53 protein-coding genes (1 of these 53 running past the window's edge) are annotated in these 57,671 nt (G+C 41.0%); 27 read left to right on the top strand and 26 right to left on the bottom strand.

Features of this window, described 5'->3' with window-relative positions; all coding sequences use genetic code 11:
- Both BGP78_RS11480 and BGP78_RS11475 read left to right on the top strand, forming a co-directional pair.
- On the top strand, positions 1-1,301 hold the 3' portion of the coding sequence (locus BGP78_RS11480; RefSeq protein WP_119861517.1) for a S41 family peptidase. Its footprint begins 325 nt before the window's first position; the window shows 1,301 of its 1,626 coding nt (coding positions 326-1,626); its start codon lies off the left edge, out of view; it ends in the stop codon at positions 1,299-1,301.
- Entirely contained in the window at positions 1,301-1,699 is a 399-nt protein-coding gene (locus tag BGP78_RS11475) for a hypothetical protein (RefSeq protein WP_119861516.1), read from the top strand. The genes BGP78_RS11480 and BGP78_RS11475 overlap by 1 nt, the downstream gene beginning before the upstream one ends.
- Here BGP78_RS11475 and BGP78_RS11470 read toward each other — a convergent pair.
- A complete protein-coding gene (locus BGP78_RS11470; protein ID WP_404936042.1) occupies positions 1,681-2,568 on the bottom strand; it encodes a LysR family transcriptional regulator in 888 nt (295 codons plus the stop codon). The two genes, BGP78_RS11475 and BGP78_RS11470, sit on opposite strands and share 19 nt — an antisense overlap.
- A gap of 108 nt (positions 2,569-2,676) precedes the next feature.
- On the opposite strand from BGP78_RS11470, the gene BGP78_RS11465 reads away from it, so the two are divergent.
- A complete protein-coding gene (locus tag BGP78_RS11465; RefSeq protein WP_119861514.1) occupies positions 2,677-3,369 on the top strand; it encodes a 4'-phosphopantetheinyl transferase in 693 nt (230 codons plus the stop codon).
- A gap of 60 nt (positions 3,370-3,429) precedes the next feature.
- Here the strand turns inward: BGP78_RS11465 and BGP78_RS11460 are convergent, their stop codons facing one another.
- From BGP78_RS11460 to BGP78_RS11440, 5 genes are all read right to left on the bottom strand, one after another.
- On the bottom strand, positions 3,430-4,488 hold the full coding sequence (locus BGP78_RS11460; protein ID WP_119861513.1) for an OmpA family protein: 1,059 nt from the start codon (positions 4,486-4,488) through the stop codon (positions 3,430-3,432).
- A 116-nt stretch (positions 4,489-4,604) separates the two neighbouring features.
- Complete coding sequence (locus BGP78_RS11455) at positions 4,605-6,386, bottom strand: ABC transporter ATP-binding protein (RefSeq protein ID WP_182912278.1); 1,782 nt, start codon at positions 6,384-6,386, stop codon at positions 4,605-4,607.
- Between the two features lie 273 nt (positions 6,387-6,659).
- On the bottom strand, positions 6,660-7,679 hold the full coding sequence (locus BGP78_RS11450; RefSeq protein ID WP_119861512.1) for an aldo/keto reductase: 1,020 nt from the start codon (positions 7,677-7,679) through the stop codon (positions 6,660-6,662).
- Between the two features lies 1 nt (position 7,680).
- Positions 7,681-8,637, bottom strand: coding sequence for an aldo/keto reductase (locus tag BGP78_RS11445; protein WP_119861511.1), 957 nt, complete (start codon positions 8,635-8,637; stop codon positions 7,681-7,683).
- A gap of 38 nt (positions 8,638-8,675) precedes the next feature.
- Positions 8,676-9,401: a dienelactone hydrolase family protein gene (locus BGP78_RS11440; protein ID WP_119861510.1), complete on the bottom strand. Its 726-nt coding sequence runs from the start codon at positions 9,399-9,401 to the stop codon at positions 8,676-8,678.
- A 340-nt stretch (positions 9,402-9,741) separates the two neighbouring features.
- Between BGP78_RS11440 and BGP78_RS11435 the strand changes: the two genes are divergently transcribed.
- Entirely contained in the window at positions 9,742-10,611 is an 870-nt protein-coding gene (locus tag BGP78_RS11435; protein WP_119861509.1) for a LysR family transcriptional regulator, read from the top strand.
- A gap of 56 nt (positions 10,612-10,667) precedes the next feature.
- Here the strand turns inward: BGP78_RS11435 and BGP78_RS11430 are convergent, their stop codons facing one another.
- Positions 10,668-11,888 carry an MFS transporter gene (locus BGP78_RS11430; RefSeq protein WP_220475519.1) on the bottom strand — a complete coding sequence of 407 codons (1,221 nt, stop codon included), beginning with the start codon at positions 11,886-11,888 and terminating at the stop codon, positions 10,668-10,670.
- A 274-nt stretch (positions 11,889-12,162) separates the two neighbouring features.
- Here BGP78_RS11430 and BGP78_RS11425 point away from each other — a divergent pair, with 274 nt between their 5' ends.
- The 10 genes from BGP78_RS11425 to BGP78_RS11380 all read left to right on the top strand — a co-directional run bounded on the left by BGP78_RS11425 (position 12,163) and on the right by BGP78_RS11380 (position 23,395).
- Positions 12,163-12,924, top strand: a complete 762-nt coding sequence (locus BGP78_RS11425) for an AfsA-related hotdog domain-containing protein (RefSeq protein WP_119861507.1) — start codon at positions 12,163-12,165, stop codon at positions 12,922-12,924.
- Between the two features lie 22 nt (positions 12,925-12,946).
- Positions 12,947-13,528, top strand: a complete 582-nt coding sequence (locus BGP78_RS11420) for a glutathione S-transferase family protein (RefSeq protein WP_119861506.1) — start codon at positions 12,947-12,949, stop codon at positions 13,526-13,528.
- Between the two features lie 83 nt (positions 13,529-13,611).
- Positions 13,612-14,628, top strand: coding sequence for a ketoacyl-ACP synthase III family protein (locus BGP78_RS11415; RefSeq protein ID WP_119861505.1), 1,017 nt, complete (start codon positions 13,612-13,614; stop codon positions 14,626-14,628).
- 144 nt (positions 14,629-14,772) lie between these two features.
- Positions 14,773-17,142, top strand: coding sequence for an RND family transporter (locus BGP78_RS11410; RefSeq protein WP_119861690.1), 2,370 nt, complete (start codon positions 14,773-14,775; stop codon positions 17,140-17,142).
- A gap of 28 nt (positions 17,143-17,170) precedes the next feature.
- Positions 17,171-17,965: an outer membrane lipoprotein-sorting protein gene (locus BGP78_RS11405; protein ID WP_119861504.1), complete on the top strand. Its 795-nt coding sequence runs from the start codon at positions 17,171-17,173 to the stop codon at positions 17,963-17,965.
- A 70-nt stretch (positions 17,966-18,035) separates the two neighbouring features.
- Positions 18,036-19,715 (top strand): FAD-dependent monooxygenase, encoded by a 1,680-nt coding sequence (locus BGP78_RS11400; protein ID WP_119861503.1) that lies wholly within the window; start codon positions 18,036-18,038, stop codon positions 19,713-19,715.
- A complete protein-coding gene (locus BGP78_RS11395) occupies positions 19,708-20,913 on the top strand; it encodes a hypothetical protein (RefSeq protein ID WP_119861502.1) in 1,206 nt (401 codons plus the stop codon). The genes BGP78_RS11400 and BGP78_RS11395 overlap by 8 nt, the downstream gene beginning before the upstream one ends.
- 14 nt (positions 20,914-20,927) lie before the next feature.
- On the top strand, positions 20,928-21,605 hold the full coding sequence (locus BGP78_RS11390; protein WP_119861501.1) for an HAD family phosphatase: 678 nt from the start codon (positions 20,928-20,930) through the stop codon (positions 21,603-21,605).
- A 42-nt stretch (positions 21,606-21,647) separates the two neighbouring features.
- Positions 21,648-22,415 (top strand): SDR family NAD(P)-dependent oxidoreductase, encoded by a 768-nt coding sequence (locus tag BGP78_RS11385; protein WP_119861500.1) that lies wholly within the window; start codon positions 21,648-21,650, stop codon positions 22,413-22,415.
- Entirely contained in the window at positions 22,415-23,395 is a 981-nt protein-coding gene (locus BGP78_RS11380) for a gluconolaconase (RefSeq protein ID WP_147386078.1), read from the top strand. Before BGP78_RS11385 ends, BGP78_RS11380 begins: the two co-directional genes overlap by 1 nt.
- A gap of 63 nt (positions 23,396-23,458) precedes the next feature.
- On the opposite strand, the gene BGP78_RS11375 is transcribed toward BGP78_RS11380, so the two are convergent.
- Together BGP78_RS11375 and BGP78_RS11370 are read right to left on the bottom strand one after the other, a co-directional pair.
- On the bottom strand, positions 23,459-24,895 hold the full coding sequence (locus BGP78_RS11375; protein ID WP_119861498.1) for a YdiU family protein: 1,437 nt from the start codon (positions 24,893-24,895) through the stop codon (positions 23,459-23,461).
- Positions 24,896-24,897: 2 nt separating this feature from the next.
- Complete coding sequence (locus BGP78_RS11370) at positions 24,898-25,593, bottom strand: DNA-3-methyladenine glycosylase I (RefSeq protein WP_119861497.1); 696 nt, start codon at positions 25,591-25,593, stop codon at positions 24,898-24,900.
- A 73-nt stretch (positions 25,594-25,666) separates the two neighbouring features.
- On the opposite strand from BGP78_RS11370, the gene BGP78_RS11365 reads away from it, so the two are divergent.
- Positions 25,667-26,422, top strand: a complete 756-nt coding sequence (locus BGP78_RS11365; RefSeq protein WP_119861496.1) for an ABC transporter substrate-binding protein — start codon at positions 25,667-25,669, stop codon at positions 26,420-26,422.
- 330 nt (positions 26,423-26,752) lie between these two features.
- Here the strand turns inward: BGP78_RS11365 and metL are convergent, their stop codons facing one another.
- Together metL and metB are read right to left on the bottom strand one after the other, a co-directional pair.
- A complete protein-coding gene (gene metL, locus BGP78_RS11360; protein WP_119861495.1) occupies positions 26,753-29,101 on the bottom strand; it encodes a bifunctional aspartate kinase/homoserine dehydrogenase II in 2,349 nt (782 codons plus the stop codon).
- 4 nt (positions 29,102-29,105) lie between these two features.
- Positions 29,106-30,329, bottom strand: a complete 1,224-nt coding sequence (gene metB / locus BGP78_RS11355; RefSeq protein WP_119861494.1) for a cystathionine gamma-synthase — start codon at positions 30,327-30,329, stop codon at positions 29,106-29,108.
- 295 nt (positions 30,330-30,624) lie between these two features.
- Between metB and metJ the strand changes: the two genes are divergently transcribed.
- The gene (gene metJ, locus BGP78_RS11350; RefSeq protein WP_010367074.1) at positions 30,625-30,945 is read left to right on the top strand and encodes a met regulon transcriptional regulator MetJ; all 321 of its coding nucleotides are present in this window, start codon (positions 30,625-30,627) and stop codon (positions 30,943-30,945) included.
- Between the two features lie 772 nt (positions 30,946-31,717).
- On the opposite strand, the gene rpsQ is transcribed toward metJ, so the two are convergent.
- Genes rpsQ through rpsJ form a run of 11 tightly spaced genes read right to left on the bottom strand, consistent with a single transcriptional unit; the run spans position 31,718 to position 36,682 of the window.
- Positions 31,718-31,975, bottom strand: a complete 258-nt coding sequence (gene rpsQ / locus BGP78_RS11345) for a 30S ribosomal protein S17 (RefSeq protein WP_010367075.1) — start codon at positions 31,973-31,975, stop codon at positions 31,718-31,720.
- Positions 31,975-32,166 (bottom strand): 50S ribosomal protein L29, encoded by a 192-nt coding sequence (rpmC, locus tag BGP78_RS11340; protein ID WP_010367076.1) that lies wholly within the window; start codon positions 32,164-32,166, stop codon positions 31,975-31,977. Before rpmC ends, rpsQ begins: the two co-directional genes overlap by 1 nt.
- Entirely contained in the window at positions 32,166-32,579 is a 414-nt protein-coding gene (gene rplP / locus BGP78_RS11335; RefSeq protein WP_010367077.1) for a 50S ribosomal protein L16, read from the bottom strand. Before rplP ends, rpmC begins: the two co-directional genes overlap by 1 nt.
- 13 nt (positions 32,580-32,592) lie before the next feature.
- Positions 32,593-33,294 (bottom strand): 30S ribosomal protein S3, encoded by a 702-nt coding sequence (gene rpsC, locus BGP78_RS11330; RefSeq protein WP_010367078.1) that lies wholly within the window; start codon positions 33,292-33,294, stop codon positions 32,593-32,595.
- 12 nt (positions 33,295-33,306) lie between these two features.
- Positions 33,307-33,639 carry a 50S ribosomal protein L22 gene (gene rplV / locus BGP78_RS11325; RefSeq protein WP_010367080.1) on the bottom strand — a complete coding sequence of 111 codons (333 nt, stop codon included), beginning with the start codon at positions 33,637-33,639 and terminating at the stop codon, positions 33,307-33,309.
- Between the two features lie 12 nt (positions 33,640-33,651).
- Positions 33,652-33,930: a 30S ribosomal protein S19 gene (gene rpsS / locus BGP78_RS11320; RefSeq protein WP_010367084.1), complete on the bottom strand. Its 279-nt coding sequence runs from the start codon at positions 33,928-33,930 to the stop codon at positions 33,652-33,654.
- Between the two features lie 16 nt (positions 33,931-33,946).
- Positions 33,947-34,771: a 50S ribosomal protein L2 gene (gene rplB / locus BGP78_RS11315; RefSeq protein WP_010367086.1), complete on the bottom strand. Its 825-nt coding sequence runs from the start codon at positions 34,769-34,771 to the stop codon at positions 33,947-33,949.
- 17 nt (positions 34,772-34,788) lie between these two features.
- Complete coding sequence (rplW, locus tag BGP78_RS11310; RefSeq protein WP_010367088.1) at positions 34,789-35,091, bottom strand: 50S ribosomal protein L23; 303 nt, start codon at positions 35,089-35,091, stop codon at positions 34,789-34,791.
- A complete protein-coding gene (gene rplD / locus BGP78_RS11305; RefSeq protein WP_010367090.1) occupies positions 35,088-35,690 on the bottom strand; it encodes a 50S ribosomal protein L4 in 603 nt (200 codons plus the stop codon). The genes rplW and rplD overlap by 4 nt, the downstream gene beginning before the upstream one ends.
- A 17-nt stretch (positions 35,691-35,707) precedes the next feature.
- The gene (gene rplC, locus BGP78_RS11300) at positions 35,708-36,343 is read right to left on the bottom strand and encodes a 50S ribosomal protein L3 (protein ID WP_010367093.1); all 636 of its coding nucleotides are present in this window, start codon (positions 36,341-36,343) and stop codon (positions 35,708-35,710) included.
- Positions 36,344-36,370: 27 nt separating this feature from the next.
- A complete protein-coding gene (gene rpsJ, locus BGP78_RS11295) occupies positions 36,371-36,682 on the bottom strand; it encodes a 30S ribosomal protein S10 (RefSeq protein ID WP_010367096.1) in 312 nt (103 codons plus the stop codon).
- Between the two features lie 382 nt (positions 36,683-37,064).
- Between rpsJ and plsB the strand changes: the two genes are divergently transcribed.
- Positions 37,065-39,491 carry a glycerol-3-phosphate 1-O-acyltransferase PlsB gene (gene plsB / locus BGP78_RS11290; RefSeq protein WP_119861493.1) on the top strand — a complete coding sequence of 809 codons (2,427 nt, stop codon included), beginning with the start codon at positions 37,065-37,067 and terminating at the stop codon, positions 39,489-39,491.
- Positions 39,492-39,751: 260 nt separating this feature from the next.
- Here the strand turns inward: plsB and tesB are convergent, their stop codons facing one another.
- Entirely contained in the window at positions 39,752-40,612 is an 861-nt protein-coding gene (tesB, locus tag BGP78_RS11285) for an acyl-CoA thioesterase II (protein ID WP_119861492.1), read from the bottom strand.
- Between the two features lie 168 nt (positions 40,613-40,780).
- Here tesB and BGP78_RS11280 point away from each other — a divergent pair, with 168 nt between their 5' ends.
- The gene (locus tag BGP78_RS11280) at positions 40,781-41,233 is read left to right on the top strand and encodes an EVE domain-containing protein (RefSeq protein WP_119861491.1); all 453 of its coding nucleotides are present in this window, start codon (positions 40,781-40,783) and stop codon (positions 41,231-41,233) included.
- Here the strand turns inward: BGP78_RS11280 and BGP78_RS11275 are convergent.
- Together BGP78_RS11275 and BGP78_RS11270 are read right to left on the bottom strand one after the other, a co-directional pair.
- On the bottom strand, positions 41,230-41,433 hold the full coding sequence (locus BGP78_RS11275) for a hypothetical protein (RefSeq protein ID WP_119861490.1): 204 nt from the start codon (positions 41,431-41,433) through the stop codon (positions 41,230-41,232). The two genes, BGP78_RS11280 and BGP78_RS11275, sit on opposite strands and share 4 nt — an antisense overlap.
- A complete protein-coding gene (locus BGP78_RS11270; protein ID WP_119861489.1) occupies positions 41,430-42,491 on the bottom strand; it encodes a potassium channel family protein in 1,062 nt (353 codons plus the stop codon). The genes BGP78_RS11275 and BGP78_RS11270 overlap by 4 nt, the downstream gene beginning before the upstream one ends.
- 185 nt (positions 42,492-42,676) lie before the next feature.
- Here BGP78_RS11270 and BGP78_RS11265 point away from each other — a divergent pair, with 185 nt between their 5' ends.
- The 5 genes from BGP78_RS11265 to BGP78_RS11245 all read left to right on the top strand — a co-directional run bounded on the left by BGP78_RS11265 (position 42,677) and on the right by BGP78_RS11245 (position 49,972).
- The gene (locus BGP78_RS11265) at positions 42,677-43,624 is read left to right on the top strand and encodes a chemotaxis protein CheV (protein WP_119861488.1); all 948 of its coding nucleotides are present in this window, start codon (positions 42,677-42,679) and stop codon (positions 43,622-43,624) included.
- A 147-nt stretch (positions 43,625-43,771) separates the two neighbouring features.
- Positions 43,772-45,937, top strand: a complete 2,166-nt coding sequence (uvrD, locus tag BGP78_RS11260) for a DNA helicase II (RefSeq protein WP_119861487.1) — start codon at positions 43,772-43,774, stop codon at positions 45,935-45,937.
- Entirely contained in the window at positions 45,915-48,002 is a 2,088-nt protein-coding gene (locus BGP78_RS11255) for a GNAT family N-acetyltransferase (RefSeq protein WP_119861486.1), read from the top strand. Before uvrD ends, BGP78_RS11255 begins: the two co-directional genes overlap by 23 nt.
- Positions 47,974-49,080 carry an ABC transporter substrate-binding protein gene (locus BGP78_RS11250; RefSeq protein ID WP_119861485.1) on the top strand — a complete coding sequence of 369 codons (1,107 nt, stop codon included), beginning with the start codon at positions 47,974-47,976 and terminating at the stop codon, positions 49,078-49,080. The genes BGP78_RS11255 and BGP78_RS11250 overlap by 29 nt, the downstream gene beginning before the upstream one ends.
- A gap of 43 nt (positions 49,081-49,123) precedes the next feature.
- Positions 49,124-49,972, top strand: coding sequence for a CZB domain-containing protein (locus BGP78_RS11245; RefSeq protein ID WP_119861484.1), 849 nt, complete (start codon positions 49,124-49,126; stop codon positions 49,970-49,972).
- 67 nt (positions 49,973-50,039) lie between these two features.
- Here the strand turns inward: BGP78_RS11245 and typA are convergent, their stop codons facing one another.
- Positions 50,040-51,863: a translational GTPase TypA gene (gene typA / locus BGP78_RS11240; RefSeq protein WP_119861483.1), complete on the bottom strand. Its 1,824-nt coding sequence runs from the start codon at positions 51,861-51,863 to the stop codon at positions 50,040-50,042.
- Positions 51,864-52,316: 453 nt separating this feature from the next.
- Here typA and glnA point away from each other — a divergent pair, with 453 nt between their 5' ends.
- From glnA to ntrC, 4 genes are all read left to right on the top strand, one after another.
- Positions 52,317-53,723, top strand: coding sequence for a glutamate--ammonia ligase (gene glnA / locus BGP78_RS11235; RefSeq protein ID WP_119861482.1), 1,407 nt, complete (start codon positions 52,317-52,319; stop codon positions 53,721-53,723).
- 114 nt (positions 53,724-53,837) lie between these two features.
- A complete protein-coding gene (locus BGP78_RS11230; protein WP_119861481.1) occupies positions 53,838-54,341 on the top strand; it encodes a DUF4124 domain-containing protein in 504 nt (167 codons plus the stop codon).
- 105 nt (positions 54,342-54,446) lie between these two features.
- Positions 54,447-55,502 (top strand): nitrogen regulation protein NR(II), encoded by a 1,056-nt coding sequence (gene glnL, locus BGP78_RS11225; RefSeq protein WP_119861480.1) that lies wholly within the window; start codon positions 54,447-54,449, stop codon positions 55,500-55,502.
- 22 nt (positions 55,503-55,524) lie between these two features.
- Complete coding sequence (ntrC, locus tag BGP78_RS11220; protein ID WP_119861479.1) at positions 55,525-56,919, top strand: nitrogen regulation protein NR(I); 1,395 nt, start codon at positions 55,525-55,527, stop codon at positions 56,917-56,919.
- Positions 56,920-57,671: the final 752 nt, after the last annotated feature.

Here is a 57,671-nt window from a genome sequence, read left to right as displayed (position 1 = left end):
CTAACCCAAGTGACGCTGAGAGTGTGGCGCAATACTTTGATGTTTTAAAAACCTTCCAAACGACACCATCTGGGAATAAAAAAGACAACTTTCATTTCACTCAAAGCTACGAAGATTATAAAAAAGAATCACAGTCAGGTGTATCATCAGGGTTTGGCGTCCGCTGGTCGACAATTAGCAGTACACCACCCAGAGTATATCGAGTCGCATATACACAAGATAATTCACCGGCAGAAATTGCGGGATTTAAACGCGGTGACACAATCACCGCCATTAATGGGGTTAGTATCAACTCAAGTGATACAGAAGCACTCTTGCTGGGTTTAAATCCAACAAGTGGCAGTACCCACACATTTACGCTCGCACGTGAAGGCCAATCTGAGCCAGTTGTTGCAACCGTCACAGCAGGCGATATTGCATTAACACCAGTGCAAAACGCGCAAACATTTAATGTAAACGGTAAAACGGTCGGCTATGTACAATTTAATCAATTCATTAGTGCTGGGCAAAGTGGCCTTATTAGCGCATTTAAACAATTTCAAAGTGCGGGAGCAGAGGCCTTAGTACTAGACATGCGTTATAACGGTGGTGGATTAGTCGATATGGCCGCCCAGTTAGGCTATATGATCGCAGGACCCAATAATACCGATACACAGACGAGCAGCCCCAAAGTATTTAGTCAGACGATATACAATGACAAGCTGTCGGCGAACAACCGAAATGTCACGTTTAGGAACCAAGAAATTAATTGGGATACCCTACAATATACCGATACTATTTTACCGAGTACCAGTTTAAACACCGTATACATTCTCAGTACCGCAAGCACCTGCTCTGCCAGTGAGCTCATTATTAATGGGCTTCGCGGCATTGATTTAAATGTGGTTTTAATTGGTACTCCGACCTGCGGCAAACCTTATGGTTTTTCACCAGCCCCAAACTGTGGTCAAGTCTATTACACTATTCAGTTCACCAGTGCTAACGCAAAAAACTTTGGGGCGTATTCCGACGGATTTACCCCGGTTGACGCTGCGGGGAATACGGGTGAGCTCGGCCTAACGAGTAATGTTAGCGGCTGCGCTGTCAATGATGACTTCGCTCATACGCTTGGGGATCCACTTGAGGGGCAGTTAAAAGCAGCACTCGAGCATATCAAAACAGGTAACTGCCCCGAGGTCGTGCAAAGTCGCCCTTCAAATTATGAAATATCAGATTACATCAGCGCGGGAGTTGCCCTAGAGATTCCGCAAAATTCCGCAAACAATGGCACATTATTTACTGATATTGTAGAGCCAAAGTGATGCGCAAATCACAACGCAAAATGTGGCTACTAAGCATACTATTTTGTAGTGTCGGGTGTGAGCAAACAGCGCCACCCGCACCAACTCTTGCAACCATAGACCATCCAACGGCAATGATGAAAGCGGAACTACAAAGTGCCATCGTACAATTAAAAGGCGGCGTTGCTCCTCGCCTAGCTGACGATGTTTTTTCAACTAATAGTTCGTTATTGATAGAGCAAATTTCAAACCTTGCCGGTCCCTTAGAAAGCCCTATTTATGTTACAAACAAAGAAAGTGTCGCTCGATTCGAGCTACAAAAACGGGGCGACTTATGTGTTTTGTACTTTCCAAAAACACAAAACTACGTGCCATTAGAACATGTTAAGTGTCGCCCTACTTATTCCGCTGAAAAGTAGTGTTTAAATACCTGACATAACGCTTGTACCTTAGCTGTACGGTGGACTGACACATGGGTAACGAGCCAAAAATCTAGCTGCCAATATAACTCATTTTCTAGTATTGGCTGCATATTCGTAGTGCGCTTGGCTATAGCATGCTGCATCCCACCAATGCCTAGCCCATGATATATTGCTCTTGTAGCCTCGGCTGTCTCTGAGACCCTCACACCTACTTGTTTTGAGTCGATAGATTTATCTACCCATGAGAAATACGGCACCGTTTCATTAAAGCCAGTGACACCTCCTACAAAATAGTGATTTGGCAACTCTGCAACAGAGTTTGGTAGGCCATACCGAGCTACATACTCATCCGATGCATACAAGCCTGCTCGGCGTGAACAAAGTGGCTGCACAACATAATCAGGATCTGTCGGCTTTTCTCCAGCCCGGATCGCAACGTGAGCTTGTCCATGATCTAGCCGTAACTTTTGTTGTTTTAATATTATTTCGAGTTGGACTGATGGATAACGTTGTTGAAATTGCAAACACGCAGGGCTTAACATTTCCATCGCTCCACTTACTGTAGTTAACAATAAACGCCCCTGTAATGTGGCATCGGCAGCGGTAATTGAATGCTGCAGCTTCCCCAGCACCTCATCGATTTCCTTGCCCACCCGTAATAACTTACCACCAGCCTCTGTGACTTTATAGCCACGAGCATGGCGGTGAAATAACCGTGTATTTAACTGTTGCTCCAATTGCTCAACACGCCTGAGCACAGTGCTATGGTGAATATTTAATACCTTTGCCGCTGCAGTCAAAGTGCCTTGCTTTGCTACGATGTAAGCAATATGAATATCTTGCCAATCCCCAATCTTATCCATTATCTCGACCACTATTCATTTAATCACCAAATATGGTACATTCTCATGCACTTTGTTGCGATATCACACTGAAAAATATCAGTGCTCATTAATTTAGGAACATTATTCGATATGGATACCCTATGTAGTTATCCTCAGGACTTAACTTTTACACCACAACTCCCCTATGCCTTTTATAGCTGTACCTTTACTAATGAGCATTATACTGACAGCCAATTTACAACGCATAAAATCGATTTTCCAGCCAAACTGAATAACGCAGTCACCAAGCGTAAAGCTGAGTTTTTAGCTGGTCGTATCTGCGCCAAACATGCCTTGCAGCGCATTGATATTGCCGATGTCCAAATTCTCAGTGGAGAAGATCGCGCACCAATATGGCCTCAAGAGGTTAAAGGCAGTATTACTCATACCCAAGGTATTGCCATTGCCATGTGCTCTCGCGATACAGGAATCAAGGGTCTTGGTATTGATGTCGAACGCTTTATGGGTGATGAACAAGAAAAAAAGTTACAAACGCAAATATTACACCCAGAAGAAAATAGCACTTTTAGTTCGCTCTCATTAACTATCGCAAACCCACTAACACTGGTTTTTTCTGCCAAAGAAAGTATTTATAAAGCACTGTATCCAAGTGTCGGTAAATTTTTTGGGTTCGATGCCGTTAAGCTCATTAATTTTACCAGCCGTGAACTGAGCTTTGTGATTGTCGAGCCACTATCAGCTCAGCTCCCTGTGGGTAAACAAATCACAGTACGATATCAATTGAGTAAGAATTTAGTATTTACTGAGTGCGAATATAAATAAAAGACCACAACAAAAAAACCAGCCTATCAGAGGCTGGTTTTTATAACGATAAATCGACTACTAATTACGCTTTACTTTTACACGTTCAGTAACAGCGATTGACGCTTCTACGCGGCGGTTTTCAGCATGTGCAGCTAATGTATTTGCCGTATTGAGCAAGCGTTCTTCACCATACCCAATCGTTGAAATACGCTGAGCATCTATCCCTTTCTTAATCAATTGTTTCGCAACTTTATCTGCACGCTTTTTAGATAGCCACTGATTATATTTTGCTTCACCAACAATCGATGCATGGCCTTCTAATACAACTGACGCATCACTATGTTGTTGTAAGAAAGTAACAACGTCCTCTATGTCGCTTAAATAATCTGACGATACCGCAGAGTTATTATGAGGGAAACGAACCAACAGTTTTACCGTTGCATCTTTTTCAACATATTTAGTGCAACCGTAAGTATCAACCGCATCCGCCATTGGCGTATCCGCGCACTTATCTCGCGTGTCTAATACGCCGTCTTTATCTGAATCTTTTGCTTGCGCTACGGGCGCTGGAGTAGGTGCTGGTGCTGGTGCTGGTTCTACCTTTGCAGCCGGCTTCGCAGTGCCAAAGAAGTAGTTTATGCCCAATTTGGCCCCAACATCAATATAACTACGCTCAAGACCTTGATAGATGGATGTTTCAGCATTGACGAATAAGTTATCATTAAAGTGATGACGATAACCCGCACCGATATTAGCAAACGTATTACTTTCAAATGCCTCTATAGATTTGAAACCAAACAAACCATAAAATGGACCACCATCAAAGTGATATAGTCCGTCAATACCATAACGTTCACCGTCTTGAGAACCAGATCCAGCCCCGGACAAATCAAAATCCATATCAGCATATTCTAATCGCGCACTCCAATAATCATTGAAGCGGTAGCCTAACTCGGCCCCCCAGCCTGTAGAGTTATCTACATCAACACCACCCACGGCAGCGCCACGTGTATTTTCCCAACTTGCGTCGTAATAATCACCAAATACACCTAAATGTATTCCTTCTTTTTGCTCCCCTGCGTGTGCTGTAGATGCGGCAGCTATTGCAATTGCTAAACTAATTAATTTAAGTTTCATCATTTCTTCCCATATATCATTATTGTGAGCGCAGATCGCCCCTGAATTTGGCTATATAATAGTAGAACATTTCTTAATCTTTACTTAACATTTAAAGATAATTTTATCCTAGTTATTTAGCCCAATTGCCGGCCAAATAACGTACTATATAATCCAGTCTCACGTGATAAAGCTTGATGATTGCCTGATTGTGATACAGTGCCATCATCTAACACATATATCAGATCGGCTTGCTGTATCGCACTCAATCGATGAGCAATAATGAGCGTCGTTCGTTTTGATAGAAATGCTTGTAGGTTTTGATGCACTTTACGCTCTGTTTCTATATCCAAAGCTGAGGTTGCTTCATCTAGAATAACGACTTTGGGGTCTGCTAACACCATTCGTGCGATTGCTAAGCGCTGTTTTTGACCACCAGACAAACGCACACCATTTCGGCCTACTTTTGCTTCAAGCTGTTCTTCTAAAGCTTGAATGGTATCTGCCAGTTCAGCCACTTTTAGCGCTTGCCACATTTGCGCTTCAGTGTGTTCTTTACCCATGGTAAGGTTTTCTCGAACCGTCGCATTAAATAAAATAGGTTGCTGTAGCACGGTTGCGACGTTTTCTCGCACCGTATGATAACCAACCTCTTCTATCGCAGTGCCTGCAATATAAATTTGCCCTGACTGCTTTTCATAAAGCCCTAATAACAGCTGCACCAATGTAGACTTTCCTCCACCGGACACCGCGACGACAGCCACTTTTTCACCCGCTGGAATATCGAGAGAGACATCGTTTAACACTGATTGGTCTTTGTGATAGCCAAAGTTTACATTTTCAAAGCGAATATCAATGCTGTGTTGTGCAAATACCGTCGATTTTTTTTCTGGTGCTGCACGCTCTGTTTCAAATGCAAACACTTGATTTAGCCTCTGTAATGCCGCAGAAGCACCATAATATGCGTACTGAATACCCAGTAACTCTTGCACTGGCCCCATCATAAACCACAAGTAACCAAACACAGCAAAGATCTGACCAACCGTTAAATCAGCAAAGACCACCATCAACATAGCAATGGCTCTAAATACTTCAAAGCCCAACAAAAACACCGTGAAACTTAACCGGCTAACCGCATCTGTTTTCCACTGCGACTGAATGGCATAATGTTTAAGGTCTCCTGCAGCCTCTTTAACTTGAGAGAAATACGCCCCTTCACGGCGTACCGCTTTAAGCTGTGCTATCGCATCCAAGGTTTCGACCAAAGATGCTTGAAATGCCTCAAAAGCGGCATTTTCATCTTTCTTTAAATGTTTAATTCTTTTTCCAAACTGCCGAGAAAAATAAATGACAGCGGGATTTAATAATAAAATGGTGAGACCCAAAGTGAAGTCTATCCAAAGTAACACAATGGCAGTACCAATAATGGTCAGTAACCCAATCAAAAACCGTGACAAAGTTTGGCTAATAAAGGTATCTAAGGTTTCGACATCGGTAATACATCGTGAGCTGATCGCTCCAGCTCCTTGCGTCTCATACTCCTTTAACTGAACCTCAGGAAGATGGTTTAATAATCGCTCTCGAATTTTTAAACTGATGTCTTTACCAATAAAAGTAAATTGACGGGATTGCAACACTCCGAGCACTAATGCCCCAAGGCGCATAAACATCACTCCAACTAATACCACAATGATATAGGCACTAGGTTCCTGCCAATATGCAGGCAAAAATTGATTTAAAAAATCGATCGCTGCACCCGGGTGACCGAGTAATACCTCATCCACAAGCAAAGGCATCATTAATGGGATCGGCACACTGATCAATGCGGCAAAAAAGGCGATAATATGCGCAATGAACAATGACTTTTTATGCTGAAAAACTTGTACCTTTATCCATTTCCAACTTAACTTTCCTGACATAATGCTCCAATATGAAATAATTATACTCACTTCTCTACTTACCAGTGCACATTACCACACACCGACACGAAAAGTGGAAATTGCTCCCATCTAAACCCCTTAATATTAAAGGATAGAGGTTCCATTTCTACTTTTAAAAAATTCGTATCTATAGCTATTATATTACCAGATCATAAATGAATGAATTCGCGAAGTGTAATAAATTTGATTTGAGGTAACTGATGAGGAACCGCATACATTAGACGTATGCGGCATATAAAAACGGTACCTGTTTTACGTCATCTCTGCAGCATTGGATGCCACAGCTTTATTAACGGTATATCGACCACCAGCAATGTTATCAGGCGAAAAGACCGAAGATAGCTGCTGTATGATACTTGAGTCTAACTCTAGATTTCCAGCATCTATGTTAGCTAAAACATTTTCAACACTTGTCGTACCTGGGATTGGCAAAATATCATCTCCCTGTGACAGTAGCCAAGCTAACATCAATTGAAAAGGTGAAATATTTAAAGAAGTAGAAACATCATAAAGAAAATCATATAAATATTGATTCTTATATATATTTTCAGGTGTTGCACGCTCTAAACTCAGTCGAAAATCACGACTATCAAAGTCAAATGTGTGCGATCCTTGCGATCTAGGTACCATTCCTCTCCCTAGTGGAGAATATGCAATAAACGTAATACCAAGCTCTCTACACTTTGGCAAAATTTCCTGTTCAACACCTCTTGACCAAATTGAATATTCGGTTTGCAATGCACTAATAGGGTGCACTCTATTTGCGCGCTCAATGGTATCAACACTCGCTTCAGACAACCCGATTGCTTTCACTTTCCCTTCCTTTATCAAGGATGAAATCGCACCAACAGAATCTTCAATTGGTACAGTAGGGTCTATCCTATGAAGGTAAAAAAGGTCAATACACTCTACACCCAAGCGTTGTAAACTTTGCTCACAAGAGTATTTAATATATTTGGGAGAATTATTATACTCTCGGCGAAAATTTCCATCCGCCAAAACTTCTTGGCCTCTCACAATCCCACACTTAGTAGCCACGCATAAATCTTTGATACCACTGCGTAAAAACCTACCGATTAAGCGTTCATTTTCTCCATTGCCATAAAAGTCAGCCGTATCAAACATACGCACCCCACTTTCGTATGCTGTACGCATAACCTTAACAGCTTTATCTTGAGGTACCGCAGGACCATAAAACTCTGACATCCCCATACATCCCAAGCCTAAACGAGGGATCGCAACATCCATGTTTTTTAAGTTAATGTGCTTCATATTAATCACCCTTCGGTATTGATGGGAATATAGAATTTAAAACTTGTCGTAGCTCTTCATTCAGCTTGAATTCGATCGAGTTCAGATTGCTGTATAATTGTTCAAGGGATGAAACTCCAACGACAATACTGTCAACCGCTTTACCATCCGCCAACCAAGACAGTGCTAAAGTGGCCATAGGTACATCAATATCTTTACTGAGTTTACGTAACCGTCTCGCCTTATCTATATTTTTATCATTTAGATATTTGTTGCGTAGTTGATTACTATAAGTAGCAAGTAGGGACTCTGGAGCCAATGTATTATCTAAATTTTTCCCCGCAAGTACACCTGAAGCCAAAGGACTCCAACACATTAACCCTAACCCATATTTGGCACGTAGTGGCTGTATGTTATGCTCAACGTGCTCTCTCTCCAACAAAGAGTATTCAGCTTGTTCTGTTATCGGTGGTTCAAACCCCATTTCATGACATATTTCAAAAGCACTAGCTATTTGTGTTTCGCTCCATGCACTCGTACCCCAATATAAAATTTTCCCTTCTCGGATTAAATCATCATAAGTACGGATCGTCTCTCTAAGTGGAGTATTTTCATCATACCTATGACATAAATACAAATCGATATGATCTGTGTCCATTCTTTTTAGACTATTTTCAACAGACGCTCTAATATGCTTACGGGATAGTCCCTTATCATTAATGTCGTTACTCATAGGCCAATAGCACTTTGAGCTCAATACTAGCTTATGTCTATTTATTCCTTTAAAAGCACGTCCCATGGCCTCCTCTGCACAGCCATATACATCAGCGGTATCAAATGTATTAATACCGTGTTCAACTGCACTATGAATAATCCTCTGAGATTCAGTGTCACTTAACCTCTCGCCAAAATTCTTCCAGCCCCCGATAGAAAGAAGACTAGAGTAAAGTCCAGAACGACCAATTTTTCTATATTCCATTAATTGTCCTTAATTTTTTGAGTTAATTGAATAGCATTTCAATTAACTAGTTGTTTAATGTGGCTTGTCACTAAATCAACACTGAGATTCAGTGAGTCTAAATTGTAGACAGAACCAGGTCCCAAAGTACCAATTTCTTCTTTTGTAAAACTATGCCGACTTTGGCCAAGCGTATGACTAAACCACTGACGGTTACTGAGTTGCATCTCCCACAAGAATGAATGAACATCTGCTCGAGGAATTAAAGGATCGGCACCTCCATCAATAAAAACCATAGGTGTTTTTGTCGATTGGGGTTCAATTCTTAGATCGGTACTTGGGTTTCCATGAATAGATACTACTAAGCATGCATGATCTACAATCCGAGCGGCCTCAAATGACAGCGTTCCACCTAAACAAAAGCCAACAATAATCAACGGAATATCTTTATTAGTCCAATAATGTTCTAGTTGAACTAAAGCATCTTGCATCATGTTTCTAGCATAATTACGATCATGGAGAACATTATATACAGCTCCTCGACCTTCATTGTTATAATGAAAAGGATGGTTGTTTATTTCATATGGATGAAATATAAATATCTCTGCTTTTATAGCTCGACTATATAGCTCAGCCATTCTCTGCATATACTGTGTATTTGCTCCTTGCCAATCTGGCAAAAGTAATAATCTAGCCTTACAACCAACTCCCAAGCTAAAGCGCCTAAAGCCTGTAGGTAGAACAGTTTTCAGTGCTTTCAATTCATTTATATCACTTGCTTTCATTTAATTTATATCAACCTCATTCAAGTGCTATTCATTAAAATACTTATGTAACAGGCCATAATAAAAACACTTAACAAGTTCCATAACAACCACTAAAAACGCAACGGCCACTTCAATAATGAAACAATGTTCAAAGTAATTAATATTATAAAAACAAATAAAAAATTAAATGAAAAAACAACATGTTCACAAAATTGATAGAATCACTCACTTTTGGTAACATGGAAATTACATGGTCGAGGTGGAATAACGACTCCACCTTAAAAGCAGCTAAATAAAGCCTGCAATTGAGGCGTAAAAATATGTTGTGAACTTATTTAATCTAAGTTGGGTGGAAGGGATGTTTGAAAAAGATAATAAAAGCATCAATTGGGATTTACTGCATAATTATATGGTATTTTCTAAATATGGCAAGATGAGAAAATCAGCTAACATTCTGAATATAAGTGTATCGACACTAAGCCGAAGAATGGAGAAATTAGAATCTGATCTCAACATGACTCTATTTAGGAGACACACTAACGGTATTGCATTCACAGAAGAAGGATATCGACTTGCAGAATATTGTAAGATCCTAGATGGGAGCATTGCTGAAATATCTCAAGCAATGAGGCTTACTGAGCACAATATTCGTAAAGTGGTTCGGTGCTCAATAGTTGCTGATATAGCGAGGTATTTAATCATTCCTCACTTAAACAATTTCTATAAAGACAATCCAAATATACTAATGGAAATGGACACCTCAATGGCATTAGTGGATTTAGCAAATGAAGACTGGGATTTAGCAATTCGATTTTCTCGGCCTGAAAAAGGGGCTTTAATCGTAAAACGCTTAGGTTCTACTAGAATTGGATTATATCGACATCAAGATATGCCTTTAAATAGCGGTGATAGTATACCTTACATAGGTTGGCACAACAAAGAGTCTACATTCCTTCCTAATCAACTAACGCAGAAAATTGAAAACTGTACCGAGGTATTACGTGTTTCAGATTTCGCTGAAGTTATCTTAGCAATGGAAGACAAAGTAGGGATGGGGTTTATGCCCGACTACGTCGCTAAACAATTCAGTCACTTTATCTATGTCGACTTACCTGGCATTTATCGAGATGTCGATATCTGGCTTGTTGTTCGAGAAGCCTCGGCTAAAGCTCCCCATATTAAACGGTTTATCTCCTTTTTAAGTGACATTTTTTCTGAATTCGAATAAATAAAAAAATAGGGCCCTAACTAATATTAAAGAGCCCTATATAGACAATCAATAAACTAAGTACTAGTTGAAGACATAGATTCTCCTACTTCGCTTTTAGTTGAACGCTTTTGAGTACTCAGAGCAAAAGCTAATCCCAATAGAGCAAATGATGCTGCTGCAAATGGCAAGAAGTTTATCCCTAAGCTGCTGTCAATAACGTACCCACCAATAACTGCTGCAAGTGCATTAGCTAAATTAAAAGCAGCAATATTAAATGAAGCAGCCATCACAGGTGCATCGCCAGCAGCAATCATTGCATTGACCTGTAAAGGTGTAATCGTTGCAAATAAAGCTGCACCAAATAGAAAGGTTAATACATACATAGGTATCATATAAGATGATAGTAAGCCAATGGCAATTAATATCACAAACAAGAAACCAAGGGTCGTATTTAATGCCAACTTTAAATCCTTATCAGTTAACCAACCACCTATTGGATTACCAATGGCCATACCTAAACCAAAAATAAATAACATCATAGATATTTCGCCTTCAACAAAACCAGTTAATTGAATTAATAATGGCGCAATATAAGTAAGCAGTGTGAATGTCCCAGCAAAACCAACAAGAGTTAATAAAAGAGCTCGAATAACCTGAGGTTGCAACAAAGTTCGGAACTCTGCGGCAATATTCTTCGGTTTTTCTGTTTTTACCTTTGGTACTAGTAATGAAATACCTATCATTGCTAAAAAGCCTAAAATGGCACACGCTATCGATGTACTTCGCCAACCAAATTCTAAACCTATCATAGTCCCTAAAGGCGCTCCGGCGATATTTGCAATTGTAGCCCCCATGAATACCATCGACATTGCACGCGCTTGCTTGTCCTTCGAAACCAATTGAGAAGCTACAATAGATGACAAGCCGTAAAATGATGCATGTACTAGCGCAGTAAATACCCTAGAGAATAGCAATGTTTCATAATTAGGGGCAAAAACAGCGATTGCATTCCCAATAGTAAATAGTGCTAACAGAAAAACAATTACCTTTTTCCGAGGGTAACGAGCTAGAATTGGAGTTAATAAAGGCGCACCTATTACCACACCAATTGCATATGCGGTAACTAAAAAACCCGCATCAGAGATACTAATACCAAAATCTTGAGATACATTTAATAAAAGTCCCAAAATCACAAATTCTGTTGTTGAAATTGCAAAAGCCCCTAAAGCCAGTGCAAATACCGCTAATGGCATTTTCCTATTCCTTTTATTTTTTAAAATCACACTTATAAACATTTATGAACATCAACAATTGAAATGTTCACGCCAATTATAATAGCAATTAAAAGAAGGAAATTAACAACCCAATATTGAAACCCTTGTTTCAATATTGGCTATTGTAATAATACTGAAACATTAATAATCTACCAATGCACTTCATGAAAGAAGGTATTTTACAAAATAAAATCGGAATACAATTAAAATCAGACTAAAGTTTAATACCAATAAAAATCTACATGATCGTGCTTTTAAATTAACCAATAAACACAAAGGAATTAAGGTGTAAGCCATGTGGAATAATACATACATTATTGTTGATGATATCTTCCAAGGATTCTCAGACAATAACGAAACTGTACTAACCAGGACAGAACTATATAGCAAATTATTATCTAACAAGGTCAACTTGGATAATATAAACCTAATTATTGGACAAGGAATTAATGAATTGGATTTGCGTGCAATGATACGTTCATTGAACGTAGATATTCGGCGGTTTAGTTTTACAAATGATTCGAATTATGTAAAAGCCAGTAAAAACAATACTCATAAGAACTATTTTCAAAATATCATTGTTAGTGTTGCTAGGCGTACAATGGATAAGGTCTATGAACTAGATTTGATGCTGGATGGGGCAAATGAATTCTTTGCAGACCATATGACTGGGCAACATATCCAAGGGATGGCTTTAATAGAAGCGGCAAGACAGGCTTTTCTTTCTGTAACAGAACAGTTTTACCTCGCAAGTAATAAAGAAAAAATATACTTTGTTATCAATGATATAAACATAAAATACAAGCGATTTTTGTTTCCGGTCTCTTCCAAGGTGCGATACACGATATTAGAAGAAAATATTACGGAAGACAAAATGGCATTTGATGTATCTATCGACATCCTTCAAGACGGAAAGGTGTGTGCAACCACAGCCGTAACTTTTACCGCGTTCAAATATGAAGTTATTCATAAAAAAGAACTCCGAGCAGCACAAAAGGTTGTCGCATCTATTATTAAACAGCAAGCATCTGTTCATTTAAGTCAAGAATTAGTTTAGCAAAATCTAAATAAGGAATAATATGATTTTATATACAATTAACGGTTCAGGCTCCGATTCAGTTAAAGCCATGGCCAAGTATTTAAATATTTCTCTAGAGGAAAGACCTCGTAATAACTTTCGCTCTGAATTAGAGAAAGTGAATCCACGCGCAACAGTCCCAACGCTCCTGGTAAATACTGATACAGCACTCACTGAGACTGCAACTATTTTACGATTACTAGCTAAAAGGAACAAGCCTGAGTTACTTGGTGATTCGGACTTCATGGAAACGAAGGTTGATGAGTTAATTGGTTTTCTAAGTACATCCGTATATCAAGGGTACTTGCTTAAGTTTAGGCCTGAATTTTATATTAATGGTGAGCAGCACTTTCCAGCTGTTGAGCAAAAAGCGATTCAAGTTTTAAATAAAAACTTGCAAACATGGGAGCAATTTATCACTGACTCTGAGTACCTAGTTGGTGATAAAATAACAATTGCGGACTTCTATGCATATGTTCTTTTGAAATGGCAATCAAACATCTTTCCACTGACTTTGGAAAAAACACCAAAACTTCATAAATACTGGCTTCACTTGCAAAGCCTACCTTATTTTAAACCGTAAGCCTCACTATAAAGAGCCCTAGACTCCTAACAGAAAAGAGTTTGGGGCTCTTAAGTTATCGATTTATAGAAAGGAGAAGTGCAATGAAACAGATCTACATACACACCTGTGAGTCCTACATTCCACCTTATCGCCAACCTGTTCAAGAGGCTATTTCTACAGGGTGTTACCCTCAACATGAAGCTCACAAAGATCAATATAAAGCAATAGCCCAAGAAAAAAACCTCTGGCCAGTAGATATGGTAATAGAATGTGCCAAAAGGAGTATCCAACAAAGTAACTTTAGACACAGCCAAATTTCATTTCTAACATATAGTTACATCCATAGACAAGGCCAGAAACACCTTTGGCAGCCAGCGGCATACTTACAACATAAATTAGATATTAATCAATCGCTTGCTGTATCAGTTAATCACGGGTGCAATAGCATGATGCTCTGCGCAAAACTCGCGATGGATCACCTTACTGCTAACGACAATGAAGTCGCATTAATTACCTCTGCTGATAGATTTAATACCTCAGACTTCGACCGGTGGCAATCTGATTATGCTGTGGTGTATGGTGATGCCGCGGTTGCAGCACTCTTAAGTACACACCCAGGTCCATTTGAAATACTACATTTTCAACACTGTGCTGTTTCCGAGTTAGAAATAATGCATCGTCAATCCACCCCCAAGATTGAAACGCAAGTTGCTCATGATGATTACTATGATACGAGATCTGCTAAAAAAGATTATTTAAATAAACATGGTAAAGAAGCTTTCATTTTAAACATGCAAAACGCTCTACAGTCCTTAAAAAAAACTCTTATGGAGGAAACCTCCTTAGGAACAAATAAAGCTAAGTGGTTAGTATTACCAAATGTAGGAAAAAGCATACTCTCTCACCTTTACGAACCTATATTTCTAGAGTTAGCAGAAAGAAACTTTTGGGAATTCGGCCAATACATTGGACATGCAGGAGCCTCAGATCAATTTTTAGGGCTTGCTTTATTAAAAGAGAAAGAATTATTAAAACCAGGGGATAGAATAATTCTAATTGGTGCTGGCGCCGGTTTTAGCTGTAGCACCATGTTAATTGAATACAACCCAAAAATTTAAAAAACAACCTCCATTTTAAAAAGTGCTGTTTCAATAATGATCATTGATTTAAACAGTGGAAATTTTAAAATAAAAAAAGAAAAATAAAACTTAGAATTGTTTTATTTAAAATTAAACAAACAAATAAAACCGGCATTTAAAAACATGACAAATAAAATAAAGAAATCTACATTATATGAATACACCTGTAAAATAGTAAAATATAGGTTCATCGTTATTGCGCTGACTATTTTAGTATGTTTTCTAATCGGGCAAGGGCAAAGTAAGATTGGTGTAAATACTGATTATAAATATTTCTTTGGTGAGACGACACCTCAAATTACAGCAATGGAGGAGTTAGAGGCAACTTATAGTAAAAATGATAACGTCTTTTTTGCTATAACACCCACAACTGAAAAAGACATTTTCTCTAAAGAAGTCTTAACGGCATTGAATGAAATGACCAATAAAGCTTGGCAACTTCCATTTGTCACTAGAGTGGATTCTTTAGCAAACTTTCAACATATAGAAGCCAATGAGGAAGGATTAATTGTTGAAGACCTTATACGACACCCAGAGCAGCTAAATCAAGTAAAAATAAATAAAATAAAACAAGTTGCTTTAACTGAGCCTCTTCTAATTAATCGAATTATTTCTCCTAATGGCCAAAATGCAGGGATGAACATCATCATTCAGCTTCCTGGAGAATCGCCAATGGAAACATTTCAAATTGTCGGTGCTGCTAGAGAGTTAATTAAAGATATAGAAGCTCGTTACCCAGTTGAAATCCGATTAACTGGAGTTACTGTATTGAATGCGACATTTGGTGAAGTAGGGGCTTCAGATCTACAAAATTTAACGCCTATTATGCATGGTTTAATGATTTTACTGTTACTCGTCTTATTCAGATCAATGTGGATGCTTTTAGCTACACTCGCCATAGTACAACTATCGAAAATGTCGGCAATGGGCATGGTCGGCTTTTTAGGAATCCCTATAACAGCTCCTTCTTCTATCGCTGCAACGATAATAATGACACTCGCTGTCGCCGATTCAGTACACATAATCATGGGAATGGTCTCAGAAATGCGTAACGGTGTGGAACGTAAATTTGCAGTAATTGAAAGCGTCAAAAAACATTTTGTAGCTATACTTGTGACGAGTTTAACGACTGTTGTCGGGTTTTTATCTTTAAACTTCAGTGATGCTCCCCCGTATCATGATTTAGGTAATATCACAGCAATTGGTGTTATATTTGCATTTATCTTATCAGTAACAATTCTGCCTGCCCTTCTAACACTATTGCCCATTAAAGTAAAAGCCCGTAGTACAGAACAAACTATAACTGGTAAGTTTTTCAATACCTTAAATGAGTTTGTTGTTAGAAGACGCGGTTCGATAATTATAACTTCGATTTTACTTATCAGTGTATGCTCGTCTTACATTCCTAAATTGATTCTAGATGACAAATTCGTTGAATATTTCAGTGAAGAAATCAACTTCAGAACCGAGTCAAACTATATATCTGACAATCTTACAGGCTTATATACCATTGAGTTCAATATAAAATCAAACATGCCTAACGGTGTTGCCAACCCTAACTTCATGAAACAGGTAGAGAAATTCGCCAGCTTTTATAGGGAACAAGGAAACGTATACAACGTCAATGTCTATACAGACATTATGAAGCGTTTAAACCGCAGTCTTCATAGCGATGATCAAAATGAATATAAGTTACCTGATACGGCCACTGAGGCAGCTCAGTATTTATTATTATATGAAATGTCATTACCTTACGGTTTAGATTTAACCAACCAGATTAGTATGGATAAATCTGAAACGAAGTTAATCGTGACTATGCGAGATGTTTCAACCGTAGAGTTAAGGAAAGCGGCTGAATTAGGCGAAAACTGGTGGCGTAACAATGCGTCATATGACCCAATAATTGGCTCAGGTGCCACGGTTGTATTCTCTCACATGTCTAAAGCTAATATTGAAGGAATGATTACGGGAACAGCCCTATCATTCTTGTTAGTAACAATATTCATGTTCATCTCTTTGCGTAGCATTAAATACGGACTAATTAGTATGATCGCAAATATATTCCCAGCAATTATAGCATTTGGTATTTGGACTATTTTATATCAAGAAGCTGGCATGGCGATCTCTATCGTTGCATCCGCCACATTAGGAATAATCGTAGATGATTGCGTACATTTCTTATCAAAATATGTATCAGCAAAGCGAGACTTAGGCTATTCAGCTGAAAAAGCGTTGAGTTATGCATACAACAGTGTCGGTGTAGCCCTTGTATTTACATCGGTCACTCTAATGACTGGTTTTATTGTCCTCGCAACCTCGCCATTTCTAATTAATAGCACCCTAGGCATTCTTTCAGCGATAACTGTATTTGCCGCATTAACAATTGACTTCTTGCTGTTACCCGCGGTTTTACTGCTCGTAGATGGATCGAAGAAGGCCCAATTAGATACAAAAAGCTTATCTAGCGCGCCCTCAATGAAAACGGCCAATTAGAATTATTAAATATTAAAAGGAGTTCATTATGATATTCACAAAACAACCTATTTTGGTTCTGTCAGTACTATGTATATTTTCAGGTTCAGTAGTCGCGAGTGATGACCAATCTCATAAAGGGTTAGAGATTGCGACTGAAATGGAAATACGCGACTCTGGATGGAAAGACCAAGAAGTCAACATTGAAATGACAATGTTCAACAGCCAAGGAAATAAAAGCATCCGTTACATGCGCAACAAGGCATTAGAGGTAAGAAATAATGGTGACAAAACACTTGTGATCTTTGATAAACCAGCCGATGTGGGTGGCACTGCTTTTCTATCATTTACATATAAACAAGGTAGCGATGATCAATGGCTTTTTCTTCCAGCTTTAAACCGCGTGAAACGAATAGCTTCTGATAACAAGTCAGGGCCCTTTATGGGGAGCGACTTCGCCTATGAAGATATAACTTCTCAAGAAGTTGAAAAGTACACATATAAGTATCTCGGCGACGAAACATTAATCGGGAGAAAAATGTTTAAACTGGAACGAGATCCTGTGAGCGATACCTCTGGTTATTCCAAACAAATTGTGTGGGTCGATGCAGAGCACTATATTAGTCAAAAAATTGATTATTATGACCGAAAGGGGTCACTTCTCAAAACTCAAGAATTTATCAACTACAACTTATATTTAGATAAGTATTGGCGTGCTGACAAATTAGTCATGGTCAATCATCAAAAGAAAACACGTACTGAAATAGAGCTTAAAGGCTACAGTTTAGGTACAGGAATTCCCCCTAGTCACTTCAGTACACGAGCATTAAAACGCCTCAGATAATCAATAAATGAAGCGCGGTAAAGCGTTACCGCGCCAACTGTACTAGAAATGTTAAAAAGGAATTTCGAATATGACCCCTGAACCTCAAGTACTGATCGTAGGAGCTGGGCCTATTGGCATCACAACGGCGATTCTACTGACCCGTGAAGGCATAACTTGCCGTATTATCGATAAAAATAACCGTATACCTAGCAACGAATACTTCAGCAGGGCTTTGGGGCTACATGCACGAACCCTAGAAATTTTTGAAGATATAGATGTCATAAAAAACATAATGACTCATGGCCGAATTATTAACGGAATAGGCTTTTATACCGAAGGGAAACGCGTGGCAGGGATCTCATTTAGAGAGTTACCGACAAGCTATCCATTTATGCTCAGCATCCCTCAAAGTGATACAGAAAGCATATTAGAAACACGTTTAAATGAACTTGGCGTATTTGTAGAACGGCAAACTGAGTTAATTGATTTCGTCCAAAGTGATCAATTTGTTACAGCTCAACTAAAAATGCCGGATAGTACACTACAAACTCATGCATATCGTTTTATTATAGGTACGGATGGATTTAGGTCTAAAGTTCGAGAATTGTGCGCTATTCCATTTGATGGTGAGCAATATGAAGAAAGCTGGTTACTTGCTGAATCTTACCTCTCCAGAGATTTTCCAAGCGATGAAGCAAATGTCATCCTATCTAAAAATAGTAGCTTTGCTGTTGTCCCAATGCCAGATGGGAAAATAAGAGTCACGGGGCCCGATACCAGTTCAAAAAGAGATATTGATGATATCGACCTTGCTCTATTTGACTCTGCACTCAAAGAAATGGGGGCGTTATCAAATATTAATTACTCAGAACCTCAACAAGTCACAAGGTTCAAAGTCCATAAGAAACTGGCAAGGCAATATAGGAAGCACCGCGTGTTTTTAGCTGGTGACTCGGCCCATGTACACAGCCCTGGTGGTGGACAAGGCTTAAACACAGGCGTGTTAGATGCATATAATTTAACATGGCGACTATCATTGGTTATTAAAGAGCAATCACCTTTAGAACTTTTAGATGACTACGAAATAGAAAGGCGGCACGCTGGCGAAATAACTGTATTTGGCACAGATAAAGCTATTCAACTCCTGAGTGGCACACGCTCGCCAATTAGGAAGTCACTAACGAATATGATCCTCCCATGGCTCATGAAATCACACTTTGGTACCCAATTAGCTACTAACATGAGTCAAATATTAAGTCACTATCGGCATAACTTCTCACAACAAGATACACATTACTTCAATTGCTCCATTGAACTAGGGGATCCATTGCCTCGGGTTGTTCCACCTATTGATATAGCAGGGGATCCATTAAAACTACAACCAAATGGAAAGTTCTCTGTTTTAATTTTCACTGCGAATATGAATAGCCATGAGGTTAATAAGCAACTATCAAAATTCATGGTCGCGCTAGACAAATATAAAAGTCTCTTTAACGTGATTCAAATCACAAATAAACAAGCCGCTAATGTACCTAATGTGGAAGTTATTCATGATAATGCTTATTTTATCCACAAAGCATTTGGCATGGATGAGCCAGGGAGTTATATATGTAGACCAGATGGAATTATTGCTCATAGGAATAAATGTGTTGAATTTGTCTCTATATTAAACCCTTTCTTAAAATCATTATTTATCAGGTATTTACCGAATTATTCCTCTCTCAATAATACTGCTGAAAAAACTAAATTGGTCGTCAATAATGTTTAAAAAAATTACGGCTATTGCTCTGCTTTTGAATAGTTTACCTAGCTTAGCTGAAAATTTTAATTGGAAACTAGAAGTTGGTACTGAACTTCGTCATTTCGAGAAGAAGAGTGCCTTCAACACAACAGACACCACAATATCTGCTCATTTTGAACCTGAATTTAGGTACGAAAGTCAGCAAGGCACAGATATATATACTGGACGATTATTTTCTCGAGTAGACTCTGAAGATTCACAACGAAGTCATATCGATATCAGGGAGCTTTCCTGGCTCCATATTATAGACAATTCTGATATCCGTATTGGGATCAGTAGGGTTTTTTGGGGAGTTACTGAGTCTCAACATTTGGTCGATGTTATTAACCAAACGGATTTAGTAGAAAACCCGGATGGAGAAGATAAGCTTGGCCAACCATTAATACAATGGACACACATTTATGACTGGGGAAGCATCGACTTATATGCACTGCTTGGATTTAGGGAAAGGCGCTTTCCTGGTACTGAAGGCCGATTTAGAACCGAATACCCCATCATAAATGATGCGGCCTATTTTGAAACAAGCAACAAAAAAGACAACATTGATTTGGCTATTCGCTATAGTCATACAATCAGTAACTGGGATTTTGCGTTTTCTCATTTTTCAGGGACGAATCGCACCCCGACTCTAAAAAAATATACGTCCGATAACACAACAGAATTTGTACCCCACTACTTTCTATTAGAACAAACAGGGTTTGTTTCTCAATATGTTAACAAAAACTGGTTATGGAAATTAGAGCTCATCAGTGCAGTACAAGAAAATAATCGGTATACCGCGAGTACTTTCGGGTTTGAATATACACATGTTGGGTTATTTGATAGTCAGATAGATGTTGGCTGGCTCATCGAGTATTCTTTTGATGATAGAGGTACCGCAGGACCATCGTCATTTGAACATGATTGGTTTTCTGGTTGGCGCTTTGTAGGTAATGACCCTCAGTCAACTGAGGCATTAATTGGACTTACGTGGGATCAAATAACGGGAGAAAATACTCTGTCATTGGAAGCAAGCACACGTATCGGTAACAACCTAAAAATCACTTTCGAAGCTCGAAGCTATGGTGGCGCTAATAAGGCAGCTAAACACAGTGGTACAAGTGACAAGTTACTCTATTTAAATTCAGAAAGTTATGCTCAGTTCTTACTAGCATATTACTTTTAAAAAAGGTTCTCTAAATGACAAATAAATATCAAAGCTATGCATTCTTCGACGTAGACAATACACTTATTAACATAAAGAGTATGTTTTCATTCTTGGAGTTCTATGAGAAATACAGCGATATACAACACCAGATCAAAAAGTCAGAAAAAGCACACTTTTTAGAGCTAGCTAAAAACAATAGCAACCGTAACCTGACGAATAAAGCATATTATCAACTTTTTAAAGGTGTTCCGGCGACACACTTTTATCAATGCGCTCAACTATGGTCAGCTGACCTAATTAATACGTTAGACTCTTTACTCTTAGAGAGCACTGTTCAGCAACTTAATGAACACAAAAAATCAGGTGTCGGCATCGTATTTGTGTCAGGCTCATTTCCAGAATTGTTAGAACCAATTATAAAAAAACTAGGTGCTGACGCCTGTTTAGCTACCCAAATTGTTCAAGAAAATGGGGTTATTACCGGAGAAATCAAACCACCTCAAACTATTGGTGATGGAAAAGCCCTCGCAGTTCAAGCATTCCTTAAATCGCATAAGGTTTCAGCTGAACAGTGTTACGCCTATGGTGATGATATCAGTGACGCTCCCATGCTACATGCAGTGGGTAGTGCCACAATTATTATAGGAAATGAACACTTAGAGGCAGAAGCCAAAAAACATCAATGGAAAATACTTCAAGCTAAAAATTAAACACAATACAAACTATAACTCACAGTAAGGAGATATAAAAAGATGAGTTTACTGCAAAATAAATGTGGCATGATCGTAGGTGCAACTTCAGGAATTGGTAGAGCAGCAGCCAAGCTTTTCTCACAAGAAGGTGCAAAAGTGATCGTCATTGGCCGCCGAGTCGAACTATTGCAATCTCTCGTATCTGAAATTTCACACATGGGGGGAGAGGCCAATTATATTGTTGCCGATATATCAAAAAGTAAGGAGATAAAACGTATGGTTAAAGAAGCAAAAAATATCTATGGCAGGCTAGATTTTGCTTTCAACAATGCCGGCACAATAGGAAATTTTGTTCCGATGCTAGAACAAACCGAAGCTGATTGGGATGACACCATTGATACCAATCTGAAGTCTATTTGGCTTTCCATTCGAGAACAGGCACTTGCTATGCAAAAAAGTGGCGGCGCTATCGTCAATACATCCTCTTGGCTTTCCGCTGGCGGGTTTTCTGGCTCCACAGTATACTCTGCAAGTAAAGCTGGAATAGATGGTTTAATCAGGCCCGCTTCTTTAGAGTTAGCTCAATATGGCATTCGTGTGAATAATATCAACCCTGGTGGCGTAGACACAGAAATGACGCGAGAAGCTTTTAAACATAATCAAGAGACCCTTGATATATTTTCACAATCTCATCCATTAGGGAAAATGGCCTCCCCAGAAGAGGTTGCAGACTTAGCCGCATATTTGATCAGTGATAGGGCGAGTAATATCACAGGACAATCAATGTTTATTGATGGTGGTTATTCTATTCCTGGACAAAGGGGTTAATGATGCAAAATTCATTACGCGTGCTAAATCAAACTTTAATATTAGCTGGTCTAGTATTCACTTCATGGGCAACCCTCAGTCAACCAGATACACAGCGATTTGATTTGCCCAGTCACTTTAAATACCCCAATGGTATAACACACAATGAAGATAACGACATATTTGTCGGCTCTGTTGTCAGTGGTGATATTCTAAAAATTTCAGGTCAGAGGGAAGTCGAGACCTTCTTCTCAGGAAATGAAGAGGTATTTGCAGGTACAAGTTTAAGGTATGACTCGGAAACAAACATCCTCTGGATTGCATCGCCTGACTATTTAGGAAAAAAAGATAAAACAGGTACAGTAGTACGTAGGTCAAACCGTGTCGCAGCCATTGATGTTGAAACCAAAAGTGTAATAAGAACATGGATAATGCCAAACAAAGGGTTTTGCAATGACATCGCTCTTGATGGTGAAGGCGGTGTTTATATAACTGATAGCTTAGAAGATACGATTCATCATATTGAGTCACCAAAATCTGCTCTACTAGCCTTTGCACAAAGCCCTCTCTTTTCACCCGGCCAGTTAGGGCCGGCTGGTATCTCTCTCACAAATAGTGGAAACTTAATTGTAGGCTTGTATAGTGCAGGACACCTTTTAGAAGTAAGTTCTGACGGTAATTCCGTCGACAAAATAGAACTGAGTAGAACGCTAGATAACCCGGATGGATTACATGTACTTCCAAATGGGAAATTATTGATATTAGAAGGCTCTCCATCAACTGGGAATGGTAAGCTGAACCTTATAGACTTAAATGGGGAACAACCATATGAAGTGATCACGCTCGCTGATAACATCGAGTCTCCTCTCAACCTAACCGTTATTAACGACACCGCATATGTCACTGAAAGTCGCATACGACACTTACTTGTCAACGACAGCATACTGCCGATCCCAGATAAGTTTTTTGTTCGGGAGGTAAACCTTAAAGATATTCTATAAATGAAAGTGCCAACATGTATTGAGACGCATTAGTTATTTCCACGTGTCTCAATACATGTTGTGTTATGTACCACAGAAAGTTTTATAATCTGGCCCTATATTCTGTTTCGCAAGCCAGTACTCTTTATAGACTGCGTACTCATATGGACTGTTGATCGCTGCAATCCAGTCTTGCAAACCCTCATTATTACCATATGTATAAAAACTCGAAATGACTTCTTCCACCATATGATTTCTCGGTATGATCGCCGGATTTGAAACCACCATTAATTTAGCCGATTCCTTTAAACCGTATGGAGCTAGTCGAGATAACCACTTCTCTACCCATTTATCCAATTCATTCGTAAGTGGGAATTGCTCCGTTAGCGAGTTAAGAGCCACACATGTCAACCCTGCAAATGTATTTGTATAGTCTAGTTCGTGTTTGTGCATCAGTTGTAGTAGCTCAGAGAGCAACTCTCCATCTGACTCGCCCCATTCTAAAATACCGAGTTTGCTTGCCCACATTGCTTGGTAAGCCTGATTAAACTTGTCCGAAAACATACCAATGGCAGTCGTTAACATATTTAATGCAGCTTCCTCTTCTGACGTCATAATCGTCAATAATGACTCAGCTAAACGTGCACAATTCCAATTTGCGATATTTGGTTGATTACCAAACGCATAGCGCCCCTGTCTATCTATTGAGCTATACACTTGGTTAAAGTCAAAAGCCTCTAACATTGCACACGGGCCATAATCAATAGTGTCTCCACTCACTAACGTATTGTCGGTATTCATCACGCCATGAATAAAGCCAACTCTTAACCAATGAATCACTAACTCAATCTGCTTTTCGCATACTGCAGTCAAAAACGCCACAACACGTGCATCCCCCGTTTCTGTAATATCGGGATAATGGGACGTAATGGCATGCTCCATTAAGTTTTGCATGCCTTGCTTATCATCTTTTAATGCCAAGTACTGAAATGACCCAACTCGAATATGGCTGTTAGCCACTCGACTAACCACAGCGCCAGCAACGGCTTGCTCTCTAAACACAAAGTCGCCAGTGGTCACAACCGCCAAGCAATGTGTTGTTGGTACACCTAGAGCAGAAATGGCTTGGCTCATTACAAACTCTCTTACCGCAGGGCCCAGTGCACATAGCCCATCTCCCCCTCGAGAAAAAGGTGTTCTGCCAGAGCCTTTTAACTGAATATCTACCAGCTGACCTTGAGGATCGCTAAACGCCCCCAGTAAATGTGCTCGTCCGTCTCCTAAAGTAGGATTAAAGTGTCCGAATTGATGGCCTGAATAAGCCAAGGCAACAGGTGATACACCAAGTGGGAGTTTATTACCACTGAGTAATTCCGCCGCATCATTTTGACTTACTGGCATGGCAAGCTTCTTTGCTAAATCTTCATTCCACAACAACAGAGAGGGGGTCGAACTCTGACGGGGTTTACTGACTGGTGCAAATTCTTGGCTAATGTCATCATACCTATTTAAGAATGTCATGATTATTCTCCTGTCTCTGGAAGCTGATTATCGCCAACACTATAAGCCACCAACTGGCTTAACGCGTGTAATGACCAGTTACTTTGCTTAACTAGTTCGTTAAAGAAATCCTGTGCAGCTTGTAATGACTTTTTACTTTGCAACCCCCCTTCGATGATCTCATGAGCGCGTAAATATGCCTCTACGTCCCGACTCAACAAAAAAGTGTCTTTTCCTATAGCCCTCAACGCAAAGGGCCCTGTATTTCCACCCAATCTTGCACCATTTTTTTTCAAATATGCCCATAAGCCAATAATATTATCTGAAGGCCACTGCGCGACAAACTCGGAAAATGAGCCTGTGGCCTGCTGCACATCATAAATCATGTAGCAATTCTCAGGGATGGTCTGTACTTTCTTATAATTACGTACAATACGTTCATCCGCCGCTTTTTGTTCTAATATTTCTGGCGACATCATCAATAGTTTAGCAATATTAAAATCCCAAAACACCTCTCGAAAACCCGGCCATTTTGCATTGATAACAGACCAGTAGAAGCCACTTTGAAAAACCTTTCGTGTAAACTCTTCTAACCATACATCGTCCGAGATGGTGCTTAACTCAGCGGCCGCTAACGGGTTACTAATTAATGACATTAATATCTTTTCTGAGCCTTTACGTGCTGAAGCTCTTGCGTAAATATCCGAAAATGTTTCCATTGTTATACGTGATCCTATTTCGAAATCTATGATGATTATCTATATTTAGAATAAAGCGTCGATGAGCCACTCTATGAAATTTATATTTAGTCTGATTTTACTGTTAAGTATCAATGTGCAGAGTGAGCCCCTTGCCAAACGAGTCCATATTACCACAGGCCAGTGGCCACCTTATATTGATCAATCAAAAGAACATCAAGGCTGCGTTGCTTCTTTGATAAAAGATGTCTTCGCGTTATATAGCATTGAGACACGTTTTGTATTTATGCCTTGGGAGCGTGCTTATCAAGATGGTATGAAATCAGAATTTATCGGCAGTGCATACTGGTATTTTAGTGAACAACGTAGTGAGGACTACATTTATACCAAACACGCTATCACACAAGAGGTCAGTCGCTTCTATCATTTGAAAAGTTTGCCATTAAAGTACCATACATATACAGACTTAAAACCCTATACGTTGCTACTTAATAAAGGGCTCACTTACCCCAAAGGCTTACTCACCTCAATTAAAAACCACAATATCAAAACCATTGAAGCAACCTATACGAATAAGAACTTTCCGCTCATTTTACGCAAACGTGCCGATGTGATGATCATGGATGAAAACACCGCAAAAGTGTACAAGCACTCACTATCAGCGTCTCAAAAAGCAATGCTCACTACACAAAAACAGCCAGCCTATATAAAACGAGGTTTTTTATTAATCAATAAACAGCATAAACAATATGCTGAACTATTTAACAAAGGTTTATATGCCTTGTTGGAAGATGAGGAGTATCTGAGTCAGTATGAACAGCATTGTTCCAAAGTAAATACTTTACGTTAGCTCATTTACCGTTGAATACCTTGAGGTTAGTTCCCGACTTTAGTCAGAAATACAAAAACTTAGAACATGAGGGCATAAAAAATACGACTGGATTGTGTACCTATCCTATTAGGCCAGATCACGATTGAGAGAATAACACGATGTAGAAACAGGACCCGAGCTACACTTGTAAAATTAATTTGGACCTAGTTTATGTACTCCGACTGCTTCTAGTAGATGATGATACATGAACTTTATCTATTTCAAATTTATGTTTATACGAGCTTCTCATATAAGGCGATGAACTTTAAAGCACCGCCTTATATGAATCAACCAGACACCCTTTAGGTACTACTTAAGCTGTTGTGTTAACCAGTACAAATCTGAGTGAATACCTGCTGCAGTAACTTCTTTACCCGCACCTGGACCTTGGATAACCAACGGGTTTTGCTCATACCATACACTTTTTATCACAAAGATATTATCACCCGGTGTTAAATTCGCAATCGCCGAGCCAGCCTCAGCAAAGGCAATTCCGACTTTTGCAGTCACTCTACCACTGTCACTAATACTTAATTGCCCTGTGTAACGAAGCGCTTTACCTTCATCAGCTGCTTGTTGGTATTTCGCAGCATAAAATGTGTCTAATTCATCACGTTTCGCTAAAAAATCATCCCAACTACCTTCCGCTAAATGCACCGGCATTAAAGGCTCTAATGCAATGTCATCAACATCGAGTTCCAAGCCTAAATCACGCGCTAATATGAGCAACTTTCGTTGCATATCTCTACCTGATAAGTCTTCTCTGGGATCTGGTTCGGTATACCCCATTTCTTGTGCAGCTAACACCAAGTCAGAGAACTTTTGATCCGCAGTAAAACTACTACATAACCAAGAGAGAGTACCTGAGAACACTCCTTCAATTGACGTGATCACATCACCGCTATTTTGTAAGTCAGCCAATGCAAAGTTGATAGGCAAACCGGCACCAACACTGGTGTTGTAACGCCAATGTAAGTTACGCTCACGTTGCTGCTCTCGTAATGATTGATACCAACCTCTGTCGGCAGTACCTGCGTATTTATTGGCGCTGATCAAGTGGCAATCACTGGCGACAAAGTCCGGATACAAAAAACTAAATGATTCACTTGCAGTGATATCAATCACCACTTTATGTTCATAATCTAATTCTGAAATGTGTTCAACAAGCGACTTACTGTTGTAACTCTGCGCTTCATTTTTCCATTGTGTCTGCCATGCCGATAACTCGATACCGCTCGGTGAAAACACCATCTCTTTTGAGCGCAGTAAACCAACAACCTTTAAATCAAACTGTGATTGTAAACGAGTAATTTGCTGCTGGCATTGTTGTAAAAATACATCCCCGACATTACCAATGCCGGCAATAATTACCGCCAGCTCCCGACCTTTATTTATAAGCTTATCGTGCAATACAGCTAAAAGATCACTGTCTAATGCCTGATCGGTCAAGAATAAAGCGTAATCACTATCTTGATGGGCAAAGCGAACGACCACTTCACGATCATGGAATAATTGCTCTGCTTGCTGCTTGAGCCCTGAGAGCTCTGATGAAGGCGCAACCAGTGCACACCCTTGAAGGTTACTTTCTACAATATTAATGCGCCCAGCGAGCTGCTGTGCAACAATATGCGTAAATGTTGCAGGCAACAGTAAGTACGCTTCACCATTAACAGTAAAATGATGAATACTGTGTTGAATAAGCTGACTTAACGTACGTACTTCGCCTTTTGCTAAGTTTTCTACGCGCACTAAATCAAGATTCTCAAAGGTGGTAATAAAGCGTTTTGCTTTGCTATACCCTTCTTTTACTATTTCTGTTGGTGACGCTTCAGGCTCATAACTGCTGCGCACTTGTAGCTTGATGTTACTTCCCTTTAAAGGAGAGAGTGTCTTGGCGTGCAGTACTGGATTACCCAGCCTTGCTAATAAGTTTGCTTGAGCACGGCACACCTTTGGGTATTTCAGCGCATTGCTCACTTTACGTGGGTCAGTGCTATACACACCCTGCGTATCAGTCCAGATTGAGACTGAACTGGCATCAATATAACTGGCGAGTAGCGTGGCACTATAATCACTGCCATTACGACCCAATGTGACGGTATTTTTATCGCAATCTTGCGCAATAAATCCGGTAACCACATAGACCACCGCATCTTGCAGCTGGGCGTAACATGCAGCTTTATTCTGTTGATGCAACAACTGTGAATCATGCAACGTAAACAGTTGACGCGCATCGATGCTACGTGCCGCTACCTTAAGCTCAGCTAGATAATTCGCTAATAAACGAGCCGACCATAATTCACCATGGGCAAGTAAAGGTGCTTCTTGTAATTCTGATTGCTGAGCTAATTGAGTAATGGCCACTAACTCAGTGTCTAGCTGTTCTTTGAGTGCTCGGTGCATATCGCCAGAAAACAACTCGTCAACTAGCTCGCTCTGGTGCTTTTCCAACTGAATCAATACATCTGAAAAAGCTTGTTGATCTTGCTGCTGATAACTTTGCCAAAGTTTAACTAAGGTATTAGTGGTTTTACCCGCCGCTGAAACCACGACACAATCACCACTTTTACAATGCCCAAGTATTATTTGAGCAACGGCTTGATAGCGTGACGCAGAGCTTAAGCTTGAGCCACCGAATTTATGTACTACTCTTGTCATTTTTCTACCACAAAACCGTATGAGCCGGTGTTAATTTAAAAGTTTTTGCCTCATCAGATCCTTTGCTTTGACCTGGTGTAGTGCGTTTAAACGCTTGCTCTAGATCAGCCACCAAATCATCTAACTCTTCAATACCCACAGAAATTCGGATCAGCGTATCACCTACGCCTGCTTCAAGACGAGCTGTCGCATCCATACCTGCATGCGTCATGGTTGCCGGATGGCAAATTAAGCTCTCTACGCCACCCAGTGATTCCGCCAATGAAAACTCTTTTAATGAAGTCAAAAATGCAGCTGAGTCACTTAACCCGCCTTTTATATCAAAGCTCACCATGCCGCCAAAACCAGCTTGTTGCTTTTTGGCCAGTTCATGTTGTGGATGAGATTCTAAGCCAGGGTAATACACCTGACTAACATAGTCCGATTGCTCCAAATACTTGGCAATCGCCAAGGCATTTTCTTGATGCTGCTTTAAACGTACATTCAGCGTTCGTAAGCCACGAAGCGTTAAATAACTATCAAAGGGTGCGCCAGTGATACCAATGTTGTTTGCCCACCATGCTAGCTCCTCACCCAGCTCTGCAGTACGTGCGATCACGGCACCACCAACCACGTCTGAATGACCATTAATATATTTAGTGGTTGAGTGAACCACTATGTCTACACCAAACTTAATCGGGTTTTGTAATGCCGGTGATAAAAAGGTGTTATCTGCAGCCACTAATGCACCTGCTTGCTTCGCGGTTTTTACCACAGCTTCTATATCTGTCAGGCGAAGAATTGGGTTACTCGGTGTCTCAATCCATACCACTTTTGGCTTTATATCTAAAATCTTCTGATAGCTTTCAGGCTGTGTTAAATCAAGTACGACAAGGTTTAACAAGCCACGCTTTTGCAATGATGTGAATAAACGATAACTGCCCCCATAACAGTCATGGGGGATCACCAACGTATCATCGCTATTTAATAGTTGCGTCACTAAGTGAACAGCAGACATACCCGTTGCGGTAATAATACCTCTCTCACCGCCTTCTAGCTGAGCTAATGTTTCAGCTAAAATATCTCGATTAGGGTTACCACTGCGACCATAATCATAATCTCGTTTGGTATCAAAATCTGCAAATGAGTACGTAGTTGATAGGTATAACGGCGGTACGACCGCACCATGGTGCTTGTCTGCTTCTATGCCATGGCGTACTGCGATGGTTGATTTATTACGTTCACTCATATCATCACCTAGATAGTTGGATGTTTAGACGTCTAAAAGGTTAGATTAATAAATACTAGAAGTCAAAACATTTATACTGCTAAATGGCTATTTACTTAGTATTTGACTATCTTGTTTAAACCGATAAAATTTCGCCACTTCAAAAAAATGGTCGCGAGTACGATTGAATAAAATACTTACTATGGCAAGTAAAGGGGCTTTTGCCTAGACCATCGTAAACAATGTCATATAATGGCAGCAGTAAGTAAATAGTTCCGTCGGATAGGCACTACACAATAAAGGCAACAACAACATTATGGCTAAATGGAATGGTGAATATATTCACCCGTATGCAGAACACGGCAAAAAATCTGAACAAGTAAAAAAGATAACGGTATCTATACCGTTAAACGTATTAAAAGTATTAACTGACGAGCGCACGCGCCGACAAGTTAATAACTTACGTCATGCAACAAACAGTGAATTACTGTGTGAAGCGTTTTTACACGCGTTTACAGGTCAACCGTTACCCAATGACGAAGACTTACGTAAAGATAATCCAGAGAAAGTGCCAGAAGAAGTACGTCAAATTATGGAATCAATGGGGTTAGAAGTGCCGACCATTGACGAAGAATAGCCAATATGAAGCCCCATAGCGGGCTTCCTATTCTCGCTTAGGTCACCGCTAACGCCAATCACTCTCGGTGTTACACCCTACATTTTCAGCGCATTCATACTCGTTATTAATCATTAACGGTCTCTAAACGCTTTTCTACCATGGCACGTAATCTCACGCAGTCATCGTAAGTACAGCAATGATAAAGTCACGCTGACGATAGACGCATCTAAATTGATAAACAAAACGACGATGCGATAACTTTCTGCCTACATTGATATTTGATTTTAAACCAAACACTTGCAGAACAGATAAACTCAGGCCATTTCTGTTGCTTGTACTCGTCTAAAGAATGGTCGCGTATATAACGTAATTAAACCAGTCACGCGTTGTGTGGTCACAAATTTAGTCATAAAAGCTCACTGCGACATATCGCGGTATGAAAAGATAGGAAGGAGGGGCGAGGGAAAGGGCAATATTTATCTAGAGACCAGTAACATAATCGCTATGTAAGTAACCTCAGCTCTGGATAAGCGAATTTGCCCAATAAAGCTATTGTTCTCACTCTCGGCGTTACTTTCATTTGTAATAGCCCGCTATTACTGCATAAAAGCGCTTTGATATTGAGCAAAATATCATCATTGGATTGTAGTTAAGTTTGTTTTCAAAACATTTTCTATTCCAAAACCCTTATCCAAACCTGAGGTTAAGTAATAATGGCTGCATAAAACAAAAGCCCCAACCAAAGGCCGGGGCTTTCAAAGACAAATCTTAAATTAGTTTAAAACTAAAATTAAGCTTGCTTAGGACGTGCAATAACGTCTACTAAAGTCCAAGATTTATTCTTAGAGATAGGAGCACATTCACGAATAGTAACTGTGTCGCCTGCTTTAGCTGTATTGCTCTCGTCATGTACGTGCAACTTAGTTGTACGCTTGATGTATTTACCGTAGATCGGGTGCTTAACCTGACGTTCGATACCTACAACAATAGACTTTTCCATCTTATCGCTGATCACACGACCTTGAAGAGTACGGATTTTATCAGTCATTATGCACCTGCCTTCTGGTTGATAACCGTTTTAACACGCGCAATACTGCGACGTACTTTTCTTAACTCGTGAGTCTGAGCTAGCTGACCAGTGCTTGTTTGCATGCGCAGGTTAAACTGCTCACGAAGAAGCTCAAGAAGTTCAGCATTAAGCTCTTCAACGCTTTTGTCTTTAAGTTCGCTAGCTTTCATCACATTACCGTCCGAGTTACAAATGTTGTTTTGAAAGGTAATTTACGAGCTGCAAGGTTGAATGCTTCACGAGCAAGCTCTTCTGGCACACCTTCCATCTCATAAAGTACTTTGCCTGGCTGGATTTCTGCAACCCAGTACTCAACAGAGCCTTTACCTTTACCCATACGAACTTCAAGCGGTTTGTTTGTGATTGGCTTGTCTGGGAACACACGGATCCAGATTTTACCTTGACGCTTTACGTGACGTGTCATAGCACGACGAGCTGCTTCAATTTGACGTGCAGTCATACGACCACGGCCAGTTGCTTTCAAACCGAAAGAACCGAAGCTTACTTTGTTTCCGCTTGTAGCAAGACCGCGGTTGCGACCTTTATGCATTTTACGGAATTTTGTACGTTTTGGCTGTAACATTAATCGCTACCCCTTACTTAGCACTTTTTTTGGCTTTCTTCGGTGCACGTTTAGCTGGCTTCTCTTGCTCTTGAACTAGTGGTAAACCACCAATTACTTCGCCTTTGAAGATCCAAACTTTAACACCGATGATGCCGTAAGTGGTTAAAGCTTCAGAAGTTGCGTAGTCGATATCAGCACGTAGAGTATGTAGAGGTACACGACCTTCACGATACCATTCAGAACGTGCGATTTCAGCGCCGCCTAGACGACCACTTACTTCAACTTTGATACCTTTAGCACCAATGCGCATTGCGTTTTGTACCGAGCGCTTCATAGCACGACGGAACATAACACGACGCTCTAACTGAGATGCAATACCGTCAGCAACTAATTGTGCGTCAAGTTCAGGCTTACGTACTTCAGAAATGTTGATCTGAGCAGGTACACCAGCAATCTTAGTTACAGCTTGACGAAGTTTTTCAACATCTTCGCCTTTCTTACCGATAACAACACCAGGACGAGCTGTATGAATTGTTACACGGATTGACTTAGCTGGACGCTCGATAACGATTTTAGACACAGAAGCCGCTTTCAATTCCTTAGTAAGGAATGTACGTACTTTGTGATCGCCAAAAAGCTGCCCAGAGAAATCTTTTGTACTCGCGTACCAGGTAGAAACCCAAGGTTTAGAGATACCTAGGCGAATACCAGTAGGATGAACTTTTTGTCCCATTACTTATATCTCCTAGCTATCTGAAACCACAACAGTGATGTGGCTTGAACGCTTAAGGATGCGGTCTGCGCGTCCTTTAGCACGTGGCATAATACGCTTCATTGTAGGACCATCGTCCACAAAGATCGTAGCTACACGTAGCTCATCAATGTCAGCACCTTCGTTATGCTCTGCGTTAGCAATAGCAGACTCAAGTACTTTCTTAACCAATACAGCCGCTTTCTTTGGGCTGTATGCCAGGATTTCTAGTGCGCGATCTACCGGAAGTCCGCGGATCTGATCTGCAACTAGACGTGCTTTTTGCGCCGAACCAGAGGCGAATTTGTGTTTAGCTAATGCTTCCATCATATTCCCCTATTAACGCTTCTTCGCTTTCTTATCCGCAGCATGGCCGCGGTAAGTACGAGTAGGTGCAAACTCACCTAGTTTGTGACCGATCATTTCGTCTGTAACGAATACAGGTACGTGCTGACGACCATTATGGACAGCGATGGTCAATCCGATCATGTTAGGGATGATCATTGAACGACGGCTCCAAGTCTTTATAGGCTTCTTGTCACCGCTTTCCAACGCCTTCTCTACCTTCTTCAGCAAGTGTAGGTCTATGAATGGACCCTTCTTGAGAGAACGTGGCATGGCAATTCCTCAACTATTACTTAGTACGACGACGTACTATTAGTTTATCCGTACGCTTGTTCTTGCGCGTTTTAGCACCTTTAGTAGGCTTACCCCATGGAGACACAGGATGACGACCACCAGAAGTACGACCTTCACCACCACCGTGTGGGTGATCAACCGGGTTCATGGCAACACCACGAACTGTCGGACGAATACCACGCCAGCGGTTAGCACCTGCTTTACCTAGTGAACGAAGCATATGCTCAGCATTGCCTACTTCACCTAAGGTAGCGCGACAGTCAGACTCAACTTTACGAACTTCGCCTGAACGAAGACGTAGAGTCACGTATTGACCTTCACGTGCTAGGATTTGAACGTATGCACCAGCAGAGCGTGCAATTTGCGCACCCTTACCAGGTTTTAACTCTACGTTGTGTACAGTCGAACCTACAGGCATGTTACGCATCGGTAATGTGTTACCAGCTTTGATAGGTGCATCAACACCTGACTGGATCTGATCACCGGCTTTAAGGCCTTTAGGTGCAATAATGTAACGACGCTCACCGTCTGCATATAATACAAGAGCGATGTTTGCGCTACGGTTAGGATCATACTCTAAACGCTCAACAGTGGCTGGAATGCCATCTTTAGTGCGTTTGAAGTCGATTAAACGATAGTGTTGCTTATGACCACCACCGATATGACGAACCGTGATACGACCGTTGTTGTTACGACCACCTGATTTAGAGTTTTTCTCTAAAAGCGGTGCGTATGGCTTACCCTTGTGTAGCTCAGAGTTAACCACTTTAACGACGTGACGACGACCCGCAGAAGTTGGTTTACACTTTTGAAGTGCCATAATTCTAACTCCCCTTATTACTCGGCGCCGCCGACAAAGTCTAGCTCGCTACCTTCTTTAAGAGTAACGTAGGCTTTTTTCCAGTCGCTACGACGACCGAAACGTTGACCTGTACGTTTTGTTTTACCCTTAACGTTTAGAGTGCGAACACCAGTTACTTCTACTTCAAAAAGCTTCTCAACTGCCGCTTTAACTTCAGCTTTAGTTGCATCGTTTACTACTTTGAAAACAATCGTGTTGTTTTCTTCAGCAGCGATCGTGCTTTTCTCAGAGATGTGTGGAGCAAGAATTACTTTTAAAAGACGTTCTTCACGGATCATGCTAGCGCCTCCTCAAGTTGCTTAATAGCACCTGCAGTAATAAGTACCTTATCGAATGCGATTAGGCTTACTGGGTCGATGCCAGCTACATCACGAGTGTCAACCTTATAAAGGTTACGTGAAGATAGGAATAGATTCTCATCTACTTCTTCAGTCACGATAAGCACGTCTTTAAGCTCAAGTTCTTTAAGCTTAGAAACTAATTCTTTTGTTTTTGGTGCTTCAAGACCAAAACTTTCAACAACGATTAAACGCTCTTGACGAACAAGCTCAGACAAAATGCTTTTGATTGCACCGCGATACATCTTACGGTTAACTTTTTGGCTGTGGTCTTGCGGCTTAGCTGCAAAACTTACACCACCGCTGCGCCAGATTGGGCTGCGGATTGTACCAGCACGTGCACGGCCAGTACCTTTTTGAGCGAATGGTTTTTTACCACCGCCTCTAACTTCAGAACGTGTCTTCTGAGCACGAGTACCTTGGCGAGCACCTGCTGCATATGCAACAACTACTTGGTGTACCAATGCTTCGTTAAACTCACGTCCAAAAGTAGCTTCGGAAACTTCAAGCGCGCCAGCGCCTTTAATTGCTAATTCCATCACTAAATCTCCAGGACTTATGCTTTAACAGCAGGTTTAACGATAACGTCGCCGCCAATAGCGCCAGGTACAGCACCTTTAACTAGAAGCAGATTACGTTCAGCGTCAACACGTACTAGTTCAAGATTCTGAGTCGTTACACGCTCAGCACCCATATGACCGGCCATTTTCTTACCTTTAAACACCTTACCAGGTGATTGGTTTTGACCGATTGAACCAGGAGCACGGTGAGACAAAGAGTTACCGTGTGTAGCGTCTTGCATGCTGAAGTTCCAGCGCTTAACACCACCTTGGAAACCTTTACCTTTCGAAGAACCAGTAACGTCTACTTTGTTGATATCAGTAAATAATTCAACAGTAAGTTCATTACCTACTTCAAAATCGCCTTCACCACCATTTAGGCGGAATTCCCACAGGCCACGACCCGCTTCAACACCAGCTTTTGCGAAATGACCCGCATCTGCTTTGTTTACACGGCTTGCTTTTTTCTCGCCTGCAGTAACTTGAAGCGCATTGTAACCGTCTGTTGCGTCAGATTTGATCTGAGTAACACGGTTAGGAGTTGCTTCAATAACTGTCACAGGGATAGATACACCATCTTCAGTGAAGATGCGTGTCATACCCACTTTACGACCGACTAGACCTAATGCCATTTTCCTAAAACCTCTCTAATCTTCCGATTAACCCAGGCTGATTTGAACATCAACACCAGCAGCAAGGTCTAGGCGCATTAGAGCGTCTACAGTCTTGTCAGTTGGTTCTACGATGTCGATCAGACGTTTATGGGTGCGGATCTCATACTGATCTCGCGCGTCTTTGTTCACGTGCGGAGAAGTCAATATTGTAAAACGTTCAAAGCGAGTTGGAAGTGGGATTGGACCACGTACCTGAGCGCCAGTGCGTTTCGCTGTTTCCACGATTTCCGCCGTTGATTGGTCAATCAAACGGTGGTCAAAAGCTTTTAGGCGAATACGAATGCGTTGATTTGACATTCTTTAACAACCTCAATTAAAAGAGCATTTAAAAAGAGCATAAAAATACCACCAGAACAAAATAACGAATTATTTGCCGGTTGGGATTCTTATTTCTACCATTGAACTCCAAATCGGAGTTCCTGTTTTTAGCTTGAAATCCAAGCTCTATTTGCTTTCTAACTGTCTATAACAGTAGAAAGTCCGCACATTATAATGATATTGGTGATAAATGCAACAAGTAATGCTAAGTTATTTATGGGCGTATAAATATCAATAAATGTAGGTATTTTACTCGCACCCTAGGCGCTTCCTTACTTTCACCAATATTAGACCGCACGCTGAAATGGTCAGTCCAGTGAAAGCTTGCTATGCTATCGCAAATTTTTAAATGTGGTGTTTTATGAGACTTATTTCGCAAGGTTTAAATCAGCTGTCACGGTGGGCTAATGCATTATTGGTTAGAACTAAACTGTTACCCGAAAACCCTGTCGAACAATTTAAACTCAACCCTGAGTTACCCACATTTTATGTGGCGCGTTTAAATGCCCGTTCAGATATAGCCGCTTTAGATAGCGTATGCCGACAGTTGCAATTACCACGTCCAACACACTTACAAACACTTGCTGGAAAAGAGATCACCCGATTCATCGGCTTACAAAACCCGACTCCACTGTTTGCTAAACAGGCCAAACAAAGCAATGCCCTTGAGATAGGTAAAGAGATTTTTGCTGCATTACAACTCGACCCACAGTGCCAAGCGCAAATTATTCCAGTCACCATATTGTGGGGCCGTAACCCCGGAAAAGAAAAACCGGGTATCGGCACCCTATTCTCTCATTCATTAACGCCCAGTTGGCTGCGCAAACTTTTTGTACTGATTTTCTCTGGTCGTGACAACTTGGTACGATTCAGCAGACCCATTGAACTTAATCAATTGATCAATGACAAAGCTGATGTTGAAGAGTTGCCACATAAGTTAGTCAGAGTAGCAAGAGTGCACTTTCGTCGCCAAAAGCTCGCAGCGACTGGACCTAAGCTACCTTCTAGAGAGCAGCTGTTTAATTCTTTGCTGGCATCGCCAAGTATTAAAAAAGCAATTGCTGAAGAAGCGAAAAGTAAGGGGCTGACCCATGAAGAAGCTCGCTTAAATGCACAAAACCTATTAGAAGAGATCGCCGCAAATTATTCAGATGCGATGGTGAGAGTGGGTGAACGGCTACTTACGTGGCTTTGGAACAAGCTTTATAATGGGATAGAAATTAAATATGCCGACCGCGTCCACAACTTAGTCGACAAAGGCCACGAAATTATTTATGTACCATGCCACAGAAGCCATATGGATTATTTACTGCTTACCTACGTGATTTATCACCAAGGGTTAGTTCCTCCCCATATTGCAGCCGGTGTGAATTTAAACTTTTTCCCTGCAGGCGGCATATTTAGACGCTCAGGTGCATTCTTTATTCGACGCTCATTTGCCGGTAACAAACTCTATTCTGCCGTATTCAAAGAATATTTAAGCCAACTATTTATTAAAGGGTACTCTGTTAAGTTTTATACCGAAGGGGGACGCAGTCGCACAGGGCGTTTACTCCCACCAAAAACAGGTATGCTGGCAATGACCATCCAATCCATGTTGCGTGGTATTGATAGACCCATTTCTATTGTGCCTGTATATATCGGCTACGAGCATGTCATGGAGATCAACACCTACCTTAAAGAGTTGGCAGGAAGTAACAAAAAGAACGAGTCTGTATTTGCGGTATTTAAAGCAATGAAGAACTTGAAAAACTATGGCCGTGGTTATTTAAATTTTGGTGAACCTATTAACGTTAACCAGTATTTGAATGAACACCAAGCCGATTGGCATCAAGCAGTACACCCAACTGATGTGCAAAAGCCAGCTTGGTTAAATAGCCGAGTGGCTGATTTAGCCGACGATATTATGACTAACATCAACAGTGCTGCCGCTTTGAATGCCGTAAATTTACTCGCCACAATATTACTCAGCAATAGCCAATTTGCATTGAGTAAACAAAAGCTACTTTCGCAACTGGAGTTTTACCTTTCCCTACACCGTGATGCTAAATACAACGATCAAGTAACGTTACCAGCAGACAGCGCTGAACAGCTGCTTGAACATGCGTTACAGCTAAAAAAATTCGATGTTCTTCATGATGAATTAGGTGATATTATCGCGATAAAAGAGCAAGAGCGTACACTCTTTAATTACTATCGAAATAACATTATTCATTTATTTGCGGTCCCGAGTGTGATTGCACAGCAGTTGGTGAACTGTCGCTCCACAACATTGGCTGAGTGCGAAGCACAACTGGCGCGTTTATATCCATTTTTTGCAAAGGAGTGGTTTTTAACACCACTTCGCTCAGGCTATATAACTGACATACTTAACGCATTTGCCAGCAACAACCTCATCGAGTTTGATGGTACAACCGCGGTTACACGCACTGACAGTCATGCATTTGCACAACTCGAAATGCTAGGTAAAGTCAGTCATTTAACCTTACAACGCTATGCTATCACGGTGAATTTAATCGATTCGAATCAGGGTATTACACGTACAAATCTTGAGTCTGAAAATGATGTTTTGGCAAAGCGTTTGGGCACTTTACACGGTATTAAAAGCCCAGAGTTTTTTGACAAGAAGGTATTAGTCTCATTCGTTTCAAGTCTTAAAGCACACGGCTTTATTACTATTTCAGAACAACAATGTATTGAGCCTACAGCGCAATTATCCGATCTTAAAGCTCACTTACATGCATTATTACCCGCAAGTATCTGGCAATCTATCAGTGATACTCTCTAACTATGCCGCAATAAAGTGAGTATATAACCTCAGGTTTGGATAAGGGTTTTGGAATAGAAAGTGTTTTGAAAGCAAACATACGTACAATCCAATGATGATATTTTGTTCAACATCAAGGCGCTTTTATGTAGTAATAGCGGGCTATTACAAATGAAAGCAACGCCGAGAGTGAGAAAAATAGCTTTATTGGGCAAATTCGCTTATCCAGAGCTGAGGTTATATAAGGTGCCTACGTAAAATAGGCGCCTTACACCGCTCGATTAACCGCGCTGACGCATCACGCCTTCTTGCATCGTCGACGCAATCAGCTCCCCATCTCGATTAAAAAACTGACCGCGTACTAAGCCTCGGCCATTACTTGCACTTGGGCTGTCGACACTATATAAAATCCAATCATCTAATCTAAACGGGCGATGAAACCACATGGCGTGATCAATAGTTGCAACCTGCATACTTGGGTGCATAAACGATAATCCATGGGGCTGCAGTGCCGTTGGTAAAAACTCAAAATCAGACGCATACGCTAACAGGTAGTTATGAATACGGCGATCATCAGGCATCGCACCATTTGCTTTGAACCAAACATGCCGCTGCGGTGTGGTTTTTTGGGGTTTAAATGGGTTTTGAAAGTCCACAGGGCGCATTTCAAGTGGCATGTCCCGTGTAAATTTATGACGCAGTGACTCAGGGATCAAGCTGGCATTTTCTTGGTAAAACTCTATCGATGACTTGAGAGTTTCTGGTTCTGGTACTTTGGGCATGTCACTTTGGTGAGATAACCCAGCTTCATCACCTTGAAATGACGCCGTCATATAAAAAATAGGTTTACCATATTGAATTGCACTGACTCTGCGTGTACTAAAGCTTTTACCATCTCTGATCGTTTCAACATCATAAACAATTGGTTTTGCAGGGTCGCCCGGGCGCAAAAAATAAGAATGTAATGAATTCACATAGCGCGCTTCAGGCAACGTGTATTTTGCCGCCGATAATGCCTGCCCCATCACTTGTCCACCAAATACTTGCGGGAAACCCAAATCTTGGCTTTGCCCTCGATAAATGCCCTGTTCGATTTCTTCTAATTTTAACAATGACAAAAGATTATCTAGTACCTGACTCATCAGCTTTCCTAATACGTTGATCTACACTTTTAATCATACTATAAATTACAACGATCAGAACCCGTATAAAATAAACGAAGTACGTTTTTGCATTTATTTTCTTATTGGTTACCATTCTCCCTTAAACCTATCAGACTGGCTGATATTGAATTGACTAGGATAATTACCATGGCCTATTGGTTATTTAAAACAGAGCCGGATGCATTTTCAATTGATGATTTAAAGAAAGCACCGCAGCAAAGTACGTTTTGGGAAGGGATAAGAAATTATCAAGCGCGAAACTTTTTACGTGATCAAGTTAAAGTGAGTGACCAAGTATTTATTTACCACTCTAGCTGCAAAACGCCGGCGATTGTCGGGGTTGCCATTGTTACACATGCTGCTGAAGCCGACCCATATCAATTCGATATGAGCAGTGACTATTACGATGCCAAAGCAACATTAGAGTCACCAAGGTGGGTAGGGGTCACCATACAATATCAACGGCACCTAAAACCGATCACACTGGCAGCAATTAAAGCCAATAATGACATTACCGAACTTGCGCTCAAAAAAGCCAACCGCTTGTCTATTATGCCTGTGAGCGAGCGTGAATGGGACTTACTTATTGCGCATGGCTAACGCCTTTTTCGCTTTGGCTTCATACCTTGTTTTGGAATGATCGAAAAGTACATCAATAGCGCTAACCAGGAAAATACCAACGTACCGATAAGCCATGCATTCTTTTCATGCTTATGTGTTCTACGACTCCCTGAGATCAAGCCAATGGGGAGTAAGTAGGCACAGATAGCGCCTACTAAAAGCATAAGCTCAGAGGTCATATTGCTTGCCAAAGCACCTCTTTTGCGAGCACACGACTTGGGGCGATATAATGCAGTACATCGCCGGCACAGATCTTATAATCTAACGGCGGGTTCAAATCTAAGTTTTGTGCACTTTTATCGTGAGCGACACCAAGCAAAATAGCATTATGATGCGCCTTGAAGTAAGGAAATAACTCTCCAAATTGATAGCTTTTAACCCCTTGTGGCAACTGCAAACTAAACTGCGTATCGCCATGTAAGCTAGACAGTAATTCTTCTTGTACGCGACTCGAACCAGGATCTTGCATCGCACGCACTAATATTTCCGCCGACTTTGCTGATGAACACTCGACATTTTTACAATGTGAGCGCAACAACGACACTTTACTTTCATCTTGAAAATGCGCACTAATATGCGCATCTGCTTTTATCATCGGACTAAGTTTAAGGGCGGTGGTAAATGTTTGATCATCATCTTGGCCATCAATGATCATTTTATCTGCATCCGCAATTGCAATTCTGGCTAATTGCTCATCTTCCGTAAAGCTGGTTAGCCGCGCAAAGTTCACTTCAGGATAACCAATTAACGGATGTTCAATGGCATCAGTCACCGCAAGCACAATACGACGATTATCTCGCTTAGTATCAGCCAAGATATAATCAATGATTTTTTTTGTTCTTATGGGGTGCCAACCAAAAATAATAATGTGATTTCGAAAATCAAAATAATCTTTATCGCCAGTCATTGCTCGTTTTATCCAAAAAGTTGCCATCTGCCCTGCTTTACCCAACAAGACACCAAATAAACCTAAACCAAACGGGACCTGTACTAATGCAACAACCCACCGTCCAAAATCGGTTGTGGCGCTAAAATCCCCATACCCCACAGTTGAGGTCGTAATAATGTAATAGTAGAAAAACACATTAGCCGGTAACAATGCTTGCTCATTGGCAAGCATTAATAGCCCCCACACCAATCCCATATGTAGCGCTGTCACCAAACAGAGTAAGCGCCAGCTTGCCCTATCAACATGCGCTCGCAATAAAACCACTAAGCGTTTAAAAATAATCATAATAAAGTGACTAAGACAAATATGCTGCTACATTACTTGATTTGCATAATTTTGAAAACCTCAGCTTGAAATCAATCATAAGTCGTATAGATGCCATTGAATAATAGAAACTTTTCGACAAGCTCGTAATTTGCAATAACTTGGGTATACTAAAATATGAAATGGCACGATGAGAATAGGTTAATTAAATGGCTGGTGTATTAGCTTCAGTGAATCAACGAACACAGTTAGTCGGTGAAAACCGTCTTGAGCTGTTGCTGTTTCATTTGCATAGTCGTCATTTATTTGCGCTCAATGTGTTTAAAGTAAAAGAAGTTGTCAAACTGCCACATTTAAACATTATGCCTAATGCGCATCCTAAGGTCTGTGGCGTCACCACGATACGCGGAGAGTCTATTCCTGTTATAGATTTACGTCGTGCTATTTGCATGCCTGAGTGTGAGCGGGATGCTGATTGTAATTTAGTGATCACCGAATACAATCGCTCGGTACAAGCGTTCTTGGTGGGTAAAGTCGATCAAATTGTCAACACTACTTGGTCCGATATCATGCCCACCCCAAGCTCGGTAGGTAAAAACCATTATCTGACCGCTCTCACAAAAGTAACCCGAGGTGACATTGAGCATATAGTCGAAATCATCGATGTTGAAAAAGTCCTTGCTGAAATAATTGAGTATGACATTGGTATCTCTGATAACGTTTTAGATGAGTCTATTCGTGAAGACTTTAAAGGTCGTAAGATTTTGCATGCAGACGATTCTCCCACAGCCCGCAGGCAAGTCGCAGATACCCTCGCACAGCTCGGTATTGAAATCATCCCAGCGACAGATGGCCAAGAAGCCTTAAACCTACTGACCAAATGGGCAGACGAAGGCCTTGATGTGAATAAAGAGCTACTCGCGGTGATCACCGACGCTGAAATGCCTGTCATGGACGGATACCGCCTCACTTATGAAATTCGTAACGATCCCCGTTTAAAAGATTTATATGTGGTTTTAAACACGTCATTAAGTGGCAGCTTTAACCAAGCGATGGTTGAAAAAGTCGGATGCAATGCGTTTTTATCTAAATTTCAACCTGACCTACTTGTCCAAGAAGTTCAAAACCGCTTAAAAGCGGTTTTACCATCAGAATAACTGGCTGTTTATACAGTAAAATTAAAATATTTTTTCGCTACTTATCAATAATTTATATAATTACAGACACTGAAATATAGAACAAAACTGGGCATCCGAAGTACACAAAGGTATACTTTGCGTTCATTTTCTATAACAGGCGTGATGATGGACGTTTCTGAATTAATCGACGGGTTAAACGATAAACAGCGCGAGGCTGTGGCTGCTCCACTACAAAATATGTTGGTTTTGGCAGGTGCAGGGTCTGGTAAAACTCGTGTGCTGGTACATCGTATTGCTTGGTTAATGCAAGTCGAACATGCATCACCTTACAGTATTTTTGCGGTCACATTTACCAATAAAGCAGCCAAAGAAATGCGATCCCGTGTCGAGGAAACCATTAAATCATCCGTTGGTGGTATGTGGATTGGTACCTTTCACGGTTTATCACATCGTATTTTACGCGCACATTATCGAGACGCTAACTTACCTGAGTCTTTTCAAATTTTAGATACTGACGACCAAGTTCGTATGATCCGCCGCTTGCTCAAAGCAATGAATATTGATGAGAAAAAATGGCCAGCGAAACAAATCGCTTGGTATATCAGTGCCAAAAAAGACGAAGGTGCACGCCCTAAAGATATTCAAGCATATGATATCAACGAACAGCTACTACTCAAGGTTTATACCGCCTATCAGGAAGCGTGTGACCGCGCAGGGTTAGTTGATTTCGCAGAAATACTCCTGCGCTGTTACGAGTTGCTACAGCACAACCCTACTTTGCTACAACATTACCAACAGCGCTTTCGCTACATGCTTGTGGACGAATTCCAAGATACCAACAGTATTCAGTATCAATGGTTAAAATTATTAGCTGGCACAGAAAATACCATGATGATCGTTGGTGATGATGATCAGAGCATTTACGGTTGGCGAGGCGCTAAAATTGAAAATATAAAACGCTTTGTCAGTGATTTTGATGCCGAAACCATACGCCTTGAGCAGAACTATCGCTCAACAGCTACGATACTCAAAGCCTCAAATGCACTGATAGAAAATAACTCAGACCGCATGGGTAAGAGCTTATGGACAGAAGGCACTGAAGGAGAACCAATTTCCATTTATGCCGCATTTAATGAACTCGATGAATCGCGCTTTACGGCCAGTAAAATACGTAGCTGGCTAAACGCAGGCAACTTGTTAGAACACTGTGCTATTTTATATCGGAACAATGCCCAATCTCGAGTACTTGAGGAAGCGTTATTACAAGAAGGCTTAAAATACCGTATTTATGGGGGTATGCGCTTCTTCGAAAGACAAGAAATAAAAGATGCACTGGCTTATTTACGGCTCATCAGTAACCGACAAGATGATGCCGCTTTTGAGCGTGTTATTAATACGCCCGCGCGGGGTATTGGCGATAAAACCCTCAGCCATATCCGTGATTGTGCGCGTAATGAGTCTATGCCGTTGTGGTATGCCGCCAAAGCAGTAATAGAAGAAAAGCACTTAGCTGGCAGAGCAGCAACAGCCATTAGCCGATTCATTGAACTTGTTGAGCAGTTAGACGACAACATTACTGAGCTGGAGCTTGCCGAACAAGCAAAGCTGACAATCGATCAATCAGGCCTTATGGCCATGTATCAAGCTGAAAAAGGCGAAAAAGGCCGTGCACGCGTCGAAAACTTAGAAGAGCTGATCAGTGCATGTGGCCAATATGACTTGCCGATTGACGAAGATTTTAGCTCTCCATTACAAGGCTTTTTAGCATATACCTCGCTTGAGTCTGGTGAAGGTCAAGCCGACGAGCATGAAGATGCCGTGCAGATGATGACCTTGCACTCAGCCAAAGGTCTAGAGTTTCCGCTGGTGTTTATGGTTGGTGTCGAAGAAGGCATGTTTCCTTCTCAGCAAAGTCATGAAGAATCAGGGCGGTTAGAAGAAGAACGCCGACTGTGTTATGTCGGTATGACCCGAGCAATGGAAAAGCTGTACATCAGCCATGCTGAAAGTCGCAGGCTCTACGGACAAGAGAAACACCATAGTCCCTCGCGCTTTCTACGTGAATTACCCGATGACTGCGTAGAAGAAATTCGCATTAAAACACAAGTCTCACGCCCAGCCGCAACAGGCAGGTTTAGCCCCTCGGTTACTCATGCGGTATTTGAAGACAGTGGTTACACCCTTGGTCAGCGGGTGTTACACGCAAAATTTGGTGCTGGAACCGTTTTAAATTACGAAGGCAGTGGTGCGCAATCTCGCATTCAAGTAAATTTTGATGATGTTGGTAGTAAGTGGTTAGTCACGGCATATGCACGTCTTCAAGCCATGTGATTTAACTCCCCTCACAACGCAACTGGCAAAAAACCATCATCGCCAGTTGCTTGTTTTGTGTGGCGAGCACGATTGGGCGATTACACAATACGCGCGCCTCGTTGATGCTGGCGCAGAGCAAACGTTAACGCTATCAACCCATAAACAATTACAGCACGCTCAATGGCCAGAACATTTGCATGAAATATTAGGCCAAGAGTTTTCAGTTGCACTATATGATGGTTATAGCGGGATCACACCCAATAAGCTAGCTGCGCTCAGCGGAACCGTCAAAGCTGGCGGATTATTAATACTTATTCTTCCTGAATTGTCAAAACTTGATAACTGGATAGACCCCGCAATAAAAACATGGCTTTCGTATGGGTATCAGACTAACGCCAGTTTATTTTTAAAGCGCTGGCAAAGACTTATTCCGAGCTTGCCCATCAGTGTACTGTCTCAAAAGTACGGTGCCAACCTCAACATACCGGCTTCGCAAGACAATCACCAAAACAATGCGTTACAAACACAATGCCGCGTTATATCGACACTGCGTAGCCAATTACAAAAAGGGTGTACTTCGCCAAGTGTACTCAGTGCTGATAGAGGCAGAGGAAAGTCTGCAACACTAGGCTTGCTGGTTGCCAGTATGCCCGAACAATCATTTATTATTTGTACAATACAATACCGAGCAATAAAAACTGCTTTTAAGCATTTAGCGCTAGCACTAGGCATAGAATATAAAGGGTATGAAAAGCAATTAGCGAATCTACACTACGTGCCACCCGATCAAGTATTAACTATGTCACTAGATGACACTATCGTGTTAGTCGATGAAGCAGCTACCTTACCAGTACCGACTTTGGTCGCTATCGAGCAACGCGCTTCACAGTGTATATTCTCCAGTACTTTGGTTGGCTATGAAGGGAATGGGCGAGGATATACACTCAAGTTTGCAGATCATTTATCAAAGAAACATACAACCTATACGCAACTCTCGCTCACACAGCCACTCAGATACAATCACAGTGACCCTTTAGAATTTGCGATAAATCGTTTATTTGCCTTGGACAGTCACTACCAAACTGATGCTGTCGCTACATTAAATAGCATTCACTTTACTGAGTTGACAGCTCCACAACTTGAGCTAGACGAATCTTTACTGCAGCAAACCTTTGCCCTGCTGGTGAGCGCGCATTATCAAACTACAGTAAACGACTTTAGACAATTACTTGATAGCCCCAGCCAACGCCTATTTGCCATAATGCAACAAAGCAACATATTAGGGGTATGCTTAGTCAATATTGAAGGGCAGTTAGAAGAAACCATACAAAGTGCTATCAGCCAAGGGACACGCCGGCCACAAGGGCATTTGCTGCCCCAACAGCTATTTCATGTTCAAGGACAAGCGGCTTTTTTATCCTCTCGATGTGCACGAATTGTCAGAATAGCCATCGCACCACAGCAACAAAAACGCCAACTAGGCACTCAGCTCCTTAATTATACGGAACAACAGCTCAGCGCAACGGTTGACTATTTTGGCAGCAGTTTTGGCTGCGACCCTCAATTACTTCAATTTTGGCAAAATAGTGGCTATCAGTTGGTTAAATTGGGCTTCAAAAAAGACAAATCAAGCGGGCAATATGCTGCAATGGTCATCAAGAGCCAATCGGCTTTACAGTGCCAGCAACAGTCCTTGCAAAGCTACTTTGAAAAAACATTTTACTATCAGCTCATGAATCATTATCGTGATTTGCCGTACTCCTTAGTGCTCAAAATGATTCTAAAATTCAAAGAAAAACCGCTCTGTGAAGCATTGCTTGCACAGTTTCGTTTTATCGTGACTAAAAATACCAATCTCGAACAATATTCACCGCTTATCTGGCAAGTGATCACAACACACCCCACACTGCTATCAGACTTACCGCGTATTTCCCAACAGTTAGCTATTAGTCTATTATTACAAAACAATACTAAGGAATGGGTCCAGCAAACACTGTCGCTGCACTCAAAAAAGCAGTTTAATATTGCATTGCAAGCTTTGGTGAAAGAACTTTATGCACGGATCTCTATTAAAAGCGAGTAAAGTCGCTCTCTGTTATCTGATATTACATACCTATTGTTTCGCACAAGCTCCCGCAGATATTAAGTTAGGGATGTCGACTGCTTTGAGCGGCCCTGCACAAGCGATAGGCAGCCAACTCAAAGCCGGTGCAAATATTTATTTTGAGCAGCTTAACCAAAATGGTGGAATAAAAGGGGCTAAAGTCGACCTTTTGGTATTAGATGATGGGTATGAGCCTAGCCGAACCGTAAATAACACTCGCTACTTTATTTATGAAAAAAAAGTCGATGCTTTATTTAGCTTTATGGGCACCCCAACGATCTCAGCAATACGACCCTTGTTAGAACACAGCCAAACCTCTTTGCTTATGCCATTCTCCGGCGCTGACTTTTTACGTAACAACCGTGCAATTAAAGTATTTAATTTAAGAGCGAGTTATTTTGATGAAGCTACAGAACAAATTAATTACCTAGTCAACGAACGAAAGCACACCAATATCGCGTTATTTATTCAGGCTGATGAGTTTGGCATCACATTAGAAAAAAGCCTGACACAGCTATTAGCAAATAAAGGCCTTAGCCCTTCGATAATCACGCGCTTTCGTCGCAATTCTAGCAATGTAGATAAAGCCTTAAGAAAAATAAAAGCGTCACGAGCCACGGCTGTTGCGCTCATTGGTACTTACAAACCTTTAGCAAAATTTATTAATCGAGCACAGTTAAAAGGGGTTAAAGCCGATTACACCAGTGTGTCATTCGCCTCAAGCAATGAACTCCTCGCCCGAATAAAATCCTCGCAACTATTGATGATCACTGAAGTCGTCCCTAACCCCTTTAAATGCTCATCACGATTGTGTAACGAGTTTAGAGTACATACCGCAGAGTACCCAAATATCAAAATTGATCACGTCCTATTCGAAGGCTATCTTAACGCCGTTGTATTTAGTAAAGCGGCTCAACAATGCCCTGTTAATTTTGATGATCAGTGTATTCTCGACAAACTCTCTCAGTTGCTAGAGCATGATACTGATTTGCAAGAACTATTTAACCTAGAAGCAGGTAAAAAGAAATTGCCAGTTTTCCGCTCATATTCGTCATAATGTTCTATTCTTAAAAGATAATTATAATTTTTTAGAGGCGAACATGGATTTAATAAACTTTCGAGTTGGACAAAAAACCATATCTCTGAAGATATTGGATATTTTGCTCACTGAACGTTATGAAGGGAACCTAACCTCGCTACCTAATGGCAATCCAAGCTTTTTGGGCGTTAAAGATTATATGGGCGCCCCGACCCCAATTTTTGATTTAGGCCTTATTCTTAATAATCAATCTTCCCATGATATAAATCGTGCACTTATTGATTTATTGATGGAGCATGAGCAAGAGCAAAAGTCTTGGTTTCAAGCACTAGAGCAAAGTGTAAACAATGGCGCTGTATTTAGCGGAACGAGAGATGCCAAACATTGTGAGTTTGGCAAGTGGCTTTATCACTTTAAAACTGAAAATGAAGACTTAAAAGCAATATTAGCCCGCTTTGATAAACCACACACCCAATTGCATTCACTACCCGATAAAATTTTCGCACTGTACCACGATGATAATGTGGACGAAGCGAAACGCTTACTCGCAAAAGAAAAATCAACAACCTACATGAAGCTCATTCGCTTATTTGAATCAGCGCGAGAACAAATATCGTTAGATCATAAGCCAATCATCGTGTTTACAACACAAGATGGGCAACAGCCACATATCGGGTTATTAGTGGATCAAGTTGAAGATAACATTCACTGTGAAGAGAGTGAAATCAAGTCGTTAAGTGAATTGACAAACGTAGGCTTTGAAATAGATTCACAGACAAAAAAAATGATGCGAGGACTCATTAAACGGGGTGAAACACACAGCGTTGTGATTGATCCCAGTGCGATATTTAGACCGGACCACCTTCAAGACTATGAACCAGAAGAAACAGAAAGCTACGGCTTATTTTAATCTGTAGGTTTTTAGGGCATAAAAAAACGCCGCTCTAAAGAGCAGCGTTTTTAACGTATACGGTGTATTAGTCTTTAATTTGACGACCAGCGCGCTTACGCTCACTTTCTGTCAATAACTTTTTACGAATACGGATATTCTCAGGCGTCACTTCTACTAGCTCATCATCATCGATGAACTCAAGCGCTTGCTCAAGAGACATTCTGATTGGTGGTACAAGTGTTTGTGCTTCATCAGTACCTGATGCACGAACGTTTGTTAGCTGTTTACCTTTAAGAGCGTTAACAGTCAGGTCGTTATCACGGCTATGAATACCGATAACCATACCTTCATAAACTTCTACACCGTGTCCAATAAACAACTTACCACGTTCTTGTAGGTTGAATAATGCGTTAGTTAGCGCTTTACCTGTTGCATTCGCAATCAATACACCATTCTTACGCTTACCAATAGTACCGCCTTTATATGGGCCGTAGTGGTCAAACGTGTGGTACATTAAGCCAGAACCTGATGTCAGTGTCATGAAGTCAGTTTGGAAACCGATTAGACCACGTGAAGGCATCATGAAGTCCATACGAACACGGCCTTTACCATCTGGTGCCATATCCGTCATTTCAGCTTTACGAAGACCAAGCTGTTCCATGATAGAACCTTGGTGCTCATCTTGAACATCGATAGTTACTGTTTCAAACGGTTCTTCTAACTGACCATCTACTTCACGAAGAATTACTTCTGGACGAGAAACAGCTAGCTCATAACCTTCACGACGCATGTTTTCAATCAAGATACCCAGGTGTAATTCACCACGGCCAGATACGCGGAAGCTATCTGGGTTTTCAGTTTCTTCAACGCGTAATGCTACGTTGTGAACTAATTCATTTTCAAGACGTTCTAGGATGTTACGTGAAGTAACAAACTTACCTTCTTGTCCTGCAAACGGTGAAGTGTTTACTGAGAACGTCATTGTTACAGTTGGTTCATCAACAGACAATGGAGTAAGCGCTTCAACAGCATTTACATCACAGATAGTGTCTGAAATTTTCAGCTCACCAAGACCCGTGATTGCAATAATGTCGCCTGCTTGTGCTTCAGCAGCTTCATGGCGGTCAAGTCCTAAGTAACTCATTACTTGGCCAACTTTACCATTGCGCGTTGTGCCATCAGCACCCACGATTGTTACTTGCTGATTAGGCTTAACAGAACCACGCTTAATACGACCTACACCGATAACACCAATGTATGAATTGTAATCTAGCTGAGAGATCTGCATTTGGAAGTCACCCGCTGGATCAGCATCTGGCGCTTCAACTTGCTCTACAATCGCTTCAAACATCGGTTGCATGTTATCTGATTCATTATCAAGGTCTAACGTCGCCCAACCATTGATAGCTGATGCGTAGATAACTTGGAAATCAAGCTGCTCATCAGTTGCACCTAGGTTGTCAAATAAATCAAATACCTGATCCATAACCCAATCAGGTCGTGCTCCTGGCTTATCAATCTTGTTGATAACAACGATAGGCTTAAGACCTAATGCGAATGCTTTTTGCGTTACGAAACGCGTTTGCGGCATTGGACCTTCTTGCGCGTCTACTAATAGAAGAACTGAATCTACCATTGAAAGTACACGTTCTACTTCACCACCAAAATCGGCGTGTCCTGGAGTATCTACGATATTGATGTGGTAATCATTCCACTCAATCGCAGTATTTTTTGCAAGGATTGTGATACCGCGTTCTTTTTCGATATCATTTGAATCCATTACACGCTCTTCGTTACCGCCGCGTGTTTCTAGTGTGCCTGATTGCTCTAGCAACTTATCAACTAGGGTTGTTTTACCGTGGTCAACGTGTGCGATAATCGCAATATTTCTTAACTTTTCGATGCTCATATTATTACTCAGAGAAAGTTGAATCTCAGTGATCCTAGTCGATCTACGCGATTTCACTAAATGTTGGCGCGCCAGAGATGTCCCAATATAGGATTTAAACGGCGCACATTATCCCTTATTCCGGCCATGGATGAAAGTTTATCCAACATAAATTTTATGACTTTATAAAGTCAGTGTATTTTTTGGTGCCTTTTCAGAGTAATAAATTGCACAACAGATAAACCCCACTAAGCTTATTTCATTATGCACCACACTAGCGCATTCGATTCTAGTGCGCACCATTACAAAACAATTACGCACCACAGTGGTGCAACATTTGAAATTAAATCTACTAAAATATTTATTTTATTATGAATATCAATAAATTAGATAATTGGCATAGATCACGCTTATACTTTATCAATAGCGCATCAATATGCTGCACAAAAATATAACCCACGAGTCGGAGGACACATGTCACAATCGGTTTTAGATTTTATAAAAGAAAATGATGTTAAATTTGTAGACTTACGCTTTACAGATACTAAAGGCAAAGAGCAACACGTTTCTATTCCTCATCACCAAGCCGATGAAGACTTCTTCGAAGAAGGCAAAATGTTCGATGGTTCATCGATTGCCGGTTGGAAAGGTATTAACGAATCTGACATGGTACTGATGCCAGATCCGGCCTCTGTTAAATTAGACCCATTTGCTGAAGAAACGACAATGATTGTACGTTGTGATGTTGTAGAGCCAGCAACATTACAAGGGTATGAGCGTGATCCTCGCTCTGTAGCAAAACGCGCTGAAGAGTACATGCGCTCAACAGGCATTGCTGACACTGTCTTGTTTGGTCCAGAGCCAGAGTTCTTTGTGTTTGACGATGTAAAATACAAAACCGATATGTCAGGCTCTATGTATAAAATCGATTCTAAGCAAGCTGCTTGGAATTCAGATAAAGACTATGAAGGTGGCAACACTGGTCACCGCCCAGGCATTAAAGGTGGTTACTTCCCTGTTGCTCCTGTTGATGACTTCCAAGATTGGCGTAGCGCGACGTGTCTAGTACTTGAAGAACTAGGCCAAGTCGTAGAAGCACACCATCATGAAGTGGCCACTGCTGGACAAAACGAAATCGCGACACGTTTTAATACTATGGTATTGAAAGCTGATGAAATTCAAGAAATGAAGTATGTTATTCATAACATGGCACATTTGTACGGTAAAACAGCAACCTTCATGCCTAAGCCTGTTGTTGGCGATAATGGTTCAGGTATGCACTGTCACCAATCTCTTGCGAAAGATGGTAAAAACTTATTCGCAGGCGACAAGTACGGTGGTCTATCTGAAGATGCCCTTTACTACATTGGTGGTATCATCAAGCATGCAAAAGCAATCAATGCGTTTGCTAATGCATCAACCAACTCATACAAGCGTTTAGTACCAGGCTTTGAAGCGCCTGTTATGCTGGCATACTCTGCACGTAACCGCTCAGCATCTATCCGTATCCCAGTTGTACCAACTGAACGCGCACGTCGTATTGAAGTTCGCTTCCCTGACCCAACAGCTAACCCATACCTTGCGTTCTCTGCAATGCTTATGGCTGGCCTTGACGGGATCAAGAATAAGATCCACCCTGGTGATGCAATGGATAAAGATTTATACGACCTACCAGCTGAAGAAGCGGCTGAGATTCCAACTGTAGCGGCATCATTTGACGAAGCATTGTCAAGCCTAGACGCAGATCGTGAATTCTTAGTGCAAGGTGGTGTATTCACTCATGACCTAATTGACGCCTATATTGCGCTTAAGTCACAAGAAGTGGAAAAACTAAACATGACAACTCACCCTGTTGAGTTTGAAATGTACTACAGCGTTTAATTGCGCTTTTAAATCATATGTGTTCTCAAGCCCGCGAAAGCGGGCTTTTTTATGGATAATTAGGATACAAAGGTCTAGAGTATTAAGAATATTTTTGGCACAGGTAAGAAGTATATGCGTCTCATTATAATAGGGTGTTTGGTATTCATAAGCTGTGCTAGCATCGCAGACTCAAAGGTATATCGTTGGAAAGACGATAATGGCAATTGGGTATTTTCAGATGTACCACATAAAGGTGCGCAAGAAATACATCTCAATAAATCTATGACTATGCCCGCAATTGATACCAAAATACTTAATACCCAAAGCCAGCAGCAGGCCATTGGCTACAGCGCAAATATTACCTCTCCAAATAACGAGCAAACTCTCAGAGAAAACACAGGAACTATCTATGTCACCGGTCAGATCGAGCCAAGCTTTACTAATGGATTAAAAGTACAGTTAACGCTAAACGGGAAAGCAACTGGGCCTATGCAGACCAGTACTACATTTGTACTCAATAATGTGCCGAGGGGTGAACACACTTTAGTGCTCAAACTTTACAATGCGCAGGGGAAAACGCTAGCCCAAAGCGACTCTACGACTTTCTTTCTACACCGCAAAAGCGTTGGAAACTAAAAAGCAAGTACGCCCGATCTGATAGGCAATTAGGACAAAAAATCATAACAGTGCTATGCTGGTTACGCACCAATATGGTGCAATTGCAATTATAGGCGAACCACTATGGTACACTCTGCGGAAAGTTTACTTCCGACCCTCTGGCATAATTTATCAACGTCTGTTTTGGTCCTTGATGAAAAGTTTATAATTCATTACGCCAATAACAGCTGTAGTGAATTATTTGGTTTAGGGATAAAACGCTTAATTGGGCAACCATTGAGTGCTACATTCAGTCATCATCATATTAATATAGAACGGATCAATCAATATGTGCTGCTTGATGGTGTAGATTGCCAGCAGCATAGAGTAGACGTGGTTTTCATCGATAATCGCGCTGCAACTTTAAACCTCCATGCACGGCGTATTCAACATCAAAATATCACCTACATTTTAATGGAGTGCCGCAGGATTGATGACGAAGTGCGCTTTGATCAAGCGTCAAATCAATTGCATCAATATCATGCAGCCCGAACTTTAATTCGAGGTTTAGCACATGAAATTAAAAACCCACTAGGTGGCATTCGAGGTGCGGCGCAATTATTGCAGTACGAAGGGTGCCAAAGTGAGCGGGATCAATGTGCAGAGCTTATCATTGAACAAGCTGACAGATTAACTGAGCTAGTAGACCGATTGCTAGGGCCAAACCAGCTATTACATAAAACGCCTTGTAATATCCATCAAACTTTAGAATCGGTGATTAAACTGAGTATGTTAGACAATGAACACAATATAAAAGTAGTCAAAGACTATGATCCAAGCATACCAGATATACCAATCGACCAAGCCAAAATTCAACAAGTGGTGTTGAACATTGTTCGTAATGCTCAACAAGCTTTATTAACAGGTGGAAAAATTACCCTCACTACGCGTATCAAGCATCGCCTGCGACGTGGTGAACGATTAATGAAAAAAGCGCTCCTTATCCAAATTACCGATAATGGACCGGGTATCGCAGATGAACTTAAAGAGACACTCTTTTTTCCAATGATCACAAATAAAGACGGCGGTTCAGGGTTGGGGCTATCTATTGCTCAAACCTTGATTGAACAACACGAAGGTATGATTGATTGCGACAGCTGGCAAGGGCACACCGAATTTAATATTTATTTACCGTTTTAATTAAGCGGATATGGAGCACTAAATGAAAACAGCATGGTTAGTTGACGATGATGCCTCTATTCGATTTGTTCTCGATAAAGCACTATCTCGTGCAGGATTTAGCACCGAAAGCTTTTCAAATGGCCAAGACGTACTGACCGCCCTTTCTTATAGTCAGCCATCAGTACTGATCTCAGACGTACGTATGCCAGGGCTAGATGGAATGGCTCTACTCGAAGAGGTTACTCAGAACTATCCAAATCTGCCTGTCATTATTATGACCGCCCATTCTGATTTAGATTCAGCCGTCAACGCTTTTCAAAAGGGGGCGTTTGAATACCTAGCCAAACCTTTTGATTTAAATGACGCAACTGATTTAGTAGAACGCGCATACCAAGCGAATGCACAAGCTAAAAAAACGAAACGAACACACAACTCAAAAGATAAACCAGACATTATTGGTGAAGCACCAGCGATGCAGGAAGTCTTTCGTGCTATTGGTAAACTCTCAATGTCCAGCATGAGTGTCTTAATTAATGGGGAGTCAGGCACAGGTAAAGAATTAGTCGCAGGGGCTCTGCATAATCATAGCCCCCGTAAAGACAATACCTTCATCGCATTAAATATGGCAGCGATACCAAAAGACCTTGTAGAGTCAGAACTATTTGGCCACGAAAAAGGCGCATTCACTGGTGCAGATAGCATGCGTAGAGGCCGTTTCGAACAAGCTAATGGCGGTACGCTATTTTTAGATGAAATAGGTGATATGCCATTAGATGTGCAAACCAGATTATTGCGGGTATTAGCTGATGGAGAGTTTTACCGCGTCGGCGGGCACCAAAGTGTCAGCGTTGATGTGCGAATTATTGCTGCCACTCACCAGAACTTAGAGGAGCTTGTAAAACAAGGGCAGTTTCGTGAAGACTTATTTCATCGCCTTAACGTGGTCCGATTACGATTACCCGCTCTCAAAGAAAGACCTGAAGACATCGAAGCACTGGCGCATCATTTTTTATCCGCCAGCGCTGAAGAACTACAAGTTGAGACAAAAACGCTGACAGCAGACTCAATAAAAGCCATGCAACTCTACCATTGGCCGGGAAATGTTCGCCAATTACAAAATACGTGCCGCTGGCTAACCGTTATGGCACCAAGTCAAACGGTGAACCCTCAAGAATTACCTGAAGAATTATCTCAGATACCTAATTCACATGCCCCTGAAGGCGATTGGTTAGATGCATTTCAAAACTGGCTCAACCAAGAACTTAAGCAAGGAAAAGAGAATATTTGGCCAGATATTCAGGCACAATTAGAAAGCCGTTTGATAAAAACGGCACTTATAGCCTGTAATGGCCATAAACAAGATGCGGCATTAAAAATTGGTTGGGGTCGAAATACACTCACACGAAAATTGAAGGAGCGAGATATTCAAGACTGATGCCACAGTCGTAAAAACTTGCTGACTTCTGCTGTAATTATAAAGCTGTTATGCCTTTAATGGATCCTGACCTACGTCAGGAAGACAACGGGGATGAGCGTAATAAAAACTCAGTCCCTAAATAAAAACTCAGTCCCTAAATAAAAACCTCCGTCTTCCTGAATTCATTTCAGGGCCCATGCCTTTCACTGCCTTTTACGAGTACAGAAAGGTGTGAAAATAACAATAGTAAGTATGAATGTCATGGATCCTGACCTTCGTCAGGAAGACAACGGGGGTGAGCGTAATCAAAACCCCGCCTCTAAATATAAGACTACCGTCTCCCTGAATTCATTTCAGGGTCCATGGCGTTTCACTGCCTTTTACCAGTACAGAAAGGTGTGAAAATAACAATGATAAGTATGAGTGTATTGGATCCTAACCTTCGTCAGGAAGACAACAAGGTGGGCGTAATCAATACCCCGCCTCTAAATATAAGACTACCGTCTCCCTGAACTGGTTTCAGGATCCATGGCGTTTCACTGCCTTTTACCTGTACAGAAAGGTGTGAAAATAACAATGATAAGTATGAGTGTATTGGATCCTGACCTTCGTCAGGAAGACAACAAGGTGGGCGTAATAAAAGCTCCGCTAAATACAAAACTCAGTCTCCCTGAATTCATTTCAGGGTCCATGGTTTTCACTGCCCTTAGGAGCACAAAAGTGTGTAAAAATAACAATGGCAAGTATGAGTGTATTGGACCCTGACCTTC

The sequence above is a fragment of the Pseudoalteromonas sp. MSK9-3 genome, from assembly GCF_003590335.1.
GTDB lineage: Bacteria > Pseudomonadota > Gammaproteobacteria > Enterobacterales > Alteromonadaceae > Pseudoalteromonas.
This window is presented reverse-complemented; position numbering and strand designations above follow the sequence as displayed.

Coding starts and splice junctions, on each gene's coding strand:
- BGP78_RS11475 (WP_119861516.1), top strand. CDS start 1,301: ATGCGCAAATCACAACGCAAAATGTGGCTACTAAGCATACTATTTTGT.
- BGP78_RS11465 (WP_119861514.1), top strand. CDS start 2,677: ATGGATACCCTATGTAGTTATCCTCAGGACTTAACTTTTACACCACAA.
- BGP78_RS11460 (WP_119861513.1), bottom strand. CDS start 4,488: ATGAAACTTAAATTAATTAGTTTAGCAATTGCAATAGCTGCCGCATCT.
- BGP78_RS11455 (WP_182912278.1), bottom strand. CDS start 6,386: ATGTCAGGAAAGTTAAGTTGGAAATGGATAAAGGTACAAGTTTTTCAG.
- BGP78_RS11450 (WP_119861512.1), bottom strand. CDS start 7,679: ATGAAGCACATTAACTTAAAAAACATGGATGTTGCGATCCCTCGTTTA.
- BGP78_RS11445 (WP_119861511.1), bottom strand. CDS start 8,637: ATGGAATATAGAAAAATTGGTCGTTCTGGACTTTACTCTAGTCTTCTT.
- BGP78_RS11440 (WP_119861510.1), bottom strand. CDS start 9,401: ATGAAAGCAAGTGATATAAATGAATTGAAAGCACTGAAAACTGTTCTA.
- BGP78_RS11435 (WP_119861509.1), top strand. CDS start 9,742: ATGTTTGAAAAAGATAATAAAAGCATCAATTGGGATTTACTGCATAAT.
- BGP78_RS11430 (WP_220475519.1), bottom strand. CDS start 11,888: ATGTTTATAAGTGTGATTTTAAAAAATAAAAGGAATAGGAAAATGCCA.
- BGP78_RS11425 (WP_119861507.1), top strand. CDS start 12,163: ATGTGGAATAATACATACATTATTGTTGATGATATCTTCCAAGGATTC.
- BGP78_RS11420 (WP_119861506.1), top strand. CDS start 12,947: ATGATTTTATATACAATTAACGGTTCAGGCTCCGATTCAGTTAAAGCC.
- BGP78_RS11415 (WP_119861505.1), top strand. CDS start 13,612: ATGAAACAGATCTACATACACACCTGTGAGTCCTACATTCCACCTTAT.
- BGP78_RS11410 (WP_119861690.1), top strand. CDS start 14,773: ATGACAAATAAAATAAAGAAATCTACATTATATGAATACACCTGTAAA.
- BGP78_RS11405 (WP_119861504.1), top strand. CDS start 17,171: ATGATATTCACAAAACAACCTATTTTGGTTCTGTCAGTACTATGTATA.
- BGP78_RS11400 (WP_119861503.1), top strand. CDS start 18,036: ATGACCCCTGAACCTCAAGTACTGATCGTAGGAGCTGGGCCTATTGGC.
- BGP78_RS11395 (WP_119861502.1), top strand. CDS start 19,708: ATGTTTAAAAAAATTACGGCTATTGCTCTGCTTTTGAATAGTTTACCT.
- BGP78_RS11390 (WP_119861501.1), top strand. CDS start 20,928: ATGACAAATAAATATCAAAGCTATGCATTCTTCGACGTAGACAATACA.
- BGP78_RS11385 (WP_119861500.1), top strand. CDS start 21,648: ATGAGTTTACTGCAAAATAAATGTGGCATGATCGTAGGTGCAACTTCA.
- BGP78_RS11380 (WP_147386078.1), top strand. CDS start 22,415: ATGATGCAAAATTCATTACGCGTGCTAAATCAAACTTTAATATTAGCT.
- BGP78_RS11375 (WP_119861498.1), bottom strand. CDS start 24,895: ATGACATTCTTAAATAGGTATGATGACATTAGCCAAGAATTTGCACCA.
- BGP78_RS11370 (WP_119861497.1), bottom strand. CDS start 25,593: ATGGAAACATTTTCGGATATTTACGCAAGAGCTTCAGCACGTAAAGGC.
- BGP78_RS11365 (WP_119861496.1), top strand. CDS start 25,667: ATGAAATTTATATTTAGTCTGATTTTACTGTTAAGTATCAATGTGCAG.
- metL (WP_119861495.1), bottom strand. CDS start 29,101: ATGACAAGAGTAGTACATAAATTCGGTGGCTCAAGCTTAAGCTCTGCG.
- metB (WP_119861494.1), bottom strand. CDS start 30,329: ATGAGTGAACGTAATAAATCAACCATCGCAGTACGCCATGGCATAGAA.
- metJ (WP_010367074.1), top strand. CDS start 30,625: ATGGCTAAATGGAATGGTGAATATATTCACCCGTATGCAGAACACGGC.
- rpsQ (WP_010367075.1), bottom strand. CDS start 31,975: ATGACTGATAAAATCCGTACTCTTCAAGGTCGTGTGATCAGCGATAAG.
- rpmC (WP_010367076.1), bottom strand. CDS start 32,166: ATGAAAGCTAGCGAACTTAAAGACAAAAGCGTTGAAGAGCTTAATGCT.
- rplP (WP_010367077.1), bottom strand. CDS start 32,579: ATGTTACAGCCAAAACGTACAAAATTCCGTAAAATGCATAAAGGTCGC.
- rpsC (WP_010367078.1), bottom strand. CDS start 33,294: ATGGGACAAAAAGTTCATCCTACTGGTATTCGCCTAGGTATCTCTAAA.
- rplV (WP_010367080.1), bottom strand. CDS start 33,639: ATGGAAGCATTAGCTAAACACAAATTCGCCTCTGGTTCGGCGCAAAAA.
- rpsS (WP_010367084.1), bottom strand. CDS start 33,930: ATGCCACGTTCTCTCAAGAAGGGTCCATTCATAGACCTACACTTGCTG.
- rplB (WP_010367086.1), bottom strand. CDS start 34,771: ATGGCACTTCAAAAGTGTAAACCAACTTCTGCGGGTCGTCGTCACGTC.
- rplW (WP_010367088.1), bottom strand. CDS start 35,091: ATGATCCGTGAAGAACGTCTTTTAAAAGTAATTCTTGCTCCACACATC.
- rplD (WP_010367090.1), bottom strand. CDS start 35,690: ATGGAATTAGCAATTAAAGGCGCTGGCGCGCTTGAAGTTTCCGAAGCT.
- rplC (WP_010367093.1), bottom strand. CDS start 36,343: ATGGCATTAGGTCTAGTCGGTCGTAAAGTGGGTATGACACGCATCTTC.
- rpsJ (WP_010367096.1), bottom strand. CDS start 36,682: ATGTCAAATCAACGCATTCGTATTCGCCTAAAAGCTTTTGACCACCGT.
- plsB (WP_119861493.1), top strand. CDS start 37,065: ATGAGACTTATTTCGCAAGGTTTAAATCAGCTGTCACGGTGGGCTAAT.
- tesB (WP_119861492.1), bottom strand. CDS start 40,612: ATGAGTCAGGTACTAGATAATCTTTTGTCATTGTTAAAATTAGAAGAA.
- BGP78_RS11280 (WP_119861491.1), top strand. CDS start 40,781: ATGGCCTATTGGTTATTTAAAACAGAGCCGGATGCATTTTCAATTGAT.
- BGP78_RS11275 (WP_119861490.1), bottom strand. CDS start 41,433: ATGACCTCTGAGCTTATGCTTTTAGTAGGCGCTATCTGTGCCTACTTA.
- BGP78_RS11265 (WP_119861488.1), top strand. CDS start 42,677: ATGGCTGGTGTATTAGCTTCAGTGAATCAACGAACACAGTTAGTCGGT.
- uvrD (WP_119861487.1), top strand. CDS start 43,772: ATGGACGTTTCTGAATTAATCGACGGGTTAAACGATAAACAGCGCGAG.
- BGP78_RS11255 (WP_119861486.1), top strand. CDS start 45,915: ATGCACGTCTTCAAGCCATGTGATTTAACTCCCCTCACAACGCAACTG.
- BGP78_RS11250 (WP_119861485.1), top strand. CDS start 47,974: ATGCACGGATCTCTATTAAAAGCGAGTAAAGTCGCTCTCTGTTATCTG.
- BGP78_RS11245 (WP_119861484.1), top strand. CDS start 49,124: ATGGATTTAATAAACTTTCGAGTTGGACAAAAAACCATATCTCTGAAG.
- typA (WP_119861483.1), bottom strand. CDS start 51,863: ATGAGCATCGAAAAGTTAAGAAATATTGCGATTATCGCACACGTTGAC.
- glnA (WP_119861482.1), top strand. CDS start 52,317: ATGTCACAATCGGTTTTAGATTTTATAAAAGAAAATGATGTTAAATTT.
- BGP78_RS11230 (WP_119861481.1), top strand. CDS start 53,838: ATGCGTCTCATTATAATAGGGTGTTTGGTATTCATAAGCTGTGCTAGC.
- glnL (WP_119861480.1), top strand. CDS start 54,447: ATGGTACACTCTGCGGAAAGTTTACTTCCGACCCTCTGGCATAATTTA.
- ntrC (WP_119861479.1), top strand. CDS start 55,525: ATGAAAACAGCATGGTTAGTTGACGATGATGCCTCTATTCGATTTGTT.